The 56488-nt window shown below is 65.5% G+C and carries 51 protein-coding genes and 1 pseudogene (1 of these 52 running past the window's edge); 22 read left to right on the plus strand and 30 right to left on the minus strand.

Annotated elements, in window-relative coordinates:
* Window positions 1-846 precede the first annotated feature (846 nt).
* The 7 genes from ACE04A_RS05860 to ACE04A_RS05890 form a co-directional block, all read right to left on the minus strand.
* Window positions 847-2244 (minus strand): M20 family metallopeptidase, encoded by a 1398-nt coding sequence (locus ACE04A_RS05860; protein ID WP_448715816.1) that lies wholly within the window; start codon window positions 2242-2244, stop codon window positions 847-849.
* Window positions 2241-3233 (minus strand): ABC transporter ATP-binding protein, encoded by a 993-nt coding sequence (locus ACE04A_RS05865; RefSeq protein WP_259248184.1) that lies wholly within the window; start codon window positions 3231-3233, stop codon window positions 2241-2243. Before ACE04A_RS05865 ends, ACE04A_RS05860 begins: the two co-directional genes overlap by 4 nt.
* Window positions 3230-4219 carry an ABC transporter ATP-binding protein gene (locus ACE04A_RS05870; RefSeq protein WP_485819936.1) on the minus strand — a complete coding sequence of 330 codons (990 nt, stop codon included), beginning with the start codon at window positions 4217-4219 and terminating at the stop codon, window positions 3230-3232. Before ACE04A_RS05870 ends, ACE04A_RS05865 begins: the two co-directional genes overlap by 4 nt.
* Window positions 4220-4221: 2 nt before the next feature.
* Window positions 4222-5139: an ABC transporter permease gene (locus tag ACE04A_RS05875; RefSeq protein ID WP_485819937.1), complete on the minus strand. Its 918-nt coding sequence runs from the start codon at window positions 5137-5139 to the stop codon at window positions 4222-4224.
* Window position 5140: 1 nt separating this feature from the next.
* Entirely contained in the window at window positions 5141-6058 is a 918-nt protein-coding gene (locus tag ACE04A_RS05880) for an ABC transporter permease (protein WP_259248172.1), read from the minus strand.
* A gap of 66 nt (window positions 6059-6124) precedes the next feature.
* Window positions 6125-7708, minus strand: a complete 1584-nt coding sequence (locus ACE04A_RS05885; RefSeq protein WP_485819938.1) for an ABC transporter substrate-binding protein — start codon at window positions 7706-7708, stop codon at window positions 6125-6127.
* Window positions 7709-7815: 107 nt separating this feature from the next.
* On the minus strand, window positions 7816-8607 hold the full coding sequence (locus ACE04A_RS05890; protein ID WP_404976300.1) for a GntR family transcriptional regulator: 792 nt from the start codon (window positions 8605-8607) through the stop codon (window positions 7816-7818).
* A 214-nt stretch (window positions 8608-8821) separates the two neighbouring features.
* Between ACE04A_RS05890 and ACE04A_RS05895 the strand changes: the two are divergent.
* The 3 genes and pseudogenes from ACE04A_RS05895 to ACE04A_RS05905 all read left to right on the plus strand — a co-directional run bounded on the left by ACE04A_RS05895 (window position 8822) and on the right by ACE04A_RS05905 (window position 12517).
* Window positions 8822-10022 (plus strand): annotated as a pseudogene (locus ACE04A_RS05895) (pyridoxal-phosphate-dependent aminotransferase family protein).
* 37 nt (window positions 10023-10059) lie between these two features.
* The gene (locus ACE04A_RS05900) at window positions 10060-11112 is read left to right on the plus strand and encodes a serine hydrolase domain-containing protein (RefSeq protein WP_438860458.1); all 1053 of its coding nucleotides are present in this window, start codon (window positions 10060-10062) and stop codon (window positions 11110-11112) included.
* Between the two features lie 394 nt (window positions 11113-11506).
* A complete protein-coding gene (locus ACE04A_RS05905) occupies window positions 11507-12517 on the plus strand; it encodes an aldo/keto reductase (protein WP_485819939.1) in 1011 nt (336 codons plus the stop codon).
* Here ACE04A_RS05905 and ACE04A_RS05910 read toward each other — a convergent pair whose 3' ends face one another.
* The gene (locus ACE04A_RS05910) at window positions 12518-13105 is read right to left on the minus strand and encodes a TetR/AcrR family transcriptional regulator (RefSeq protein WP_279997538.1); all 588 of its coding nucleotides are present in this window, start codon (window positions 13103-13105) and stop codon (window positions 12518-12520) included.
* 221 nt (window positions 13106-13326) lie between these two features.
* On the opposite strand from ACE04A_RS05910, the gene ACE04A_RS05915 reads away from it, so the two are divergent.
* Genes ACE04A_RS05915 through ACE04A_RS05925 form a run of 3 tightly spaced genes read left to right on the plus strand, consistent with a single transcriptional unit; the run spans window position 13327 to window position 19173 of the window.
* Window positions 13327-14544 carry an efflux RND transporter periplasmic adaptor subunit gene (locus ACE04A_RS05915; protein WP_485819940.1) on the plus strand — a complete coding sequence of 406 codons (1218 nt, stop codon included), beginning with the start codon at window positions 13327-13329 and terminating at the stop codon, window positions 14542-14544.
* Window positions 14545-14584: 40 nt separating this feature from the next.
* Window positions 14585-17734: a multidrug efflux RND transporter permease subunit gene (locus tag ACE04A_RS05920; protein WP_279997537.1), complete on the plus strand. Its 3150-nt coding sequence runs from the start codon at window positions 14585-14587 to the stop codon at window positions 17732-17734.
* 5 nt (window positions 17735-17739) lie between these two features.
* Window positions 17740-19173 carry an efflux transporter outer membrane subunit gene (locus tag ACE04A_RS05925; protein WP_485819941.1) on the plus strand — a complete coding sequence of 478 codons (1434 nt, stop codon included), beginning with the start codon at window positions 17740-17742 and terminating at the stop codon, window positions 19171-19173.
* Between the two features lie 10 nt (window positions 19174-19183).
* Here the strand turns inward: ACE04A_RS05925 and ACE04A_RS05930 are convergent, their stop codons facing one another.
* Together ACE04A_RS05930 and ACE04A_RS05935 are read right to left on the minus strand one after the other, a co-directional pair.
* Window positions 19184-20524 (minus strand): MFS transporter, encoded by a 1341-nt coding sequence (locus ACE04A_RS05930; protein ID WP_448715823.1) that lies wholly within the window; start codon window positions 20522-20524, stop codon window positions 19184-19186.
* Window positions 20525-20617: 93 nt separating this feature from the next.
* The gene (locus ACE04A_RS05935; RefSeq protein WP_485819942.1) at window positions 20618-22255 is read right to left on the minus strand and encodes a GMC family oxidoreductase; all 1638 of its coding nucleotides are present in this window, start codon (window positions 22253-22255) and stop codon (window positions 20618-20620) included.
* 221 nt (window positions 22256-22476) lie between these two features.
* On the opposite strand from ACE04A_RS05935, the gene ACE04A_RS05940 reads away from it, so the two are divergent.
* Window positions 22477-23349 (plus strand): IclR family transcriptional regulator, encoded by an 873-nt coding sequence (locus tag ACE04A_RS05940; RefSeq protein WP_279997533.1) that lies wholly within the window; start codon window positions 22477-22479, stop codon window positions 23347-23349.
* A 76-nt stretch (window positions 23350-23425) separates the two neighbouring features.
* On the opposite strand, the gene ACE04A_RS05945 is transcribed toward ACE04A_RS05940, so the two are convergent.
* Complete coding sequence (locus tag ACE04A_RS05945; protein ID WP_050446599.1) at window positions 23426-23854, minus strand: VOC family protein; 429 nt, start codon at window positions 23852-23854, stop codon at window positions 23426-23428.
* Window positions 23855-24010: 156 nt separating this feature from the next.
* Here ACE04A_RS05945 and ACE04A_RS05950 point away from each other — a divergent pair, with 156 nt between their 5' ends.
* From ACE04A_RS05950 to ACE04A_RS05995, 10 genes are all read left to right on the plus strand, one after another.
* A complete protein-coding gene (locus ACE04A_RS05950; protein WP_259248155.1) occupies window positions 24011-24478 on the plus strand; it encodes a carboxymuconolactone decarboxylase family protein in 468 nt (155 codons plus the stop codon).
* Window positions 24479-24488: 10 nt separating this feature from the next.
* Window positions 24489-25100 (plus strand): LON peptidase substrate-binding domain-containing protein, encoded by a 612-nt coding sequence (locus ACE04A_RS05955; protein ID WP_259248154.1) that lies wholly within the window; start codon window positions 24489-24491, stop codon window positions 25098-25100.
* A 33-nt stretch (window positions 25101-25133) separates the two neighbouring features.
* Complete coding sequence (locus tag ACE04A_RS05960) at window positions 25134-26021, plus strand: ParB N-terminal domain-containing protein (protein ID WP_279997530.1); 888 nt, start codon at window positions 25134-25136, stop codon at window positions 26019-26021.
* Window positions 26022-26180: 159 nt separating this feature from the next.
* Window positions 26181-26861: an RraA family protein gene (locus ACE04A_RS05965; RefSeq protein ID WP_448715826.1), complete on the plus strand. Its 681-nt coding sequence runs from the start codon at window positions 26181-26183 to the stop codon at window positions 26859-26861.
* Window positions 26858-28060 carry an aminotransferase class I/II-fold pyridoxal phosphate-dependent enzyme gene (locus tag ACE04A_RS05970; RefSeq protein WP_438858420.1) on the plus strand — a complete coding sequence of 401 codons (1203 nt, stop codon included), beginning with the start codon at window positions 26858-26860 and terminating at the stop codon, window positions 28058-28060. The genes ACE04A_RS05965 and ACE04A_RS05970 overlap by 4 nt, the downstream gene beginning before the upstream one ends.
* 61 nt (window positions 28061-28121) lie before the next feature.
* Window positions 28122-28943, plus strand: coding sequence for an ABC transporter substrate-binding protein (locus ACE04A_RS05975; protein ID WP_259248138.1), 822 nt, complete (start codon window positions 28122-28124; stop codon window positions 28941-28943).
* A gap of 31 nt (window positions 28944-28974) precedes the next feature.
* Window positions 28975-29664 (plus strand): amino acid ABC transporter permease, encoded by a 690-nt coding sequence (locus ACE04A_RS05980; RefSeq protein WP_259248137.1) that lies wholly within the window; start codon window positions 28975-28977, stop codon window positions 29662-29664.
* Window positions 29657-30346 carry an amino acid ABC transporter permease gene (locus tag ACE04A_RS05985; RefSeq protein ID WP_259248135.1) on the plus strand — a complete coding sequence of 230 codons (690 nt, stop codon included), beginning with the start codon at window positions 29657-29659 and terminating at the stop codon, window positions 30344-30346. The genes ACE04A_RS05980 and ACE04A_RS05985 overlap by 8 nt, the downstream gene beginning before the upstream one ends.
* Window positions 30347-30357: 11 nt before the next feature.
* The gene (locus ACE04A_RS05990; protein WP_100855998.1) at window positions 30358-31092 is read left to right on the plus strand and encodes an amino acid ABC transporter ATP-binding protein; all 735 of its coding nucleotides are present in this window, start codon (window positions 30358-30360) and stop codon (window positions 31090-31092) included.
* A gap of 33 nt (window positions 31093-31125) precedes the next feature.
* Window positions 31126-32091, plus strand: a complete 966-nt coding sequence (locus ACE04A_RS05995) for a LysR family transcriptional regulator (RefSeq protein WP_279997527.1) — start codon at window positions 31126-31128, stop codon at window positions 32089-32091.
* Between the two features lie 45 nt (window positions 32092-32136).
* Here ACE04A_RS05995 and ACE04A_RS06000 read toward each other — a convergent pair whose 3' ends face one another.
* The 7 genes from ACE04A_RS06000 to ACE04A_RS06030 form a co-directional block, all read right to left on the minus strand.
* Window positions 32137-32526, minus strand: a complete 390-nt coding sequence (locus tag ACE04A_RS06000) for an I78 family peptidase inhibitor (protein ID WP_448715828.1) — start codon at window positions 32524-32526, stop codon at window positions 32137-32139.
* A 153-nt stretch (window positions 32527-32679) separates the two neighbouring features.
* Window positions 32680-32874: a hypothetical protein gene (locus ACE04A_RS06005; protein ID WP_438858423.1), complete on the minus strand. Its 195-nt coding sequence runs from the start codon at window positions 32872-32874 to the stop codon at window positions 32680-32682.
* Window positions 32867-33637 carry a hypothetical protein gene (locus ACE04A_RS06010; protein ID WP_448715829.1) on the minus strand — a complete coding sequence of 257 codons (771 nt, stop codon included), beginning with the start codon at window positions 33635-33637 and terminating at the stop codon, window positions 32867-32869. The genes ACE04A_RS06005 and ACE04A_RS06010 overlap by 8 nt, the downstream gene beginning before the upstream one ends.
* Window positions 33638-33769: 132 nt before the next feature.
* Entirely contained in the window at window positions 33770-37015 is a 3246-nt protein-coding gene (locus ACE04A_RS06015) for an error-prone DNA polymerase (RefSeq protein WP_485819943.1), read from the minus strand.
* A gap of 10 nt (window positions 37016-37025) precedes the next feature.
* A complete protein-coding gene (locus ACE04A_RS06020) occupies window positions 37026-38495 on the minus strand; it encodes a Y-family DNA polymerase (RefSeq protein WP_485819944.1) in 1470 nt (489 codons plus the stop codon).
* Window positions 38425-39129: a translesion DNA synthesis-associated protein ImuA gene (gene imuA, locus ACE04A_RS06025; RefSeq protein WP_259248121.1), complete on the minus strand. Its 705-nt coding sequence runs from the start codon at window positions 39127-39129 to the stop codon at window positions 38425-38427. Before imuA ends, ACE04A_RS06020 begins: the two co-directional genes overlap by 71 nt.
* A 149-nt stretch (window positions 39130-39278) precedes the next feature.
* Complete coding sequence (locus tag ACE04A_RS06030; protein WP_485819945.1) at window positions 39279-40769, minus strand: amino acid permease; 1491 nt, start codon at window positions 40767-40769, stop codon at window positions 39279-39281.
* 181 nt (window positions 40770-40950) lie between these two features.
* Here ACE04A_RS06030 and ypfH point away from each other — a divergent pair, with 181 nt between their 5' ends.
* Both ypfH and ACE04A_RS06040 read left to right on the plus strand, forming a co-directional pair.
* Window positions 40951-41655, plus strand: coding sequence for an esterase (gene ypfH, locus ACE04A_RS06035; RefSeq protein ID WP_259248114.1), 705 nt, complete (start codon window positions 40951-40953; stop codon window positions 41653-41655).
* 63 nt (window positions 41656-41718) lie between these two features.
* Window positions 41719-42528: an IclR family transcriptional regulator gene (locus tag ACE04A_RS06040; RefSeq protein ID WP_448718701.1), complete on the plus strand. Its 810-nt coding sequence runs from the start codon at window positions 41719-41721 to the stop codon at window positions 42526-42528.
* Window positions 42529-42634: 106 nt separating this feature from the next.
* Here ACE04A_RS06040 and ACE04A_RS06045 read toward each other — a convergent pair whose 3' ends face one another.
* The 11 genes from ACE04A_RS06045 to queE all read right to left on the minus strand — a co-directional run bounded on the left by ACE04A_RS06045 (window position 42635) and on the right by queE (window position 53924).
* Complete coding sequence (locus tag ACE04A_RS06045) at window positions 42635-43429, minus strand: SDR family NAD(P)-dependent oxidoreductase (protein WP_448718702.1); 795 nt, start codon at window positions 43427-43429, stop codon at window positions 42635-42637.
* A gap of 1 nt (window position 43430) precedes the next feature.
* Window positions 43431-44408: a Bug family tripartite tricarboxylate transporter substrate binding protein gene (locus ACE04A_RS06050; protein ID WP_448718703.1), complete on the minus strand. Its 978-nt coding sequence runs from the start codon at window positions 44406-44408 to the stop codon at window positions 43431-43433.
* 71 nt (window positions 44409-44479) lie between these two features.
* A complete protein-coding gene (locus ACE04A_RS06055; RefSeq protein WP_485819946.1) occupies window positions 44480-46207 on the minus strand; it encodes a thiamine pyrophosphate-binding protein in 1728 nt (575 codons plus the stop codon).
* A 43-nt stretch (window positions 46208-46250) separates the two neighbouring features.
* Window positions 46251-47117: a hypothetical protein gene (locus ACE04A_RS06060; RefSeq protein WP_448718705.1), complete on the minus strand. Its 867-nt coding sequence runs from the start codon at window positions 47115-47117 to the stop codon at window positions 46251-46253.
* Window positions 47118-47364: 247 nt separating this feature from the next.
* Window positions 47365-48792: an efflux transporter outer membrane subunit gene (locus tag ACE04A_RS06065; RefSeq protein WP_448718706.1), complete on the minus strand. Its 1428-nt coding sequence runs from the start codon at window positions 48790-48792 to the stop codon at window positions 47365-47367.
* Complete coding sequence (locus ACE04A_RS06070) at window positions 48789-49667, minus strand: efflux RND transporter periplasmic adaptor subunit (RefSeq protein ID WP_447988767.1); 879 nt, start codon at window positions 49665-49667, stop codon at window positions 48789-48791. Before ACE04A_RS06070 ends, ACE04A_RS06065 begins: the two co-directional genes overlap by 4 nt.
* Before the next feature lie 2 nt (window positions 49668-49669).
* Window positions 49670-49882, minus strand: a complete 213-nt coding sequence (locus ACE04A_RS06075) for a DUF1656 domain-containing protein (RefSeq protein ID WP_006219803.1) — start codon at window positions 49880-49882, stop codon at window positions 49670-49672.
* Window positions 49879-51942 (minus strand): FUSC family protein, encoded by a 2064-nt coding sequence (locus ACE04A_RS06080; protein WP_438858366.1) that lies wholly within the window; start codon window positions 51940-51942, stop codon window positions 49879-49881. The genes ACE04A_RS06075 and ACE04A_RS06080 overlap by 4 nt, the downstream gene beginning before the upstream one ends.
* Window positions 51939-52424 (minus strand): MarR family winged helix-turn-helix transcriptional regulator, encoded by a 486-nt coding sequence (locus ACE04A_RS06085; protein ID WP_259248099.1) that lies wholly within the window; start codon window positions 52422-52424, stop codon window positions 51939-51941. The genes ACE04A_RS06080 and ACE04A_RS06085 overlap by 4 nt, the downstream gene beginning before the upstream one ends.
* 395 nt (window positions 52425-52819) lie before the next feature.
* On the minus strand, window positions 52820-53263 hold the full coding sequence (gene queD / locus ACE04A_RS06090) for a 6-carboxytetrahydropterin synthase QueD (protein WP_448718707.1): 444 nt from the start codon (window positions 53261-53263) through the stop codon (window positions 52820-52822).
* 28 nt (window positions 53264-53291) lie between these two features.
* On the minus strand, window positions 53292-53924 hold the full coding sequence (gene queE, locus ACE04A_RS06095; RefSeq protein ID WP_050446994.1) for a 7-carboxy-7-deazaguanine synthase: 633 nt from the start codon (window positions 53922-53924) through the stop codon (window positions 53292-53294).
* Window positions 53925-54000: 76 nt separating this feature from the next.
* Here queE and arfB point away from each other — a divergent pair, with 76 nt between their 5' ends.
* The 3 genes from arfB to ACE04A_RS06110 all read left to right on the plus strand — a co-directional run bounded on the left by arfB (window position 54001) and on the right by ACE04A_RS06110 (window position 55990).
* Complete coding sequence (gene arfB / locus ACE04A_RS06100; RefSeq protein WP_100855982.1) at window positions 54001-54417, plus strand: alternative ribosome rescue aminoacyl-tRNA hydrolase ArfB; 417 nt, start codon at window positions 54001-54003, stop codon at window positions 54415-54417.
* An 81-nt stretch (window positions 54418-54498) separates the two neighbouring features.
* A complete protein-coding gene (locus tag ACE04A_RS06105; RefSeq protein ID WP_259248091.1) occupies window positions 54499-54852 on the plus strand; it encodes an ArsR/SmtB family transcription factor in 354 nt (117 codons plus the stop codon).
* Window positions 54853-54937: 85 nt separating this feature from the next.
* Window positions 54938-55990, plus strand: coding sequence for an alkene reductase (locus ACE04A_RS06110; RefSeq protein WP_448718708.1), 1053 nt, complete (start codon window positions 54938-54940; stop codon window positions 55988-55990).
* A 52-nt stretch (window positions 55991-56042) separates the two neighbouring features.
* On the opposite strand, the gene ACE04A_RS06115 is transcribed toward ACE04A_RS06110, so the two are convergent.
* Window positions 56043-56488, minus strand: partial view of a CPBP family intramembrane glutamic endopeptidase gene (locus tag ACE04A_RS06115; protein ID WP_448718709.1) — the 3' portion only. Its footprint extends 403 nt past the window's final position; only the last 446 of its 849 coding nucleotides appear in the window; the start codon falls outside the window, past its right edge; the stop codon is at window positions 56043-56045.

Here is a 56488-nt window from a genome sequence, read left to right on the forward strand (position 1 = left end):
TTGCCGCACTTCACCCATCCTACGAAGGGCGATCTGTGGCCCGGCGGGGGGATGCTGCTGATGGGTTACGTGCGGCCGGCACCTGTTTTCGCGGGCCGACGTTGCCGCACTTCACCCATCCTACGAAGGACGATCTGTGACGCATCGCGTGGATGCGGTTGATGGGTTACGTGCGGCGGGCACCTGTTTGCGCGGGTCGACGGTGCCGCACTTCACCCATCCTACGAAGGCGATCTGTGGCCGGTCGGGTGGATGCGGTTGATGGGTTGCGTGCGGCGGGCCTCTGTTTGCGCGGGTCGAGGGTGCCGCACTTCACCCATCCTACGAAGGCGGTCTGTGGGCCGTCGGGTGGATGCTGCTGATGGGTTGCGTGCGTTGGGCACCTGTTTGCGCGGGTCGACATTGCCGCACTTCACCCATCCTACGAAGGGCGATCTGTGGCCCGGCGGGGGGATGCTGCTGATGGGTTACGTGCGGCCGGCACCTGTTTTCGCGGGCCGACGTTGCCGCACTTCACCCATCCTACGAAGGACGATCTGTGACGCATCGCGTGGATGCGGTTGATGGGTTACGTGCGGCGGGCACCTGTTTGCGCGGGTCGACGGTGCCGCACTTCACCCATCCTACGAAGGCGATCTGTGGCCGGTCGGGTGGATGCGGTTGATGGGTTGCGTGCGGCGGGCCTCTGTTTGCGCGGGTCGAGGGTGCCGCACTTCACCCATCCTACGAATCGCGGTGCGTAATCGTAGGATGGGTGTAGCGCGGCAGGTCCGTCAGAAAAAGAATCGCCGCACAACGCGCGTAACCCATCAAGCAACCTCACATCCCCAAACAATCATTCAACACTCACCCCCGCGACACCGCCGGCGTATTGCCCGCGCCCAAATCCCAATACAAGCCCGTCATCAACCCCAGCGCTTGCCGCAGCAGCTCCGGCGGCAGATGCTCATTCGGCGCGTGCTGCGAACATCCAGGATACGAATGCGGGACCCAGATCGTGCGCAGGCCCAGCACGTCCGTGAAGATGTCATTCGGCAATGATCCACCCAAATTCGGCAGCAACGCCGTCTTCTGCCCCGACGTGCGTTCCAGCGAATCCACCGCCCAGCACACCCAGGCGTCATCAGGATCAATGCGTGTGGCGCGGAACATGGATTCGCGCGTCAGCGCAATCTTCACCATCGGGAAGCCTTCGCGGTCCAGATGGCGGCGTAGCGCTGGGATCAGGTCGTCTGGGTCCACGCCCACCACGAAGCGCAGTTGGCAACGCGCCCAGGCGCGTGGCGGAATCGCGTTGACGGGCGTTTCCGGGTTGCCGGTCTTATACGCCAACACTTCAAACGAGCACCAACCAAAGACCCGCTCCGCCGGCGACAGGCCGGGTTCGCCCCATTCCGGTTCAATCTCGGGGCCGTCCGTGCCGCCATCCACCTGGCAATCGGCCAGCGCGCGGCGCACGGCGTCGGGCAGTTCGGCCGGCACCCATTCCTTGATGCGGATCTGGCCGGTGGGCGACACAATCGTGGAAATGGCGTGGGCCAACTGAATGCCGGGGTTGGAAATCAGCCCGCCCCAGTTGCCGGAATGATGCCCACCCGCACGCGCCTCGATCGTCAGATCAAAGTTCAGGCTGCCGCGCGCGCCCAGGAAGATGGTGGGCCGCTGGGGCGCCAGGCGCGGGCCGTCGGATGCGATCAGCAGGTCGGCGGACAGCGTGTCGCGATGTTCCGCGCACAATTCCCGCAAGCCCATCGACCCGGTCTCTTCGCCCATCTCTATCAAATACTTGGCGTTGAAGCCCAGCTTGCCGCGCGCTTCCAGCACCAGTCGCAGCGCTTCCATATTGATGGTGTGCTGCCCTTTGTTGTCGGCGATGCCGCGGCCGTACCAGCGGCCTTCGGCCTCGGTCAGCGCCCAGGGCGACAAACCTTCCTTCCATTCCTTCTCCAAGCCCCGGATGACGTCACCATGCCCATAGCCCAACACGGTCGGTAACGCCGGGTCTTCAATCCGTTCGGCATACAAGAAGGGCGCCAGTGCCTTCGGATGCGTCAAGGTTTGGCAGGTGAACCCCAGCGCCTCGAACGCGGGGCGGATTTCCGATTCCAGGTAGTCCGCCAGCACGGCGGCGCGTTCGGGGTTCTGGCTTTCCGTGGGCAGCGCCAGCCGGCGCGCCAGCAGCGCGCGGAAGGCGCCCGAATCAAAACAGTGTTCCGCCTGGGCGATGGCTTGCTCGCGGCTCATGATGGTTGGACTCCGGTCAGGGTAGGGGAAACGGGGGAAGACACGGCGGGGTACAGATGGCAAGCCACCACGGACTCATCGCGCAAGGTCAGCGCGGGCCGTTCGGTCTTGCATTGCGCCATGGCGTACTGGCAGCGCGGGTGAAAGGGGCAGCCCGGCGGCGGGTTCAGCGGGTCGGGAAACGACAGCCCCAGGCCCATGTCGGGTATGCCCAGCCCGGGTTCGGGCGTCAGCACCGACGCCAGCAAGGCCTGCGTGTACGGGTGGCGCGGGTCGTGGAATAGCTTGGCGGTGTCGGCGGATTCCACCACGCGGCCCAGATACATCACCGCCACGTGCGTGGCAATGTGCTCCACCACCGCCAGGTTATGGCTGATGAAGACATAGGTCAGGTTGAATTCGCGGCGCAGGTCCATCAGCAGGTTCATGATCTGCGCCTGCACCGACACATCCAGCGCGGACGTCGGTTCGTCGCAAATCACGATCTCGGGGTTCATGACCAGCGCCCGCGCAATCGCCACGCGTTGCCGTTGCCCGCCCGACAACTGCCCGGGCGTGTTGTGCGCCAGGCGCGGCGGCAGGCCCACGCGCTCCAGCATTTCAATGGCCTTGTGCAGCTTGGGGTTGGGGATGCCGTGCACCTCCAGCGGCAGCGACACGATCGACGCGATGGAACGGCGCGGGTTCAAGGACGAATACGGATCCTGAAAAATCGGCTGCACGCGGCGGGCCAGCGCGCGCCGGTCCATCTGACGGATGTCTTGCCCTTCCAGCTTGATCACCCCGGCGCTGGGTGGCGTCAGCCCCAGCAGCATGCGCGCCAGCGTGGATTTGCCGCAGCCCGATTCGCCGACGATACCCAGCACCGCGCCGCGTTCCACCGCCAGGTCCACGCCATTGACCGCATGCAAGGTGCTGCGCGGGCGAAACATGCCCGAGCGGATGGAAAACTGCCGGCTGACGGCTTCGGCTTGCAAGAGCACGCTCATGCCGGAACTCCTTCTTCTTGGCGGATGCAGCGCCATTGCTGGTGCGGCGGATGGCCGTACACAGGGACCGTGTCGCGGCATTGCGGCTGTACATACTGGCAGCGGGCGGCGAAGGCGCAGCCGCGCAGGTCGCCCACCAGCGACGGCACCACGCCGGGTATGGTGCCCAGCGATTCGCCGGGCGGGGTGCGGCCGGGCACGGGAATACAGCCCAGCAGCCCCTGCGTATACGGATGACGCGGCGTGGCGAAGATGTCTTTCACCGGGCCTTCCTCGACGATCTGCCCGGCATACATCACCGCAACCTGCTGCGCAATGCGCGCCACCACGCCCAGGTCGTGGGTGATCAGCACCATCGCAATGCCCAGCTCGGCTTGCAGGTCGGCCAGCAAGCGCAGGATCTGCGCCTGAATGGTGACGTCCAGCGCGGTGCTGGGCTCGTCGGCAATCAGCAATTCCGGGCCGCACATCAGCGCCATCGCGATCATCACGCGCTGGCGCAGGCCGCCCGACAACTGATGCGGATACTGCGTCAGGCGCTGTCCGGCCGAGGCAATGCCCACTTTCTCCAGCAGTTCCACGGCGCGGTCGCGCGCCTGCTGCTGGCTGGCATGACGATGATGGATGTAGTGCTCGGTCAGTTGTTCGCCGATGGCGTACGCCGGGTTCAGCGCCGTCATCGGTTCCTGGAAGATCATCGCCATCTTGCTGCCGCGCAGCGCATTGATGCGGCGGCCGCGCGCGGCGGACAGGTCTTCGCCCAGCACCGCCAGGCGGCGCGTCGTGCGCTTGGCGGCCTTGGGCAGCAAGCCCATGATGGCCAGCGAGGTCATCGACTTGCCGCAGCCCGACTCACCCACCAGGCACAGCGTTTCGCCGCGCCTGACCTGGAACGACACGTCGCGCACCGCATGCAGCGGCCCGCGTGGCGTGGCGATGTCCACCGTCAGCCCTTGTACGTCCAGAACAATTTCTTTTTCGTTCATGGTCAGGCCCTCTCTTCAGGCGTCAGCAGTTGATGCAGCCCGTCGCCGGCCAGATTGATCGCAAAGATCAGCAGCGCCAACGCCGACCCCGGAATGGCGATCAGCCAGAACGAGAAGAACATATAGGCCTTGGCTTCCGAAATCATCAGCCCCCAGGACGGCAGCGGGGGCTGCACGCCCAGGCCCAGGAACGACAGCGAGGCCTCCAGCAGAATGGCGCTGGCGGCTTCCAGCGTGGCAATCACGATCAACTGCGGCACCACGTTGGGCAGCACTTCGCCCCACACGATGCGCCAGGTGGACGCGCCCGCGGCCTGCGCCGCCGCCACGTATTCCAATGACCGCACCTGCTGCGTGGCGCTGCGCATGACGACGGCGTAGCGGTCCCACTTCAACAGGCCCAGCACCAGGATGACGACCCACAGCGAGCCGCCCACGATGGCCACGGTGGCCAGCGCCACCAAAATCACAGGCATCGACAAGCGTGTCGTGATCAGGAACGACACGGCCATGTCGACCTTGCCGCCGAAGTACCCGGCGGCCATGCCCATGGCGGTGCCGATGATTCCCGAAATCAGCGCCACGCTGATGCCGATCAACAGCGAGATGCGGGCGCCGTAGAACAGGCGCGACATATAGTCGCGGCCCAACTGGGCGGTGCCCAGCGGATGCAGCCAGGTGCCTTTTTCGTACCAGACGGGCGGCGCGGTGCGGTAGGCCAGGTCCTGGAAGTAGGGGTCGTGCGGCGAGATCCACGGCGCCAGTAGTGCAATCAGCACAATGATCAGCAGGATGCCGCCGCCCGCCAGCAGGGCCTTGTTGCGGCGCAGCCGGCGCCAGCGCAAGGTGGACGCGGACAGCTCCATCGCGGCGGGAGCGGGCGCGCCGGGAACGGATGGGGTGAGGATAGGCGTAGTCATGTCAGGACACCCGGATGCGCGGATCAAGCCACGCGTTGGCGATATCGGCGGCAAGCGTCAGCAGCACATACAGCACGGACAGCAGCAGCACGATCAACTGCATCACCGGAAAGTCCTTGTACGTAATGCTTTGGTAGGCCAGGTAGCCCAGCCCGTCCAGCGCGAAAATGGTTTCAATGACGACCGAACCGCCCAGCAGATAGCCCAACTGCACGGCGGCAAGCGCCACCACGGGCACGATGGCGTTGCGCAGCGCGTGCTTGAAGATGATCTTGCGGGCCGGCAGGCCCTTGGCGCGCGCGGTGCGGATGTAGTCGGCGCCCAGCACTTCGATCATGCCGGCGCGTATCAGCCGCATGAAGGCGGGCGCCACGTAGTAGCCCAGCGCAATGGCGGGCATCACGAAATGCTGCCAGGTGCCGCTGCCCGATACCGGCAGGATGCGCAGCGAGATCGAGAACAGCATGATCAGGATCAGCGCGAAAAAGAAATTCGGCAGCGCCTGGCCCAGCACGGCGATGGCCAGACAGGCGCGGTCGATCACGCTGCCTTTATAGATGGCGGCCAGCACGCCCAGCGGAATCGAAATCAGCAGTGCGAAGCCCAGCGCTCCCATGCCCAGCATCAAGGTGGTCTTGAGCTTGGACAGGATCAGCGGGCCGGCGTCGGTCTTGAAGTACACCGAGGTGCCGAAATCGCCTTGCGCAATATGCCAGAGCCAGTCGGCGTACTGCACCACCAGCGGCCGGTCCAGCCCGTAGGTTTTGCGGATCATGTCGATGTCGGCCTGGCGCGCGCCTTCGCCCGCCAGGGCCAGGGCGGGGTCGCCCGACAGGTGCAGCAGCAGGAACGCCAGGACCGATACGGTCAGCGCCACCAGCGCTGCCAGGCCCAGACGCCTGATCGTGAAATACAGCATAGGACTTCCTCTAACGTTTCAGCACGCCGGGCGCGCTTGCCGCACGCCCGGCGCCAAGCCTGCGCCTTACTTCCAGCTCATGTCCCAGAAGCGGACGAGTTCATCCGAGTAGGGCTTGAAGTTCACGTCCTTGGTGGCAACGTAGTAGGCGGGCAGCGTCCACAGCGGCACCGCATACGCCTTCTCTGCAATCAGATCCAGCGCTTCCTTGTAGGCGGCTTTGCGGGGCTTGGCTTCGATGGTGTGGTCACCCTTGTTGAGCAGTTCGCGCACCTTGGGGTCGCGGGTGACGTCGTCGTTGCCGAAGGCAAAGTACACGGGCGTGGACGCCGACACGTCGTTGACCAGGTTGGAACCCCAGGTCTGGTGCGTCAGCGACGCCTTGTTGGCGCGGATCATGTCGCGCATGGCGGCGTACTGCAAGAAGTTCAGCTTGGCGCGGATGCCCACGGCGCGCAGGTAATTGATGATGGCTTCGGTTTGGTTGCGCTCGCGGTAGGCCACGATGTCGATGTCGAAACCGTCGGGGTAGCCCGCTTCGGCCAGCAGCTTCTTGGACAGCGCCGGGTCGTACTTGTAGGTGGGCGCGCCATCTTGTGTGCAACCCACTTGCGAGGGCGTGCAGATGGTGTTGATGAGCCCGCCGCCTTCGCCCACGATGTTCTTCAGCATGGATTCGCGGTCGATCGCGTGGATGATGGCCTTGCGCACGCGCTCGTCTTTCAGTTGCGGCGCGGGCGTGCCTTCCTGGATGTTCATCTGCATGAACACGATGCGCATGGTGTTGCCGGTGACCATCTGCAGGTTCGGCATCTGGCCCAGCTGTTCAGCCTGGTCCTTGGGCACGCTCATGATCAGGTCTTCGCCACCCGAGATGACTTCAGCCATCTGGGTCTGGCGGTCAGGAATGAAGCGGATGACGACCTTGCCGATCTTCGGCTGCGCCTTGGGCGAATCCTTGAAGTAATCGGTGTTGCGTTCCAGCGTGATGGACTTGCCCGGCTGGTAGTCCACCACCTTGTACGGGCCCGAGCCCACCGGCTTGGCGTTCATGCCCTTGGGGCCGACCTCCTGGTAGTACTTGGCCGGGTGGATGGCCACGGTGGTGGACAGGTATTCCTTGGCGGCGGGGAAAGGCTCCTTGGTGGTCAGGCGCACCTTGTACTTGTCGATTTTCTCGACCTTGTCGATCCACGACACGTTCTGCTGCGTGACGGCCTTGTTCTTCGGGTCGGCCACGTAGTTCAGCGTGTACACGACCGAGTCCGCGTCGAACTCTTCGCCGTTGTGGAATTTCACGCCCTGGCGCAGTTCGAATTCCATCGTCTTGTCATCGACCTGCTTCCAGCTCTTGGCCAGTTGCCCGCGGTACTCGTTGGACACGGGGTCGTGATAGAGCAACGTGTCCCAGACGTTGGCGGCAATGATCACGCCGATCCGCACGTTGTTGAAGTACGGGTCCACGCTTTCCGGCGCCTGGTCATACGCCATGCGCAAGGTGTCGTCCTTCTTGCCGGCCAGCACGGGCGGGGCGGCCAGCGTGGCGCAAGCCAAAAGGGCGGCGGCAACGGCGCGCATGGGGGTGATGCGGCGGGCGCGCAAGGCGGGGGCAGAGATACGGTGCTGCGGTGTGAAGCGACTATCAGCCATGGTGAAGGCTCCTGTGGAAGGCACTACAAGTACTGCGTATCCAACGTCTCGCTCCGGGCCGCGCCACCCGTTTTTATCGTTATCGTCCTAGCGCTGGGAGGGCAAGCTCAACCAGAGTCGGACGATTGCGCGGGCGGGGGCGCCGCATCGGGGTTCAGGCTTTTCAGCGCGGCCTCGCATTTGCGCTGCAAGTGCTGCCGCATGATGCCCGCCAGCCGGTCCGCGTCGCGCGCGTCCAGGGCCTCGGCCATCTCGATGTGTTCCCGCATGGCCAGGTCCCACTTCTGCCGGTTCTCGTTCGACACAAAGCGCAGGTTCTGGATGCGCGCGTTTTGCGCGTCGTACAACTGCTTGAGCAGGCTGTTGTGCGAAGCCAGGCTGATGCGTTCGTGGATCTCGCGGTTGGTGTGGAAGTAAGTGGGCAGGTCGTGGCGCGCGTGGCTGGCCATCATTTCGTAGGTCAGCGCGCGGATCTCGGCAATTTCAAGGTCGGTGGCGCGTTCGCACGCCAGCCGGCACGACATGGCTTCCAGGCCGCCGATGACTTCAAAGGCCTCGCGGATGTTGGCTTCCGACAGCGCCACGACTTGCGCGCCGCGGTTGGGTTCGATCTGCACCAGGCCTTCGGCCGCCAATACGCGGAAGGCTTCGCGCATCGGAGTGCGCGATACGCCCAAGAGATCGCACAGGGCGCGTTCGTTCAATCGTGAACCGGGGGGGAATTCACCTTGGATGATGCGTTCGCGCAGCGCGCCGGCAACCGCGCCGGGCAGCGTGCGGCCGTTGCCGGCGGCGCGTGGCGCGGCAGGCGCGGCGGCGTCTGGCAACGTGTCGGGCGTGGCGGAATCGGCGCGTGCCGACCTGGCCAAATCCGGCATCAGGCTAGGATTGCTGCTCATTGGTATACCAACATTTCCCCGTGTTTTTTTGCACTATAAACCTGTCGCCGCGACTTCCATGATGGGTGTATACCCTAGGTTATCGATGCAAAAACAATGGGATAGAGTGGCGCATGCCGCAAGTCCGCCTGCCCGGTCCATGCCGTTTAAAAAGCCGTTTGAACCGCCGCGCAGCTTTCGTTGGTATACAAAAAATTCCACTCTGGGGCGACGCATGCTTTCCCTGAATTCCCATCTGTCCGGCCGGCACTTCTTGCAGATTCCGGGGCCCACGAATGTGCCCGACCGCGTCTTGCGCGCCATCGATCAACCCACCATCGACCATCGCGGACCCGAATTCGGCGCGCTGGGGCGGGCCGTGCTGGAAGGCGCAAAGCACGTCTTCCAGACGCAATCGCCCGTGGTGATTTTTCCGTCGTCGGGCACGGGCGCGTGGGAAGCGGCGTTGGTCAATACGCTGTCGCCGGGCGACCGCGTGCTGATGGTGGAAACCGGCCACTTCGCCAGCCTGTGGAAGAAGCTGGCAGGGCGCTTGGGGCTGGAGGTGGATTACGTGGAAGGCGACTGGCGCCATCCCGTTGACGCCGCCGTGATCGGTGCGCGCCTGGCCGAAGACACGCAGCACCGGATCAAGGCGGTGTGTGTCGTGCATAACGAAACGTCCACCGGCGTCACCAGCAACATCGCCGCCGTGGGGGGCCGCGATCGACCGCGCCGCGCACCCCGCGCTGCTGATGGTGGACACGATTTCTTCCTTGGGCTCCATTGATTACCGCCACGACGAATGGGGCGTGGACGTGACCGTGGCCGGCTCGCAAAAGGGCTTGATGCTGCCGCCGGGCCTGGCGTTCAATGCCGTCAGCGCGCGTGCGCTGGCCGCCGCCGACACCGCGCGCCTGCCGCGTTCGTATTGGGACTGGGGCGAAATGCTGACGGCCAATGCCAAGGGCTATTTTCCGTATACGCCGTCCACCAATCTGCTTTACGGCCTGCATGAGGCGCTGGCCATGCTGCAAGCCGAAGGCCTGCCGCGCGTGTTCGCGCGCCACGAACGCCACGCGCGCGCCACGCGGCTGGCCGTGGCGGGTTGGGGGCTGGAACTGCTGAGCCTGGACCCGGCCGCCCACAGCCCCGCGCTGACCGCGGTGATGATGCCCGAGGGCCATAGCGCCGACGCGCTGCGCAAGGTGATTCTGGAGCGCTTCGATATGTCGCTGGGGCAGGGTCTGGGGAAATTGTCCGACCGCATTTTCCGCATCGGCCACCTGGGCCACTTCAACGACCTGACGCTGTGCGGCACGTTGGCCGGCGTCGAAATGGGACTGGCCGCCGCCGGCGTGCCGCATCGTTCCGGCGGCGTGCAGGCCGCGATGGAATTTCTGGCGCGCACGCCCGAGGGCGCGGCGGCGGCTTGAAGATCAAGCAAGACAAAAGACAACACGAAGGGAAACCATGAACACGCTTATGCAGCAGGCGATTGAATTCGCCAATGAACACGAATCCACCTGGGACCGCAGCGTCAAGGGCAACTTTGGCGTGCACCTGAACGACCCGCCGCCCTGGAACCGCCTGCTGGGTCCCATTCACGACCGTGGCCCGGTGTCGGGCGTGGTGGTGGTGGACGGCAAGACGGTGGCGTCCTGGGGCGAGCCCGAGCGCGCCGACCTGACGTTCAGCGTGGCCAAGCTGTACCTGGCCATTCTGGCCGGCGTGGCGCATGACCGTGGCCTGTTGCCCGACGTGGACGAGCCCGTGGGCAAGCGCGTGCCGGGCATTGGCTTTGACGAAGGCCAGAACGCCGACATCACCTGGCGCCATCTTTTGCAGCAGACGAGCGAATGGGAAGGCGAACGCTTTGGCGTGTCGGACCAGGCAGACCGCTATCGCGCCGTGACCTTCGGCGTGCCACCCGACGGCAAGAAGGGCGATGCGCGGCCGTTGCAGCGCCCGGGCACGTATTGGGAATACAACGACGTCCGAATCAACCAGTTGTCGTATGCGCTGTTGCACCTGTTCCGTAAGCCCTTGCCGGACGTCTTCCGCGAAGCCGTCACGCGCCCCATCGGCGCCAGCGAAGATTGGCAATGGGTGGGCTACGACACCGCCTGGGTCGAGATCGACGGCCAACGCATGCCGTCGGTGCCGGGCGGTTCGCACTGGGGCGGCGGCATGTCCATCAGCGCGCGCGACCAGGCCTTGATCGGTCAGATGCTGTTGAATGACGGCCAGGCCGCCAATGGCAAACAGATCTTGTCGCGTGAATGGATTCAGGCGATGCGCACGCCCTGCGAGATTGCGCCGTATTACGGTTATCTGATTTGGCTGAACCACGAAGGCCGCGTGTTTCCCAGCGTGCCGGCTTCCAGCTTCTTCGGCGTGGGCGCGGGCAGCTCGTTCACGTGGGTGGAGCCGGAGCGGAAGATGGTGGTTATCGTGCGTTGGCTGAATTCGGCGCACGCTGATGCGCTGTTTGGAAAAATCTTGGCGGCGGTGGATGCGGGCTAGGCGGCTTGATATTGCGACCAGGGCGACGCTGCTTGATGGGTTACGCGCGTTCCGCTTTATTTTTCTTCTGACGTGTGTCTTCGCGCTTCACCCATCCTACGTGTGTCTTCGCGCTTCACCCATCCTACGTGGGGATGCGGGCGACGAGGTGTAGGATGGGTGAAGCGCGCGAAACCGCAACATAGCAAGCAGGCGTCGAACGCGCGCAACCCATCAAGCAGCGCAACGGTTTTCTTGCGACGATTCCTATCCGGTTTTCTTGTGATGGCCTCTATATAGGAACAATCGTCGCGAGGCCTGGGCCGCCCGATGGGTTGCGCGCGTTCCGCCTTAATTTTCTTTTGGCGTGCATATTCGCGCTTCACCCATCCTACATTTGAAAGGGAAATGTCCCATGAAATACCGTCGACTGGGAACCAGCAATCTTCGCGTTTCGCCCTTGTGCCTGGGCACCATGATGTTTGGCGAGCAGACGCCGGATGACGAGGCCGCGCGCATCGTTGCGGCGGCGCGCGACCATGGCGTCAACTTCATCGATACGGCCGATGTCTACAACGAAGGCCGCTCGGAAGAAGTGGTGGGCAAGCTGCTGCAAGGGCAGCGCCATGACTGGGTGTTGGCCAGCAAGATCGGCAACCCGGTCGGCAAGGGGCCGAACCAGTCGCATTACTCGCGCCAGTGGCTGATGCGCGGCGTGGAGCAAAGCCTGGCGCGCATGGGTACGGACTTCATGGACATCCTGTACCTGCACCGCGACTTTCACGAAGAAAATCTGGAAGAGGCGCTGTGGGCGCTGGGCGACCTGATCCGCGCGGGCAAGCTGCGCAGTTTTGGCTTGTCGAACTTCCGGGGATGGCGCATTGCCGAAGTGATGCGTCTTTGCGAAAAAATGGGCGTGCCGCAGCCGGTGGTGTGCCAGCCGTACTACAACATGCTGAACCGTGGCCCTGAAGTGGAAATCCTGCCGGCGTGCAAGCACTACGGCCTGGGCGTGGTGCCCTACAGCCCCATCGCGCGCGGCGTGCTCACGGGCAAGTATCTACCGGGCCAGGCGCCCGCCGCCGATACCCGTGCCGGGCGCGGCGACCGCCGCATGCTGGCCACGGAATTCCGCGAAGAGTCGCTACAGATTGCCCAGCAACTGGTGCAGCACAGCGCCGCGCGTGGTGTGCTGCCGGGCCATTTCGCGACCGCCTGGGTCTTGGCCAACCCGATCATCACCGGCGTGATCGCCGGCCCGCGCACGCTGGCGCAAATGGACGACTACTACGCGGCGCTGGACGTCACCATCACGCCCGAAGACGAAGCCATCGTGGACGGTTGGGTCGTCCCGGGCCATGCGTCCAGCCACGGCTATAACGACCCGAACTACCCGTTCTTCGGTCGCCCCGTCGCCAGCGCCTGATCAGGCCGGCGTGCCCTGGGCCGGTGCGCGCACCGGCTCGCTGGCGATGCCGTGCAGCATCATCTGCTCGACCACGGACGCAATGCCCAGCCGTGCGACGCGCCCGCGTCGTTCGGCGTCCACCATGCTGGTCAGCACGCCAAAGAACATTTCCGTCAGCGCCGCCGCCGGAATGTCCACGCGGAAGGCGCCTTCGCGCTGGCCGCGCAGAAAGAACGCATCCAACGACTCCTGATAACCCGACCAACTGCTCATGATGTCGGGCTGCTGCTCGTTGTCGGGCTTCCAGTGGTACATCAGGAACGCCGTCAATTCCTTGTGCGCCATGTTTTGCTGAATCAGGTTGCGTAGCGCCTCGCGCGGCGGCGCGGTATCCAGATGCGAATCCGCCATCGCCTTCTTCATGATGTGCGCGCAATGCGTCGTAAGCCGCAGGACCAATTGGTCCCGCGTCTGACAGAAGCGGTATAGCGTCGCCTTGCTGACGCCCACGGCCTTGGCCAGTTCCTGCAAGGTGGCGCGCGGCTGGTCCACCATCGCCAACGCCAACGCGACCAAATACCGTTCGTGCCCTGCGTCGTCAGACATCGCCTTCCCTCTGTTATGTGTGTGAGATCCCCATTTGCGGGGTATTGGAGCACGCGAGATTCATCTTGTGCAAACTTTTGCGTTTTTGACAAGCAAAAGCTCTTGAAACTTCTTTGATGAACTTTTGATAATCAAATGAATCGTTATTGATTCAAATCAATCTTTCCAGTAGCATCCGCCACTTGGTGAAAAAACAGTGCCGCGGGGCGCAAGGTAAAAAAATGAAGATTCAGATGAAGCGGCGCTTGCCTGCAACGGCATTGGTGGCGGCCCTGGGCTTGACTTTGGTTCTGGCCGGCTGCGGCGGCGAAAGCTCCAACCAGGCGCAGGCGGACACGCCACGTCCGGTGCAGGTGGTTGAGGTGCAAGCGCAGCGCTACGCGCTGTCCAGCACCTTGCCCGGGCGCGTCGAACCGGTTCGGGTGGCCGAAGTGCGTGCCCGCGTGGCGGGCATCGTGTTGACCCGCAACTTTGAGGAAGGCGCCGATGTGAAGGCGGGCGATGTGCTGTTCCGCATCGACCCCGCGCCGTTCAAGGCCGCGCTGTCGCGCGCCCAGGGCGAGCTGGCCAAGGCGGACGCCGCCGTGGCCGACGCGCAGGCCATCTTGAAGCGCTACACCCCCTTGGTGAAGATCGAAGCCGTCAGCCAGCAGGATTTCGACACCGCCACCACCACGCTGAAAAGCGCCCAGGCCGCGCGCCGGTCGGCCCAGGCCGACGTCGAGACCGCGCAACTGAACCTGGACTACGCCACCGTCAAGGCGCCGATCTCTGGCCGCATCGGCCGTGCGCAGGTGACCGAAGGCGCGCTGGTTGGCCAGAACGAAGCCACCGCCATGGCAACGATCCAGCAACTGGACCCCATCTACGTCGACTTCAACCAGCCCGTGGCCGACATGCTGCGCATGCGCGCGGCGTTGCAGAACGGCAGCCTGGGGCAGGGCGAGGGCGCCAGCATCTCGATCACGATCGACGGCACGGACGAACGCCGTAGCGGCAAGCTGCTGTTCTCGGACATCGCGGTAGACCGGACAACGGGCCAGGTGTCGGTGCGCGGCGAATTCACCAACCCCGATGTGTTGCTGTTGCCCGGCATGTACGTGCGCGTGGAAACAAAGCAGGGCGTGGACCCGAACGCCATCCTGGTTCCGCAGCGCGCGGTCACGCGCAGCACCGATGGCAAACCGCAGGTGATGCTGGTGGGCAAGGACGACGTGGTGGAATCGCGCGCCGTGCAAACCGGCACGATGCGCGGCTCGGACTGGCACATCGTCGACGGCCTGGCGGTGGGCGACCGCGTGATCGTCGGCGGGGTGTCGGCCGCCGTGCCCGGCCAGAAAGTCAGCGTGGCGCCGCCCGCTGAACAAGCACGCGTTGCGGTGAACAACGCGGCAAGCAACGCGGCCACCGATCCGGCCGCCAGCCATGCCGCGAACTAAGCAGCCGCCCACGCACTGCGTGCATTCCCAAAGGTAGATCATGTCCAAGTTTTTTATTGGCCGCCCCAATTTTGCGTGGGTGGTGGCCATCTTCATTTCGCTGGCGGGCTTGCTGGCGATTCCGTCGCTGCCGGTGTCGCAATTTCCGGTGGTGGCGCCGCCCCAGGTGACCATTGCCGCCACCTATCCCGGCGCATCGGCCTCGGTGCTGGTGGATTCGGTGACCAGCGTCATCGAAGAAGAGCTGAACGGCGCCAAGAACATGCTGTATTACGAGTCGTCCAGCAGTTCTAGCGGCAGCGCTGAAATCACCGTCACGTTCGAACCGGGCATGGACCCGGACCTGGCGCAGGTGGACGTGCAGAACCGCATCAAGAAGGCGGAAGCACGCTTGCCGCAGGCGGTTACGCAGCAGGGCTTGCAGGTGGAGCAGGCCAGCTCGAACTTCCTGATGATCTACGCGCTGACCTACAAGGGCGAAGACGCGCACAAGGACGTGGTGGGCTTGTCGGACTATGCCGCGCGCCACATCAACAACGAAATCCGCCGCGTCAAAGGCGTGGGCAAGGTGCAGTTCTTTGGCGCCGAAGCGGCCATGCGCGTGTGGATCGACCCGCAGAAACTGCTGGGCCTGGGCCTGTCGGTGGCGGACGTCAACGCGGCCATCGCGGCCCAGAACGTGCAGGTGCCGGCCGGTAGTTTCGGCAGTCGCCCCGGTTCGGCCGAACAAGAGCTGACGGCTACGCTGGCCGTCAAGGGCATGCTGGATTCGCCGGAGGAATTCGGCAACATCGTGCTGCGCGCGAACGCCGACGGCTCGGTTGTGCATCTATCGGACGTGGCGCGCCTGGAAGTGGGGCGCCAGAGCTACGACTTTGAAACGCGCTTGAACGGCAAGAAGTCGGTGGGCGCGGCGGTGCAGTTGGCGCCCGGCGCCAACGCCATCGACACGGTTAAGGCCGTGAAGGCGCGCTTGCAGGAATTGTCGGCCTCGTTCCCCGAGGACGTGGAATTCTCGGTGCCTTTTGATACCTCGCGCTTTGTCAGCGTGGCCATCACCAAGGTCGTGCATACGCTGCTGGAAGCCATGGTGTTGGTCTTCCTGGTGATGTTCCTGTTCCTGCAGAATTTCCGCTACACGCTTATCCCGACCATCGTCGTGCCGGTCTGCTTGTTGGGCACGTTCGGGGTGATGTCGGTGCTGGGCTTCTCGGTCAACATGATGACGATGTTCGGCATGGTGCTGGCCATCGGCATCCTGGTGGACGACGCCATCGTGGTGGTCGAAAACGTGGAACGCATCATGGCCGAAGAGGGCCTGCCCCCGCGCGAGGCCACGATCAAAGCCATGGAGCAGGTATCGGGTGCCATCATCGGCATCACGCTGGTGCTGTCCGCCGTGTTCCTGCCGCTGGCCTTCATGAGCGGCTCGGTGGGCGTGATTTACCAGCAGTTCTCGCTGTCGCTGGCGGTGTCGATTCTGTTCTCGGGCTTCTTGGCGCTGACCTTCACGCCGGCGTTGTGCGCCACCTTCCTCAAGCCTATCCCGAAGGGGCATCACGACGAGAAGAAGGGCTTCTTCGGCGGCTTCAACCGCATGTTCAACCGCCTGACCGGGCGCTTCGAAGCGCTGAACTCGCGGCTGGTCAAGCGCACCGGCCGCTACATGGTGATCTATGTGGCCATCGTGGCGGTGCTGGGCGTGTTGTACGTGCGCGTGCCGGAATCCTTCGTGCCGGCCGAAGACCAGGGCTACGTCATTGTTGACGTGCAGTTGCCGCCGGGCGCTACCTACAACCGCACCGACAAGGTCGTGGCGGATGTCGAGGAACACCTGATGTCGCTGGACGCGATGGGCGACGCCTTTACCGTGATGGGCTTCAGCTTTTCGGGCACCGGCCAGAACGCGGGCATTGCCTTTCCCACGCTGAAAGACTGGTCTGAACGCGGCAAGGGCCAAGCCGCCTCTGACGTCGCGGCGGGCGTGAACGAACGCTTCGCGGTGATCCCGGACGGTTCCATCATGGCCGTGAACCCGCCGCCCATCGACGGCCTGGGCAATTCAGGCGGCTTTGCGCTGCGCCTGCAAGACCGGGGCGGCTTGGGCCGCCAGGCGCTGACCGACGCACGCAACCAATTGCTGGCCAAGGCCAATAGCTCGCCCGTCATCGCCTACGCCATGATGGAAGGCCTGGCCGACGCGCCGCAGCTGCGCCTGGACATCGACCGCCAGAAGGCCGAAGCGCTGGGCGTGGGCTTTGACACGATCAGCACGGCGATCTCGTCGGCCTATGGGTCGGCCACCGTCAACGACTTTGCCAACGCCGGGCGCTTGCAGCGCGTGGTGGTGCAGGCCGACGTGCGTGACCGGATGACGCCCGAAAGCATCCTGATGCTGAACGTGCCGAACAAGTCGGGAGGCATGGTGCCGCTGTCGGCCTTCGTCAAGACCGATTGGGAAAATGGCCCCGTGCAGATCTCGCGCTACAACGGCTACCCCGCGTTCAAGATCGCGGGCGACGCGATGCCGGGGCACAGCACGGGCGAGGCCATGGCCGTGATTGAAAAGATCGTGTCCGAACTGCCCAACGGCATTGGCTACGAATGGACCGGCCTGTCGTACCAAGAGAAATTCGCTGGGGCGCAGGCGCCCATGCTGTTCGCGCTGGCGTTCCTGGTGGTGTTCCTGCTGATGGTCGCGCTGTATGAAAGCTGGGCCATTCCGGCGTCGGTGATGCTGATCGTGCCGATCGGCGCGCTGGGTTCGGTGTTGGCGGTAACCGTGCTGGGCATGTCCAACGATGTGTACTTCAAGGTGGGCCTGATCACCATCATCGGCTTGGCGGCCAAGAACGCCATCCTGATCGTGGAGTTCGCCAAGAGCCTGCGCGAACAGGGCCATTCGTTGGCGGACGCCGCCATCCAGGCCGCCAAGCTGCGCTTTCGCCCCATCGTGATGACGTCGCTGGCGTTCATTCTGGGCGTGGTGCCCCTGGCGCTGGCCAGCGGCGCGGGCGCGGCCAGCCAGCGCGCCTTGGGCGTGGGCGTGATCGGCGGCATGCTGACCGCCACCTTGTTGGGCGTGATTTTCGTGCCCATCTTCTTTGTCTGGGTGCTGTCGCTGCTGCCCAAGAACCGCAGCAAGCCGGCCCCCGATGCCTTGCCTGCCACGCGCACGGCCGAGGAATGACCGTCATGATGCAAACTTCTTTTTCGCGCACCCTGGGCGCCCTGATGTTGACGGCGGCGCTGGCCGGCTGCTCGATGGCGCCGGTCTATCAACGGCCCGATGCGCCCATCCCCACGCAGTTCGGCCAGCCGGAAGCCTCGGCGCCGTCGGCGGCCGGCACGCTGGACTGGCAGGCCTTCGTTACCGACGAGCCCTTGCGCCAACTGGTGTCGTTGGCGCTGGACAATAACCGCGACCTGCGCCAGGCCGTGCTGAATATCGAGGCGGCTCGCGCGCAGTACCGCATTGAACGCGCCGACCGCCTGCCGGGCATCAACGCGCAAGGCACGGGCACGCGGCAGCGGGTGCCGGGTGACCTGAACAGCACGGGCAGTTCGGCCGTGCAAAGCAGCTACCAGGCCGGTATTGGGCTGACCTCGTTCGAGATCGACCTGTTTGGCCGCGTGCGCAGCCTGTCGGACGCCGCGCTGCAAAGCTATCTGGCCACCGAGGAAACCGCGCACAGCACCCGCATCAGCTTGGTGGCTGAAGTGATCCAGGCGTATCTCACGCGCGACAGCGCGATGCGCCGCCTGCAAGTCACCGAGCAGACGCTGGCCAGCCGCGAGGCGTCGCTGCACCTGACCGCCCAACGGCGCCAGGCCGGCGCGGCCACGGCGCTGGACTACCAAGAGGCCTTGGGCCTGACCGAACAGGCACGCGCCGAGCGCGAGCGCATCGACCGCGAAGTCCGCCAGGCCGGCAACGCGCTGGCCCTGTTGGTGGGTGTGAACGATTTGCGTCCGTACCTTCCCACGCAGTTGCCCACGTCGCCCGTGTTGGTGCAGGAGATTGCGGCGGGCGCGCCGTCGGAACTGCTGGAACGTCGGCCCGACATCCTGGCCGCCGAACATGAACTGCAAGCGCGCAACGCCAGCATCGGCGCGGCGCGGGCGGCGTTCTTTCCCAGCATTACGCTGACGGGCCTGTTTGGTTCGTCCAGCGCGGACCTGTCCGACCTGTTCGGCGGTGGTCAGCGGGCTTGGTCGTTCACGCCGCAGATCACGCTGCCCATTTTCTCGGGCGGTCGCAATGTGGCCAACCTGGACCTGGCGACGGTGCGCAAGGACATCGCGGTGGCGCAGTACGAGCTGGCGATCCAGACCGCGTTCAAAGAGGTGTCCGACGCGCTTGCCGCCACGGACACCTTGCGGCGCGAAGAGGCCTCGCGGCGGGCCTTGGCCGAGTCCAGCCAGGAAGCGATGCGGCTGTCGGAAGCGCGCTATCGCGGTGGCGTGGACAGCCATCTGCGCTATCTGGACGCGCAGCGCAGTGCGTTCACCGATCAGTTGACCTATATCGAGGTCAGTACGCAGCGCCAGATTGCGCTGGCGACCTTGTTCAAAGCGCTGGGTGGCGGCGGGACCGGCGTCCAGCCGCCCGTGGCGCAAGCCAACTGAACGGCCACGCTCAGGCCTTGCGCAAGCCCGCGCGAGGCAGGGGCGCCGAAGACTGCGCGACCGGGTCTTCGGCGGGCTTGCCACGCCCGATCAGCCACGCGCACCACGCCGATACCGCGCCGGCAAACAGCACGTACAGGCAGATCAGCCATGGCTGCCCACCGCCCGTCTTCAGTAGCGCGGTGGCGATGATGGGCGTGATGCCCGAGGCGAAGATGCCCGAGAACTGGTACACGAACGAGATCCCCGTGTAGCGCACCTTGGCGTCGAAGAGCTCGCAGAACAGCGCGGCTTCGGGTCCGTACACGGCGGCGTAGAAGATGCCGAACGGGATGATGATGGCAAGCCAGATCAGCATCACGTTGCCCTGGCTGTTCAGCATCAGCCAGAAGCCTGGAAACGATGCCAGCGCCGTGATCAACGAGCCCCAGAAGTAGACGCGCGTGCGGCCGATGCGGTCGGACAAGCGGCCGAAGAAGGGGATGAAAAAGCACATCACCAGCGCGGCGGCCATGACGCCGATCAGCGCCTCGGTGCGGGTGATCTGCACGGTCTGCGTCAGGTACGAAATGGAAAACACGCCGAACACGTTGAAGAACACGCCGTCGATGTAGCGCGCGCCCATGCCCTTGAACACGTTGCCGGGGTAGCGCTTGAGCATGTCGAAGAACGGAATGCGGCTTTCGGCATTGTTGGCCTTAACGGCCGTGAACTCCGGCGTTTCCTTGATGTTCAGCCGGATGTACATGCCCACCAGCACCATGGCGGCGGACGCCAGGAAGGCGATGCGCCAGCCCCAGGCCATGAACTGTTCGTCGGTCAGCAAGGTGGACAGCAGCGCCACCGTGCCGGACGCCAGGCACAGCCCGATCGCCAGCCCGATCTGCGGCAGCGACGCATAAAAGCCTTTCTTGCCCGGCGGCGCGTATTCGTAGGCCATCAACACCGCGCCGCCCCATTCACCACCCAGGCCGATGCCCTGGAAGATGCGCAGCAGCAGCAACAGGATGGGCGCCCACACGCCGATGCTGTCGTAGGTGGGCACCAGGCCGATCAGAAAGGTGGACACGCCCATGATCATCAGCGTCATTACCAGCATGCTCTTGCGGCCGATGCGGGCGCCGAAGTGGCCGAAGATCAGCCCGCCCAGCGGCCGGGTGATGAAGCCCACCGCGAAGGTGGTGTAGGCCAGCATGGTGGAGACCAGCGGGTCGCCGGTGGGAAAGTACAGCTTGTTGAATACGATGCCGGCCACCACACCGTATAGAAAAAAGTCGTACCACTCGATGGTGGCGCCGATCAGCGATGCGGTGACGACCTTGCGTACCGCGGCTTCGTTTTGCTTGGGCATTGCAGTCTCCTTTGATGGGGCGGGGCGCTCTGCGGCGCCGTGCGCGGGTCTGGCTTGAGCTTCGTTGGGGACTTCCTTGTCGATGGGGTGCGATCAGGCGGTGACAAGATCCGCCCGGCGCCGGGACAGCTTGAAATCTTCCAGCATGAAATCGGCCGCGCGTTCGGCCAGCATCACCACGGGCGCATTGGTGTTGCCCGAGACCAGCGTGGGCATGATGGAGCAGTCCACCACCCGCAGTCCGGCCACGCCATGCACGCGCAGGCGTTCGTCCACCACGGCCATCGGATCGCTGCGCGGCCCCATCTTGGCCGTGCCCGAGGGGTGGAAGATGGTGGCCCCATGTTCGCGGCAGAAATGCAGGATGTCGTCATCCGTGCGCACGGCGGGCCCGGGCCGGAACTCGCGTTTCATCAGCCCGGCTAGCGGCTCGGTCGCGGCCAGCCGCCGCGCATGCTTGACGGCCGCCACGGTCATGCGGCGGTCCAGTTCCGTGGACAGGTAGTTGGCCTGCATGGACGGCGCTTCGAACGGGTCCGCGCTGCGCAACCGCACCTGGCCGCGCGACGTCGGGCGCAACTGGCAGACGGAGTACGTGCATCCTGAAAACGGATGCACCTTGCCGCCGGCCATGTCGGCCGACAGCGTGGCGAAGTGGTACTGGGTGTCGGGCGTTTGGCTGGCCGGGTCCACCCGGCAGAACAGGCCGCCCTGGTTGATGCCGACCGCCAGCGGGCCGCCCCGGAACAGCAGCCATTGCAAGCCCATGCGCACGCGCCCATGCAGGCTGCGCAACTGGTCGTTGGTGGTGATGGGCCGCGTGGTTTCGTAGATCAGCCGGATCTGAAGATGGTCTTGCAGGTTTTCACCAACGCCGGGCAGGTCGCGCACGACGCGGATACCAAACTGGCGCAGCAGCGCGGCCGGCCCCACGCCCGATAGTTGCAGCAACTGCGGCGATTGCAGCGCGCCCGCGCATAGCACTACCTCGCGCCGCGCGCGTAGCGTTCGCACCTGGCCGCCTTGCCGGTAGCGCACGCCGCAGGCGCGTCCGCCTTCAAACAGAATCGCCATGGCGTGGGCATCGGTTTCCACGCGCAGGTTGGGGCGGTCTTCGGCGGGCCGCAAGTAGGCCACGGCGGTGGAGCAGCGGCGGCCGTTGCGCGTGGTCAGTTGGTAGTAGCCCACGCCTTCCTGGTCGCCCGTGTTGAAGTCCCGCACAGCGGGCACGCCCAGCGTTCCGGCGGCGGCGATCATCGCTTCCACCAGCGGGTGCGGCGTCTTGATGGACGTGGCGTGCAAGGGGCCGTCCACGCCCCGGGTGGGTCCTTCGCCCAGGTCGTTGTTTTCCAATTTTCGAAAGTAGGGCAGGCAGTCGTCCCAGCCCCAGCCGGGGTTGCCCGCGCGCGCCCAGGCGTCGTAGTCGGCGCGCTGGCCGCGTATGTAGATCAGGCCGTTGATGGCGCTGGAGCCGCCCAAGGTGCGCCCGCGCGGCCAGTAGATGCGGCGGCCCAGCATGTTGGGGTCGGGGTCGGTGTAGTAGCCCCAATTCACCACCTTGTGGAACATGGTCTTGCCGTAGCCGATGGGGATGTGGATCCAGGGGTAAGTGTCCCTGGGGCCGGCTTCCAGCAGGCAGACGGCGTGCGCGCCGTCGGCGCTAAGCCGATTGGCCATCACGCATCCGGCCGAGCCGGCGCCCACCACGATGACATCCACGGTATCGGACATATCGCCTTGTCTCCCTGTTGTTGTGCCGCCTGTGCCCAAGCAACCCGCACCGCAACCCGCACCGCGCCATGACGGCGCGTTTTCCCTGCTTGTTGCGGCGGGGCGCACTTATATACTGGCTCGATCCCATCCGGTGTTGAGGCGGGAACCGGCTGGACATCTGTGGCGATTCTAGAAAGCAGGCGCGTAGAACAAAGCACAACGCGCGTGGGGGCGGACAAATGGAACGGAACATGCAACTTCGGTTTCAAAATCGCAGTGCAGCATCGGCGTCCAAGCCGGAGGCGGGGGTGAAGTCGAGTGGGGAAGGCGACACGCCCGAGCAGCAACAAGAGGCCGCGCGTTCACTGCGTGCCCTGGTGGTGCTGGAACACCTGGCGCGCGCCCAGCATCCCCCCACCTTGGCGCAGCTTGCGCAGCGCTTGAACATGCCCAAGACCACGCTGATGCGGCTGCTGGCCGCGATGCAGCGCGCGGGTTTCGTGGCGTCCACGCCTACCGAACATGGCTTTGTGCCGGGGCCGCAAGCCACGTCGCTGGCGCTGGCCACCTTGCACGCATCGGCGTTTACGCGGGCCTGCCGCGCGGTGCTGGCGCAACTGGTGGGCACCCTGGGCGAAACCTGCAACCTGACCGCACCCGACGGCGACCGCGTGGTCTATATGGAACGCGTGGAAACGTCGGAGCCCTTGCGGCTGTTCTTCGCGGTGGGCAGCCATGTGCCCATGCATTGCACGGCCAGCGGCAAGCTGTTCCTGGCGTCGATGAACCGGCTGGAACGCGGCCGCGTGCTGGCCCGGCTGCCGCTGACGCGCAACACGCCACGCACCTTGACCGACCCCGCGCAATTGGAAGAAGAACTGGAACGCCTGGCCGCGCGCGGCATTGGTATCGACAACGAAGAATTCGTGCGCGGCATGAGCGCGGTGGCGGTGCCGGTGAAGGATGCCGAGGACCGGGTGGTGGCGGCGGTGGCGTGCCACGCGCCCACGGCCCGCGTCATGCTGGACGACCTGCTGCGCGCCGTGCCGGTGCTGCAACGCGCGGCGCAATCGCTGCACGATGTGCTGGCGTTGCATCGGCCGGGGGCTTGAGGCACTGACGGCGTGGCGGGCAATCCCGCGGCGGGCAATCCCGCGGCGGGCGACCCCGTGCCATGCCACACACGCCTTAATGCGTGATCTTGCCGCCGCTGACCATCCAGCGCGTTCCAAATCGGTCCAGCAACGCCCCATACGCGTCTGCCCAGAATGTTTTCTGCAATGGCATCGTCACGTTGCCACCGTCGGCCAATTGGTCGAAGACGCGCTGGGCGTCGGACACGGTGGGGTAGACCAGGGCCAGGGCAATGCCCTGCTTGCCGGGATAGGGATGGCCGCTGGTGGCGTCGCTGCCCAGCAGCGTCTGCTCGTCCAGCACCAGGCGGGCCACCATGACGCGCTCGGCGTCCTCGGGTGACAGGGCGGGCATTGCCGCATCTGAAGGCGCATCGGCGTAGCGGATCAGGGTTTCAAGGCGGCCGCCCAGCACGCGCTCATAGAAGCGCATGGCGTCCGCGCAGTTGCCGTCAAAACTGAGATAGGCGGATAGCTGGGGCATGATGTTTCCTTTTTTTGGGGGGCGGGTGCGCGCTGCGCTGCCGCACTATGATGGAAAACCCGGCCCACGGTACCCGAAGGAGCCGGCAAAGTACGCACTGTAGCCGCTTGACGGTAAATTTCGCCTGACAGAGGTCTTCGCAAAGGAAAAAATGGCATGAGCACGGTCAAACTGCTATCGGATGACGAGGTCCGCAACAGCCCCCAGGCCTGGGCGGTATTCGAAGACATCCGGGCGACGCGCAAGTCTGATTTTGTGAATAATTTCTGGCGCGCGCTGGCGAACGATCCCCCGCAGTTGCAGCGTGTGTGGGCGCAGTTGAAGCAAGTCATGATGGCCGACGGTGAACTGTCGCCGCTGGTGCGCGAGATGATCTATATCGCCGTGTCCACCGCCAATGGTTGCTCGTACTGCGTGCATTCGCACACGGCGGCGGCCAAGGCCCGGGGCATGACCGATGGCCAGCATGCCGAGCTGCTGTCGGTGATCGGCATGGCGGCGCAGACCAACGCCATGGTGACGGCCATGCAGGTGCCGGTGGATGCCGCGTTCGACGTTGGCGGATTCAACACCAACGGGGTCGACAACACCGGGTTTGACCCTACCGCTTCCCCCCTCAAATAAGGAGCCGGCCATGGCGCTGATTCCGCTGTTTCCCTTATCCAACGCGCTATTTCCCGCCGGCGTGCTGCATCTGCGCATTTTCGAGGTGCGCTATCTGGATATGATCCGTCGCTGCATCGCGGATGGCAGCGAGTTCGGCGTGGTGGGCTTGTTGGCGGGCAACGAAGTCCGTTCGCCCGAGGGCGTCGAGACGCTGGCGCCGCTGGGCACCATGGCGCGCATCGCGTCGTGGGACGCGCCCATGCCCGCCTTGCTGCAAGTGCGCTGTATTGGCGGCAGTCGGTTTCGGCTGCTTTCCAGCGAAGTGGCAAAATACGGCCTTTGGATGGGTCAGGCCGAGCCCATTGCCGACGATCCGCCCACGCCCGTGCCAGCCTCCATGCAGCCCAGCGCCGATGCGTTGGGGCGCCTGGTGGCGCAATGGCAGCAAGAGGGCGTGCCTGCCGACAAGATGCCGATTGCACCGCCGTTCCGGCTGGACGACAGCGGCTGGGTGGCGGACCGCTGGTGCGAACTGCTGCCGCTGCCGCCTGACGACAAGACCCGTCTGCTGGGCCTGACGGACCCGGTGGCAAGGCTGGCGGCGGTTCAGGATTTTCTGCGCGGCCAGGGGCTGACGTAGCGTCAGCCCGACAAGATCAACGAATTGGACACCATGGAAATCAGGATAGACGAGGGCCTGCGCGCCTACATAGACCCCTTGACCGAAGACGAGCACGAGGCGCTGGAACGCAGCCTGCTGGCCGAAGGCTGCCGCGATGCGTTGGTGCTGTGGGGCGACCTGCTGGTGGACGGGCACAACCGCTACGCCCTGTGCAAGAAGCACGGCATTGAATTCCAGACGCGCCAGAACACCACGTTCAAGTCGATGGAAGACGTGCATCTGTGGATGATCGAAAACCATCTGGGACGCCGCAGCGTGTCGGACTTCCAGCGCGGCGTGCTGGCGTTGCGCAAGAAGGAAATTTTGCTGGCGCGTACACCGCCCGAGGCACCCGAGGCCGCGCCCGACGCGCAGCAGGCGGATGGATCACCGCCTTGGGATGAGGACGACGGCGCGCCCGCCGCCGATGGCGCCCCGCGCCTGCCGCCCAACATGTCATGGACGCCGCCCGTGCCCAGCCGCCAGGCACTGGCGCGCGCCGCGCGCATCAGCAGCAACACCCTGGGGCAGATCGAAAAGATTCAGAAAGCCGCCGCGCCGGAACTGGTGCGCGCTGTGAAAGAGGGCGCCATTTCCATCAATGCGGCAGCAGCGGTGGCGTCATTGCCGCCCGAGCGCCAGGCCGCGGCCGTGGCGGGCGGCAAGAAAGAACTGCAACAGGCTGCGCGCGAAGTGCGCCTGGCCAAGGCGCCGCCGCCCCGCGAAGCCCCGCCCGAAGTGCCCATCGAACACATCGCCGACCTGCCGGCGGAAGTGGCGCGCTTGCGCGGGGTGCTGGCGCGCGTTACGGAAGAGCGCGACCAGCTGAAGAAGAAGGTCGTCAACCTGACGATCGCACTGTCGGAAGCGCGGGCCGCCAACGGCGGCGGGGACGATTAAGCACTCGTGATTACGAATAAGGGATAACCCTTAACAGGCGTATGCACGAAAAAAATTCCTGGTTCGCTGGGAATTTATATCGTTTTGAGGAAAGGTGCGCGGGGCTTTGTAATGCGTATTCGCTTAACCGCTTGACGCATTCACCCCCTCGACTTTCTTATGACTCCCATCGGATTTCGCATTCTTTCTCGGGCGGCGCCGGCCGTGGCCGCCGACGTGCTGGCCAGCTTTGCCGATATCGGCTCCGCCCAGATCAGCGACTGCATGAATCGCCTGTACGGCGTGTCGGGCCTGCGCCCGATGCATGGCGGCACGCGCCGCATGGTTGGCCTGGCGCTGACCGTCAAGACCCGTCCCGGTGACAACCTGTTGATTCATCAGGCAATTTCGATGGGCGCCGCGGGTGACGTCATCGTTGTCGATGGCGCGGGCGACGCCAGTAACGCGCTGGTTGGCGAACTGATGATGATGGACGCACAGTCCCGCGGCATCGCGGGCTTTGTCATCGACGGCGCGGTGCGCGACGTGGACGTCTTCGGCCAAGGCGAATTCGGCTGCTTTGCGCGTGCCGTGTCGCACAAGGGTCCGTATAAGGACGGCCCGGGCGAAATCAACGTGCCGGTGTCCGTGGGCGGGCAGGTGGTCAACCCGGGCGATGTGGTCGTGGGCGATGCCGACGGCGTGGTGGTGATTCCCGCCGAACACGCGGCCGCCGTGCTGGCCCTGGCGCAAAAGAAGGAAGCCGACGAAGCCGTGGCCAAGGAAAAGCTGCGCGCCGGCACCTACACCAAGCCGTGGTTGGCAAAGACCATTGCCGAAAAGACGGGCGGCGCCAAATGAGCATCATTGCCGACCGCATCAAGCGCATCAAGCTGTCGCCCAGCGTCGCTGCGCGCGCCATCATCGCCGAACTGCGCGAACAAGGCCGCCGCATCATCGACCTGACGATTGGCGAACCCGATTTTTCAACGCCGGAACATATTCGCCAGGCCGCCACTGCCGCGATGAATCGCGGCGAAACCAAATACCCGCCTGCCCAGGGCACGGCGGCGTTGCGCCGTGCCGCGCGCGGCCATGTGCAAGCCGCCACGGGCGTGGACTATCCCGTGGCGCGGATCATTGTGAGCACCGGCGCCAAACAGGTGATTTTCAACGGTCTGGCCGCCACGCTGAATGACGGTGACGAGGTGCTGATTCCCGCGCCGTTCTGGGTGTCGTACCCCGACATGGTGCTGGTCAACGGCGGTGTGCCGGTCGTGGTGCAGACCTTGCCGGCAACGGACTACAAGCTCACGCCCCAGGCGCTGGAACAAGCCATCACGCCGCGCACCAAGTGGTTGATGATGAACGCGCCCAGCAACCCTACCGGCTCGGTCTATACCGCCGACGAATTGCGCGGGCTGACCGACGTGCTCAAGCGCCATCCGCACGTCTGGCTGATGACGGACGACATCTACGCCCGGCTCAATTTCACGGACGAGCCGACGGTGCACCCGCTGCAGGTGGCGCCCGAACTGGCCGACCGCACGCTGGTGGTCAACGGCGTGTCCAAGGCCTACGCCATGACGGGCTGGCGCATCGGCTATGGCGCGGGGCCCGACGAATTGATCAAGGCGATGGCGATTCTGCAATCACAAAGCACGTCGGGCGCGTCGTCGGTCAGCCAGGCGGCGGCATTGGAGGCCTTGTCCGGCCCACAGGACTGCGTGACCGAATTCGCCAAGGTTTTCAAAAAGCGCCGCGACCTGGCGGTTGCCGAGCTGTCCGGTACGCCGGGCCTGAGCATCGTCGTGCCGCAAGGCGCGTTCTACGTGTTTCCGGACTGCTCGGGCCTGCTGGGCAAGAAGACACCCGCCGGCGACGTGATCGCCACCGACACCGACCTGACGCATTACCTGCTGCGCGAGGCGGGCGTGGCCGTGATCGATGGCAACGCCTATGGCGCGCCGGGCACGTTCCGGCTGTCGTTTGCCGCGTCGCTGGAGGATATCAAGCAAGGCTGTTGCGCCATCCGCGAGGCCTGCGCCAAGCTGGCCTGAACACGGCGCCTTGCTACGCTAGACCGTTTGACCACCACACAACACACAAGGGGAATCAACCATGAAACGCCACACTTTCTTCGCGGCCTGCCTGGGCCTGGCCACGCTGGCGCTGGGCGCCGCCGCGCAAGCGGATCAAGTCGACGACATCAAGGCGCGCGGCGAACTCGTCTGCGGCACGCTGGGCACGTCGCAACCGTTCAGCTTCCAGGACGGCGCCACCCGCCAGTTGGTGGGCTATGACGTGGACGTGTGCAAGCTGGTTGCCGACAAGCTGGGCGTGAAGATCAGCTACAAGCTGCTGTCGGTGGCGGCGCGCGTGCCGGAATTGAACGAAGGGCGCGTGGACATCCTGGCCGCCAACCTGGGTTATTCGCCGGATCGCGCCGAACAAATCGCGTTCAGCCACGCTTACTACGTCAGCCCGCAAAAGCTGTTGGTGCGCAAGGACTCGGGCCTGGACAGCATCGAAGCGCTGAACGGTCACCGCATTGGCGCCACCAAGGGCTCCAGCTCGGAGCGCGAGATCAAGCGCATCCTGGACAAGTCCAAGGTGATTGGTTATGGCGACAGTTCGGCCACCTACCTGGCCTTGCAGCAAAAGAAGGTGGATGCGCAGTTTGCGTCGGAACTGGTGCTGGTGCGCCTGGTGCTGCAAAGCCCGCCCACGGCGCCCGTCAGCGTGATCGGCAAGTCGGTGTTTGACGAACCCTGGGGCCTGGGCGTGCGCAAGTCCGAGACGCGCATGCTGCAAACCGTGAACCAGGCGCTGGACGAAGCCGAGAGCTCGGGCGTGGCGGCCAAGCTGTTCGACAAGTGGTTCGGCCCCACCACGCCCTACAAGCTGGAGCGCGGGTTCAAGATCGGCCCCATCGCCGGCTGATGGCCGCGCAATTGCCAAGGGCCGACGCTTTATGAGCTTGCTAGATGCATCCCAATACCAGCTGCTGCTCAGCGGCATGGTGGTTACCGTGCAACTGTTCCTGGTGGCGTGGGTCATGGCCTTCGCCATCGCGGTGACGCTGGTCGTGGTGCGGGCCACCAACCTGGCGCCATGCCGCTGGGTGGTGGACGCCTATGTGGAATACCACCGCAACGTGCCGCTGTTGGTGCAGGTGTTGTTCTGGTATTTCGGCATGCCGGAGCTGCTGCCCGAAGGGCTGAGGTTGTGGCTCTACGATCACAACGCGGAAATGTCGCTGGCGGCGATTGCGCTGGCGTTGGGGTCGGCCGCGTACATCGCCGAGGACATCCGCAGCGGCCTGCGCGCCATTCCCTGGACGCAGTTCGAGGCGGCGCGCGCGCTGGGCGCAAGCTACCTGCAATGCATGCGTTACGTGATCGTGCCGCAGGCGTTGCGCATTTCCATTCCGCCGCTGGTCGGCCGCGCGTTGCTGCTGTTCAAGAACACCAGCGTGGCGATGGCGATCGGCGTGATGGAGCTGACCTATCAGGCGCGCGAAATTGAAAACGAAACGTATCGCACCTTCGCCACCTTCGGCGCGGCCACGATCATGTACCTGCTGGGATCGTTCCTGATCATGGCGGTGGGGTCGCGCGTCTACGCCCGTTATCGCTTGAATCGCGGAGGCCACGGTGCTTGACCTGCTGATGCAATACTGGCCGACGCTGCTGGTCGGCCAATACCCCAACGGGCCTTTGGGCGGACTGGCGCTGACGCTGATCCTGGCGGCGCTGGGCTTGTTGATGTCGCTGCCGCTGGCACTGTTGATCGCGCTGGCCCGCGTCAGCCCGTTCGGCGCGCTGCGGGTCGCCAGCAAGGGGCTGGTCAACGTCGTGCGCGGCATGCCGCTGCTGATGCTGATCTTCTGGGCGTACTTCGTGGTGCCCAAGCTGACGGGGCAGGTGGTCAGCGGCTTCTGGACGCTGATCTTCGCGCTGGTGGTCTATGAAAGCGCCTACTTGTCCGAGGTGATTCGGTCGGGCATCGAGGCGGTGCCGCGCGGCCAGATTGAAGCGTCGCGTTCGCTGGGCGTGGGCTACTGGACGACGATGCGCAAGGTGGTGCTGCCCCAGGCGCTGTTCAACGTGCTGCCCAGCATGACAAGCCAGTTCGTCTCCACGATCAAGGAAACGTCCCTGGGCTACGTCATCAGCGTCAACGAGCTGACCTTCGCGGCCAATCAGGTCAACAACCTGGTGCTGACCCAGCCGCTGCAGGTGTTCGGCATCCTGGCCATTATCTATTTCCTGGTGTGCTTCAGCCTGAGCCGCGGCTTGAGCTGGCTGGACCTGCGTATCCGCCGCTCGCGCGCCATGGCTTAACGGAAAGAATCATGATCAAGCTTGAAAAAGTGAACAAGTGGTATGGCGACCATCACGTGCTGAAAGACGTGGACCTGTCCGTGGCGCGTGGCGAAGTGCTGGTGGTGTGCGGGCCGTCGGGCTCGGGCAAGTCGACCATGATCCGCACGGTGAATCGGCTGGAGCCTATTGAGAAAGGTCGCATCCTGATCGACGGCGCGGACATCTACCAGAAGGGCGCGAACCTGAACGCGCTGCGTCAGAAGATCGGCTTTGTGTTCCAGCAGTTCAACCTGTTTCCGCACATGAGCGTGCTGGAAAACGTGATTTTCGCGCCGGTGAACATTCGCAAGCAGCCGCGCAAGCAGGCGGTGGAATTGGCGCGTGCATTGCTGGAGCGGGTAGGGCTGTTGAACAAGATCGACGCCTACCCTGGTGCGCTGTCGGGCGGCCAGCAGCAGCGCGTGGCGATTGCGCGCGCGTTGGCATTGCAGCCGCCGGTGATGTTGTTCGACGAGCCGACCAGCGCGCTGGACCCGGAAATGGTGGGCGAGGTGCTGCAGGTGATGAAGGGCCTGGCCAAGGACGGCATGACGATGGTGTGCGTGACTCACGAAATGGGCTTTGCGCGCGACGTCTGCGACCGGGTCGTCTTCATGGACGGTGGCGAGATTCTTGAGGTGGACACGCCCGAGCGCTTTTTCAGCGCGCCCTCGCATCCGCGCGCTCAGCGTTTTCTGGCCGACATCCTGCACCCACGCGGCTAGGGCCGTGGCGGCGATGGTAACGTGAGGGTTTCCATGCGTTTCGCATCAACCGCCGCGATGTACACCCTTAAACAGTTAGAGGCGTTTTACTGGAGCGCCGAGCTAGGCAGCTTCAGCGCATCTTCGCGCAAACTGCACACCACGCAATCGGCGGTGGCCAAGCGGGTAGGGGAATTGGAAGCCTTCGCCGGGTCGCCGTTATTCGAGCGCCGGGCCAAAAAGCTGTTCATGACGCCGCAAGGGCGCAAGCTGTTTGAGCTGGCGCGTGAAATGCTGGACCTGAATAGCCGCATCGTGCAAAACATGGCCGACCCGGCCAGTTTCGAAGGCGTGGTGCGGCTGGGGGTGACTGAGCTGGTCGGCATGACGTGGCTGGCGCGGCTGATCAATCAGATCAGCCTGCGTTATCCGCGCGTGCAACTGATGCCCGAGATCGACGGCGGCATTACGCTGTACGAAAGGCTGGACCAGGACCAACTGGACCTGGCCATCATGCCCGGCCCGTTCTGGAGCTATCAATACGATGGCACCCATCTGGGCGCCGTCACCAACGTCTGGATGGCCAGCCCCGCGCTGGATATCGATTTGCAGGCGCGTTTGTCGCCGCAGGACCTGGCGCCGTATCCCGTGATTTCGCAGCCGACCAATTCCGCGCTGTCTCATCTGTACGACGCCTGGTTCGCCGAACAGGGCTTGTCGGTCAAACGGGTGTTGACCTGCAACAGCCTGGGGATGATGGCGCAACTGACGATGCTGGGGCTGGGCATCAGCTATCTGCCTGGCGCCTACTTCGCGCCGCTGGTCGAACGCGGTGCGCTGTGCCAGCTGGACGTACAGCCGGATCTGCCCACCATCAATTACTACGCGGTACACAAGAAGAACATCGTCAACCCGATCGTGTCGCGGGTGATCGAGATCGCTCGCGAGGAATGCGCGTTTGAAGTGGCAGGGGCCTTCCTGCCCCACGTGCCGCCTGCGGCGTTGCCGCGCGAAGGCTGAGACGGCCGGCGAGGGTAGGCGCCGGCCGGCTTGGGATGGGGTAGATCAACCGCAGCGAATGGCGGTCATGACGTCTTTGTCATCCACGATCAGGTTCAAACGGGTGGCGTTGTATTCCATGGTGACCAGTTGGCCGGGGCGCAGGATGCGGGCCGTGCTGCTGCCGCTGCGGGTACGCAGGTCTTCCATCGAGGACGTGGTGGCCTTTTGGCCAATTTGCGATTGCAGCGCGGCCGCGTCGCAGGTTTTGGTGCCGTAGCCCGGCATGGCCGAGCCCGACCCACCATAGGAAGCGCCGCCCGACGTGCTGGCGCCGGACGAGGACGATGAACTGGAGGAGCTGGAGGCTGCCGGTGCGCTGGACGACGACGTTCCAGTGTTGGCGCATGCGGTCAGGCTGGCAACCAGAATGAAAGGGATCAGCTTGCGGATCATGTATAGCTCCTTACAACACCACTACGAAAAAAGCCATGATAGACCAGCCTAGGCGCGCTGTAATCTGGCGTTGCGGCGGCGCGCCAAAAAGTGAAAAGCCCGCGTTGAGATGGGCTCAAGACGGGCTGCAATAACGGGGTAGTGAAAGGGGGATCAGATTACGTCGGGCAAGGTGGGATAAACGCGGCGTGCGGTGGTCGGCTGTCGGGCGTAGGCTTCCAGTCTGGCCCAAGCTTCCTCTGTGACCACCGGAATGCCCTTCATGGATATCTTGAACACATGGCCCGGCTTCGTGCGGTGCATGGTTGTGGTGGTGGCGATACGTTTCGATGTGGTTTGATCAGCCATTGAGACCTCCTCCCGACATGACTTTTGTATCGAAGCAGGGTACTAGCTTTTCCCATGAGGCGCTATGGGGTGCCAAGTCGAAAACCATCGGCCTTTGTGTCCCTTTCCTGATCCACCACGCTTCGTCCGCAGCCAGCACTTCCTGCACTGTCGCGCATTCCGACAACCGCGCTTCGCCTGATGTTTCTTCGGGAAGCAGGCGAGCATCAAAGCCCAGTCTGGGCCAGATTTGATAGCCGATATAGCGGTCGGGGTAACCGATACCGCCTGCTGCGACTAGTGAAATTTTAGACAGCCCCCATAAATAGGCTGTGATGGCGCAGAGCGCGAAGGCGATCCGCCCCAGGTAGCGTGGTGCCAAGCTGGCGTTCAGATAGTAGTAGTCGATGTGGAGTGCGTAGCCCGCCGCCCGGGGCGGTCGGCGTTGCTCCGTGTACAGCCCGATTCTGTTTTTGTAGGGAGCCTGAATAAGACGATTGTTGATAACGGTGAAGTACAGTCCGGCCGGCGCATCATCCGGCCCTGCTTTTCGTTCCGCCTGTTGATGCACACGGCTGCCGTTGAAAATGGAAAGCAAATGGGTCAATTCCAGAACGGAGATATCGCCAAAGGGCATGGAAAACACGTTGTCCGGCAGCAGGCGAATACCGTCATACCGGATCTGTTGTCCGCTTAGATGTTGGTGCACGACGGGATGCAGCATCAGTTGCTGATGAAGTTCGGCCAGGCGCTCCCGATAAAAGCGCGATCGCGGCGGTGACATGCTGAGTCCTCGAGGGGGCGTTGATAGAGGCGCAGAGCATAGGCCGCTCGAGCATGGTGGAGCGGGCGGATAGTGATCCAAATGTCATCAGGAACGGGTACGTGCCTGCCGTGATACCGGCCAGTTGGCCCCTCAATGAAAATTCCGGCTATGGGCCGCCAGCCCGCCCAGCAGGTCGGACAGGTCCACCAGGCGTTGCGCGATCAGGTGGCGTACGCCGTCCACGTTCTGCCAGGCGCCGTAGACGCCCAGCAGCTTGGCGCCCAGCAGTTCGCGGCGTTGGCGTTCGATGAGTTCCGGGCGCACGACCACGTTGACGGGGCCGGTTTCGTCTTCCAGCGTGACGAAGATCACGCCCTTGGAGGTTTGTGGCCGCTGGCGCACGGTGACGATGCCGCAGGCGCGGGCCACGCGCTTGTCGGGATAGCCGTTCAGGACCTCGGCCGGCTGGAAATTGCGGGCGGCAAGTTGCGCGCGCAACAGGGCGACCGGGTGGCTGTGCAGCGTCAGCCCCAGGCTGCGGTAGTCGGCGGCCACGGTCTGGTTTTCCGAAGGGGCCGACAACTGGGGGGCCTGGGTTTCCACGATGGCGGCGTCACGCAGCAGGTCGCGGCTTTGGACGCTGGCGGCGGCTTGCCAACTGGCTTGGCGGCGGTGGCCGGCCAGGGTGCGCAGCGCGTCGCCGGCGGCCAAGGCGTTCAGGTCGTGGCGGTTCAGCCCGGCGCGGCGGGCCAGGTCGCCGGTGTCGGTAAAAGGCGCCTGCCCGCGAGCCTCTTCGATGCGGCGCGCGGCGTCTTCCCGCATGCCCTGGATCAGGCTCAGGCCCAGCCGGACAGCGGGGCGGGTGTCTTCGGCGGGTGGGGAGTGCGGGCGCGGGCGTCGCTGGGCGCCGGGGTGACCGTCGGGCAGGGTTTCCAGCGCCGAATCCCAGCCGCTGACGGTAACGTCGGCGGGCAGCACGCAGACGCCGTGGCGGCGGGCGTCCTGCACCAGTTGCGCGGGCGCGTAGAAACCCATGGGCTGGGAATTGAGCAGGGCGGCCAGAAAGGCTTCGGGCTCGTGGCGCTTGAGCCAGGAACTGAAGTACGCCAGCAACGCGAAGCTGGCGGCATGGCTTTCCGGAAAGCCGTATTCGCCAAACCCCTCTACCTGCCGGAACAGGGCTTCGGCGAATTCCAGCGTGTAGCCGTGCGCCAGCAGGCCGCCCACCAGCTTGACGCGGAATTTGTCCACGCCGCCCTTGCGTTTCCAGGCAGCCATGGACCGGCGCAACTGGTCGGCCTCGCCCGGCGTGAACCCCGCGGCCACCACCGCGATCTGCATCACCTGTTCCTGGAAGATGGGGACGCCCATGGTCCGGCTGAGCACGCCACGGACTTTTTCGCTGGGATAGGTTTCGTCTTCCTTGCCCTGGCGTCGGCGCAGGTAGGGGTGGACCATGCCGCCCTGGATCGGGCCGGGGCGCACGATGGCCACCTGCACGACCAGGTCGTAGTATTTGCGCGGCCGCAGGCGGGGCAGCATGGTCATCTGCGCGCGCGATTCAATCTGGAACACGCCCACCGTGTCGGCGTCGCAGATCATGTCGTAGGTGGGGACGTCGCCTTCGGGAATGTCTTGCAGCGCCAGCGGCTGGCCCCGGCGCTGGCCGGCCAGCTCCAGGGTGCGGCGCAAGGCCGACAGCATGCCCAGCGCCAGCACGTCGACTTTCAGCAGTTTCAGCGCGTCAAGGTCGTCCTTGTCCCATTGCACGACGCTGCGGTCTTGCATGGCGGCGTTTTCAATGGGCACCAGGCGCGACAGCTTGCCGCGCGAAATCACGAAGCCGCCCGGGTGCTGCGACAGGTGGCGCGGAAAGCCCATCATGGTTTGCGCCAGCGACGCCCATTGCCGCGCCACGCGGGATTCCGGGTCCAGCCCGCAGGTGCCCAGCGTACGCAGCATTTCCTTTTTACCGTCCCACCACTGGTGCGCACGCGCCACGGCGTCGATCACGCCCAGGTCCACGCCCAGCGCGCTGCCGGTGTCGCGCAGCACGCTGCGTGGCCGGTACGAAATAACCACGGCGGTCAGGGCGGCGCGGTCGCGTCCGTATTTGTTGTAGATGTACTGGATGACTTCTTCGCGGCGCTGGTGCTCAAAATCTACGTCTATGTCGGGTGGTTCGTTGCGCTCTTTACTTATGAAACGTTCAAACAAGTTGTTGCCGCGTACCGGGTCCACCGCGGTAATGCCCAGGCAATAACAGACGGCGGAGTTGGCGGCCGACCCCCGGCCCTGGCACAGAATGCCCTGGCTGCGCGCGTACTGGACGATGTCGTAGACGGTCAGGAAGTAGGCTTCGTAGCGCAGGTCGCCGATCAGGTCGAGTTCTCTTTCGATCTGGCCGGCCACGTTTTCCGGGACGCCGGCGGGAAAGCGGCGGGCGGCGCCGGCCAGGGTTTCCTGGCGCAGATAGGTGGCGGGCGTGTGGCCGGGCGGCACGACCTCGTCAGGGTATTCGTAGCGCAGTTCGTCCAGCGAAAACGCGCAGCGGCGCGCCACCACCAGCGTTTGCGCCAGCGCGTCGGGTGGATACAGATTGGCCAGGCGCATGCGGGTGCGCAGATGCTGTTCGGCGTTTTCGGATAATTCGTAGCCGCATTGGGCCACGGGCTGGCGCGTGCGGATGCCGGCCAGCGTGTCGTGCAGGGGCTTGCGCGATCGCACATGCATCTGCACCTGGCCCACGGCCACGATGGGCAGATCGGCCTGGCGGGCGGCGTGTTCGACGGCGGCGCGGTGCTGGTCGTCGCGTGACCGGTACAGCAGGTTCAGTCCGACCCAGGCGCGGTTGGGAAACACGCGCGTCAACCAGCGCGCCTGCTCGGCCAGACGGTCGGCGTCGATGCCGTAGGCGGGGGTCAGGATGGCCAGGCATTCCGGTACCTGGCGCAGGTGCTCGGAGCCCTTGGGCGGATGGGTCAGGGCGTCGGGGGCCAAGCGGTATTCGCCCTTGGGGGCGCGGGTGCGGGCCAGCGTGATGAGTTCGGACAGGTTGCCGTAGCCTTCGCGGGTTTGCGCCAGCAGGGTCAGGCCCAGCGGGCCGGCGTCGGGCGCGGCGCGCAACTGGAACGTGGCGCCGATGATCAGCGGCAGCTTCTGGGTCTTGGCTTCCATGTGGGCGCGGACCACGCCGGCCAGCGAACATTCGTCGGTCAGCGCCAGCGCGGCGTAGCCCAGTTCGGCGGCGCGCGCGACCAGCTCTTCCGGGTGCGAGGCGCCTTGCAGGAAGGAAAAGTTCGACTGGCATTGCAGCTCGGCGTAGCCGGGCAACGTTGCCAAAAGTTCGGACGGATCGGGGGCGTCGTAGGGGGCGTCGTAAGGGTCGTCTTGCATGCGCGAAGCCTCAGGCGTAGAGCCCGTGCAGGAACCAGCGCGCGTGTTCCGCGTCGCGTTCGCGGTAGATCCAGTAGCGCGCCGCCGCCGCGTCTTCGGCGACGAAGTAGTCGCGCACGGTCAGGGCGGGGTCCCACCAGCCGCTTTCGATGCGTTCGGGCCCCCGTACCAGCCGCAGCGGCTGGCCGCCGTATTGGGGGCGATGGCCCGACAGCTTCAGGGCCAGCGGCGTTTCCAGCAGCCAGAAGGGGCGGTCCAGCAAAGGGGGCAGGGGCTGGGGCGGGCGCGGGGTGGCCAGCGCGTCGCCCCAGGAATTCGCGGCTTCGGGGCGGTGGTCGGGCGTGGGGTGGGCGTGGCGCACCTGATCGCGGCCCAGCCGGGCCACCAGCAGGTCCAGCAGGCGGGCGTGGTCGGCCGCGGTGCCGCCGGGTTCGGGAAACAGCGTGGTGCTGACGGCGGGTTGCTCAACGGTGTCGGGCGCCAATAGGGACACGGCGATGACGGGCGCTTCCAGCGTGACGTGATTCAGCTTTTCGCGCAGCAGGTGCAGGATCTGCGGCGCCTGCCAGACCGGTTGCGCCAGCGCCAGTTCCAGTTCGGTGGGCGGGCGGGCATGGCGGCCGCGTTCGTGTTCCATGCTGAGCACTACGCGCCGCACCGCCAGTTGCCGCGCGGTGAGCCACCCGCCAAGTTGTTCGGCCAGGCGGCGCGCCACGGCCAGCACGGCGTCGGTGTGCTCGACGTAGTCCATGAGTTCGATGCGCCGGGAGAACTGGTTGGGCGGTTCAATCCAGCGATACAGTTCCGGCGCCTGGCCGTAGGCGGCGTCCAGGGCGGGAAGCAGATCTGGCGTGCTGCGCCGTTGCAGGCCGGCGCGCGGCAGGGCGCGCAGGTCAGCCAGGGAGTGGCAGCCGATGTCGCCCAGCCAGTCCAGCCGCGCCTGGGCCTGGGGCAGCAGCGCCAGCGGCAGCGCGTCCAGCCGGCGGGTCAGGGTGGGCAGGGTGAGGGTGCGCCGGGGCACGCGCCGGCCCGGGCGGTGCGCCAGCAGCCAGGCGCCCCGGGCGGTGGGCGCCATGCCCAAGGACACCCGCACATCCAGCGCGTCCAAGGTGGCGCGTATGCGCCGGGCCAGCGCGCGCGGGCCGCCGAAGAACATCAGGCTGGCGCCCACGTTCAAGAGCACGGTGTCGGCATCGCCCAAGGCAATTTCGGGGGTGTATTGCAGCAGCGCCAGCGCCGCGCCGTGCAGGGTATCGGCTTCGGCCTGCGGCTGGCGCGGCAAGAGTTCCACCTGCGGGGCGATAGCCGCGGCGCCCGCGCGGCGCATGCCCGGCTTGACGCCGGCCTGGCGGGCGGCGGGGGTGAGGGCGGCAACGCGTTCCTGGTCCAGGACGGCGAAGGCGTGTTCCTCATGCGGCCAGTGCGGGCGTAGTACGTCCAGCGGCAGGCAGCGCAGGAAGGCGGCGATCCAGAGGCGCATGGTGGGGGGAAGACGGTGTCAGCGCGCCGGGCTCCAGGCCCACGTACAGCGGGGTGTCGCAGACAGGCCCCCGGCGCTTCAGAATATGGACGGACAAGCCGCCCGGGGCCGGCGCAAGCGCCAGCCGCAACGGGGCGGCGGTGGCATTCTGCGCGGCCTTGGCCGGGCGGATGGCAATGAAGAGCAGGTCGCTGGCCTGGGCCGCCAGATGCAGGCGGCGCAGGGATTCAGGGCGCACATGCGGCAGCCAGCAGATCAGGGCGCCGCAACTGCCGTTTTTCAGGATTTGTTCCGTGGCCCAGAGGGTATCGACGGGTTTTTGCGGGGCCACCCACAGCAATTGCCGGGGATCCAGCCGCCAGCTCATCCAACTGGCGATGTGGGGCACGTGCGGCGGTTGCACCAGCGCAATGGGGCGGCGCGTTTCCAATTGGGCCAACGCTGGGCGCAACAGGCGGATTTCGCCCACGCCGGGGTGCGGGGTCAGCAGTTCGATCAGGGATCCCAGCGGCCAGCCGCCGTCCGGCAGCTCGGCGGAAAGCGAAGCGTGCCCGGTGGGCAGGGTGCGCGCGGCGCCTTTGGCCAACTGGGTGGCGCGCCACAACGCGGGATGGATGCGTTCAGGGGTCATCATTACTGTATGAATATACAGTATTGTAGCCCCGTTTTGTGGGCGGCTTTTGAGCGGCTATGGGCTGGCTATGAGCCGACTATGACCCGTCCCTGGGCCAACCATGGGCCGCCTGGTGCACTGTTTTGCGACCTGATCCGGCGGACCCGCGCCTAGCCGTGGTCCCGATCCAGCCCATAAAAGCGCATGTCCCCGTAGCGCACCCAGCGCGACTTCTTCACCACGCGGTGCCCGATCCACAGCGCCAGGAACAGCGGAATGGCCAGATACGTGGACACCACCCCGATCCAGTCGATGCGATCTTGCAGGAACGCCTGGTAGTTCTGCCCCAGCGTCACCACCAGGCACAGCACAAAGGCCAGCACCGGGCCAAAGGGAAACAGGCCGGCCTTGTAGGGCAGGTCGGCCGTGTCGTAGCCGTGCCTGACGTAGCCCTGGCGAAACCGGTAATGGCTCATCGCGATGCTCAGCCACACGATGAATTCCGTCATGCCCGCAAAATTCAGCAGCCAGATATAGACCGCCTTCGGGCTGTACACCACGCTGAACAGGCACAGGCAGGCCAGCGCCGTGGTGGCCAGCAGCGCGTACAGCGGCACGCCCTTGGACGTCAGCCGCTTGAACAGCGCCGGGGCCTGGCCTTCGGCCGCCATGTTGAACAGCATGCGGGTGGCGGCGTACATGCCCGAATTGCCGGCCGATAGCACTGACGTCAGGATCACCGCGTTCATCACGGTGGCGGCCGACAGCAGCCCCGCATGCTGGAACACCAGCGTGAAGGGGCGGACGGCGATGTCTTCGACGTCGTTGCGCAGCAATTGCGGGTCGGTATAGGGCAGCAGCAGGCCGATGATCAGAATGGCCAGCACGTAGAACAGCAGGATGCGCCAGAACACGCTATTGATGGCGCGCGGCACGTTGCGGCGCGGGTTTTCGGATTCGCCTGCTGCCACGCCCACCAGTTCGGTGCCCTGGAAGGAATAGGCCACCACCATCGCCACGCCCACCCAGGTGGCCGCGTTGCCCACGAAGGGCGCGTCGCCGATGGTCCAGTTCGCCAGCCCGACCTGGTCGCCGCCGTGGATGATGCCCACCAGCATGCCCAGGCCGACGGCAATGAAGCACAGCACGGCCACCACCTTGATCAGGGCGAACCAGTATTCGGCTTCACCGAAGCTGCGCGCCGAAAAGGCGTTCAACCCGAAGGTCAGCGCTAAAAACGCCACGCTCCAGATCCAGCCCGGCGTATCCGGCAGCCAGTAGGCCATGACCAGTTGGGCGGCCACCACGTCCACGGCGACGACCGTGGCCCAACTGACCCAGAAATTCCACCCCAGCGCGAAGCCGAAGCCGGGGTCCACGTAGCGTGATGCATAGGTGCAGAACGAGCCCGACACCGGCATGAAGGTGGCCAGTTCGCCCAGGCTCGTCATGATGAAGTAGACCATCAGGCCAATCACCAGGTAGACGAGCAGGGCGCCGCCCGGACCCGCTTCGGCAATGGCCGCGCCGGAGGCCACGAACAGGCCGGTGCCGATGGCTCCGCCCAGCGCTATCATCGTCAGGTGGCGCGCCTTGAGCACGCGGTGCAGCTGATTCTGGCTGGCGGGCGGGGCGCCAGAATCGGAAATCGGTGTTTGCATTGCAACGGGGAAAAGTGGCCGCCGCGGCGGCATTCAGGCAGGGTCCGCGACAAGGGACTGCCAGCAAGGGGCAAGGGCATCCCCAGGGAACCAAAGGGGGGCGCCAGGGCCAACGCCGCGCATTTTACAATGCTGTGACAGCGGCGCAGTCCCGCGGCCCCAGCCAGCACGGAGCAGTTTCATGGCATCTACCGGTTCACTTGAATTCCTTCCCGAGGCGGGCGTCGACGTGCGCCAATTGTTCATCCTCCTGCACGGTGTGGGCGGGTCACCCGATAACCTGCGGCCATTGGCCGACGCCGTGCGCGCGGCCTTCCCGATGGCGGCGGTGCTGGCGCCCGAAGGCTTCGAGCCCTTTGACGGCGGCGGCGCGGGGCGCCAGTGGTTTTCGGTGCGCGGCATCAGCGAAGACAACCGCGCCGAGCGCGTGGCGGCGGCCATGCCGCCCCTGGAGGCCTATGTGCGCGAGGCGCAAGCGCGCTTCAATCTATTGCAGTCGGACACCGCGGTGGCGGGATTTTCGCAGGGCGCCATCATGGCTCTGGAACTGGTGCAGGCCCACGACGGCATGGCCGGGCGCGTCATCGCGTTTTCGGGCCGCTATGCGCAATTGCCGAAGGCCGCGCCGCAATTCACCACCCTGCACCTGCTGCACGGCGCCGACGACCCTGTCATGAACGTGTCCCACATCCAGGCCGCGCAAGCCCGGCTGGAAACGCTGCACGGGGATTCCACCATCGACATCGCCAGCCACGTCGGCCACGAATTGCATCCCGCCCTGATCGAACGCGCCATCGTCCGCTTGCAGACCTGCGTGCCGCTGCGAAGCTGGGAAGCGGCCCTGGGGCTGAACCAGACGCCGCCTGATGGCACCACGGTGCATTGATCGCGGGATGAACACAGCCCGTGAATGCAGCCCGATGATTCACAGCCCGATGATCCGCACCCAATGAGCACCGCCCGTTCTTCCGTGCCGACCTCGCCGCGCGCCGCCGATGCGGTCGGTGGCGCGCAAAGCATCTTCCGCGTGCTGCGCCTGCTGAAATACGTGGGGGCCGCGCCCGCGCGGGGCGTGGGCTTGAGCGACGTCGTGCGCGACCTGGGCCTGACCCCGCCCACGGCGCATCGCATGTTGGCGGCCTTGTTGCAGGAAGGCTTTCTGTCGCTGAACGCCAAGCTGAAAACGTACAGCCTGGGGCGCGAGTCCTACATCCTGGGCCTGGCCGCCGAAAGCCGCCACGGCATCAAGGCGATTGCGGAATCCGCCGTGCTGCGGCTGGCCCAATCCACCGGCGACACCAGTTTCCTGTCCGTGCGTTCCGGCCACGAGGCCGTGTGCGTGGACCGCAAGACGGGCGACTTTCCCATCAAGATCCTGACCCTGGAAGTGGGGCACAGGCGGCCCTTGGGCGTGGGGGCGGGCAGCCTGGCGTTGCTGGCGTTCCTGCCCAACGACGATATCGAGCGGGTGCTGGCCCGATACGACGCCACCAGCGCGCCCGACCTGCCGTCCACCGACATGCTGCGCGACGACATCGCCGCCGCCCGCAAGCAGGGCTATGCGCTGAACCCGGGGCGCATCATCCCCGACATGCTGGGCGTGGGCGTGCCGGTGTTGGACCGCGAGCAGAACGTGGTGGCCGCCTTGAGCGTGGCGGCGATCCGCTCGCGCCTGTCGGGCGCGCGCCTGCATGACGTGGTGGCGGCCTTGCAACGCGCCGCGGCCGAACTGTCGGCGGACCTGCTGCCGCGTCCTTGAATTTGCGCCGGAGCACGCCCCTGAATGTGCGCCGGAGCGCGCCCCTGAACGTGCCGCGGAGCCGGCCCCAAAGCCGGCCCCAAAGCCGGCCCCGCGGCACGAAGGGCTAGCGCCCCGCGCAGGCCTTGCCGCCATCCACCGGCAGGCACACGCCGGTGATGTACTTGGCTTCGTCGCTGGCCAGGAACAGCGCGGCGTGCGCCACGTCCCAGGCATCGCCCATGCGGCCCATCGGGCTGGCGGCGTTGCGACGCTGGCGCATCGCTTCCACGTCCTGGAACTGGCCGGCAATTTGCTGGTAGATCAATGGCGTGTCGATCACGCCCGGCAGCACCGCGTTGACCCGGATGTTGTCCGGCGCATAGCGCACGGCCAGGGAACGGGTCAGATGGTTCAACCCCGCCTTGGCCGCGTAATAGGACGTGTACGGGTAGCTGTTGACCTGTATGGAGGCCAGCGACGAGATATTGATGATGCTGCCGCCGCCTTGCGCCAGCATCGCGGGCAGCACGTGCTTGCAGGTCAGGAACACGCCGGTCAGGTTGGTGTCCAGCACGCGGTGCCAGCTTTCCTCGCTGGCCTCGATGGGGCCGCCCATTTCGGTGATGCCCACATTGTTATGCAGGATGTCGATGCGGCCCGCTTCGTCCAGCACGCGCGCCACCACCGCCTGGATCTGCGCGGACTGCGTCACGTCGGCCACCAGCGCGGTGCATTGCCCGCCCTCGGCTTCGATGACGCGCCGGGTTTCCTGGGCCGCTTCGGCGCGCAGGTCCACGGCGTAGACCCGCGCGCCTTCGCGGGCATACAGCGCGGCGGCCGCCTTGCCGTTGCCCCAGCCCGGTCCCGACGACCCCGCGCCGAACACCAGCGCGACCTTGTCTTTTACGCGCTGGCCCATGCTATTGCACCGAGATGTGGGCGAAGTCGGCCACCTTCTTCCACTTGGCTACGTCGGCCTGGATCATCGCGCCAAACTCCTCGGGCTTGTCCGCTACCACATAGGCGCCCACCCCCGCGTACTTGGCCTGCACGTCCGGGTCCGCCAAGGCCTTGCGTGAAGCGTCACTCAGCTTGGCCAGCACGTCCTTGGGCAGGCCGGCGGGCGCCAGCAGGCCATTCCACATTTCGGCGTCGTAATCAGGCAAGCCCATTTCCGCGAAGGTCGGCACATCAGGCAGTTGCGGCAGGCGCGTCTTGGCCGCCACCACGATCGCCCTCAAATTGCCCGACTGGATGTGCGCCATGGACGACGCCGCCGTGTCCCACAAGATGGGCACCTGGCCGGCGATGACGTCGTTCAGCGCCGGGCCGGTGCCGCGATACGGTACATGCATCATGTCCAGCCCGGACAACGACTTGTAGTACTCCATGGCCATGTGCGTGGCGCCGCCATTGCCCGACGATGCATACGAATACTTGCCCGGCGCGCCTTTGACCAACGCGAAGAATTGCGCGTAGTCCTTGGCCGGGAAATTCTTGTTGACCACAATCACGCCCGGCACGCGGATGATCTGCGTGACAGGGGTGAAGTCTTTCACGGCGTCATACGACAGGTTCTTGTACACCGCCGAATTGGTGCCGTTGGTGCTGGACGTGCCCAGCAGCAGCGTGTAGCCGTCGGGCGCGGCGGACGCCACCGCGCGCGTGCCGACCGTACCGCCCGCGCCACCCCGGTTTTCCACGACCACCGTCTGGCCCAACTGCTTGCCCAGCGCCTCGGCGAAGATGCGGCCCACCACGTCGGACGTGCCGCCCGGCGGAAAAGGCACGATCAGGCGGACGGGGTGGTCGGGGTAGCTGCCTTGCGCCGTGGCGGCGCCCGTCAGCGACAGGGCCAGCGTTGCGGCCGCCAGGCTCATCCAGGTTCTTCTCTTCATGGTGTTGTCTCCTCGCTTTGGTTTGTTGTGCGTGTTGTCGTTGTTGTTGTCGTTGTAGTTGCTGACTGATATCAGGCGATGCGGTCGCCCGGCTTGATCTTGGCGGCGCGGCTGTCCACGCCCGGCAACATGTGCGCCGGGTCGCGCGTGACGACGACGTCCAGGATGGTGGGGCGGTCCTTGCAGGCGTAGGCGCTGGCCAAGGCCGCCTTGATGTCCGCGGGGTCTTCCACGCGGATGCCGTTGCAGCCCAGCGCGCGCGCCACGTTGGCGTAGTTGGTTTCCACCAGGTCTGACGATTGATAGTTGCCACCACCGTACATCAGGTGTTGCAGCGCTTTGATATAGCCCGACGCCGCGTTGTTCACCACCACCAGCGTGAAGGCCAGGCCCATGCGCACCGCCGTTTCCAATTCACCCAGCGACATATTGCAGCCGCCGTCGCCGGTCAGGCTGACGACCTGCCGCCCCGGCGCGGCGGCAGCGGCGCCGATTGCACCCGGAATGCCGTAGCCGATGGAGGCAAAGCCCCGGTCGGGCACGAAGCCCCGGCCCGCGCGCTTGGTGTCGAACAGCAGGCCGCCCCAGTGCGCGGCAAAGCCGCCGTCGGCCACCAGGATGCCGTCTTCGGGCAGCGTGGCGTTGATCTCGTGCATCAGGCGCGCCATGCCGATGGGGCTGTCGGACGACGTCAGCTTGCCCTGCACGGATTCGCGCCAGGCGTGCATGGCTTGCCCGACTTCATCCGCATAGGCCTGGCGATCGGCTTGTGACGCTTGCGCCGCCATGCGTTCGCCCAATTCCTCAAGCGTGGCGCGCGCGTCGCCCCATAGCCGCAGGGCAGGGGTGGTGGTGCGGTCGAACTCTTCGGCCACGATGTCCAGATGAATGATCGGCACGCCCGCGTTCAGCAGGTCATAGCGCCGGGTGGCCACTTCGCCCAGCTTGCAGCCGACGACGAACAGGCAGTCGGCCTTGGCGATCAGGTCGTTGGCGATGCGGCTGTAGCGGCCGAAGAGGCCCGCGTTCAGCGGGTCGCTGCAAGCAATGGCGCCCTTGCCGCTCATGGTGTGCGCCACGGGGATGTTGAAGCGGCGCGCAAAGGCTTCGACGGCCAAGGCGGCCTCGCTGATGTGCACGCCGCCGCCGCACAGCATCAGGGGGCGCGCGGCGCCGGCCAACATGCTGGCCGCCTGGGCCAGGTCATCGGCGGCGGGCCGGCAGCGCAGCGCGGGGGCGCGGCGTGCGTTGGTGCTGGAATAGAACTCGTCGGCGTCAAAGGCGTGGATGGCGTGCGCGATGTCTTCGGGCACGTCCAGCACCACGGGGCCGGGGCGGCCGCTGGTGGCCACCGCAAACGCGCGGCGCACCAGCTCGGGAATGCGCTCGATCATCTCCACGCGCAGCACGTCCTTGACCACAGGGCGCAGCACTTCAAGCTGGCGCGCTTCCTGCGTCATGTTCTTCCAGGAATGCAGGCGGTGCGAATCGCCCACCAGCGCCACCAGCGGCGTGCCGGCGTTAAAGGCTTCGGCCAGACCGGTGACCAGGTTGGTGGCGCCCGGGCCCAAGGTGGCGTCGCACACGCCGGGGCGTCCGCTGACCTTGGTGTAGGCGTCTGCCGCGAACACCGCGCAGCGCTCGTCGTTGATCAGGTTGTGGTTCAGCTTCAAGCGCCGCACGGCGTCGTAGAAGGGCAGCAATTGAAAGCCGCCCATGCCAAACATCAAGCCGACGTCATGCGCGGCGAACATGCGGGCGATGGCCTCGCCGCCTGTGATTTCCAGTTTTTCCGACATGCGGATGTGCTCCTCGTTTTAGTGATTGTTGTAGTGATCGTTTCTATTGATTGACGCGCCCGTTCAAGAGGGCGTCGATAAAGGTCTTCAAGGGCGTGCCGACACGGCAGCCCAGTTCGCGGGCGCGCGCGTTCGCGCAGGAAATCACGCCCTCGTCGTAGCAGGACCTGGCGTCTCCGATGCAGGCGCTATGGGCCGACACCGTCAATGCCGCAATGCCGCGCTGTTGCAGCAGCGGCAGGCGGCCGACGCCCGCGCCGTCCTGGCCCATGCCGGCGTCGTTGAACGTCACCAGCCGGGGCGCGGCCTTGACGCCGTCGGTCGGCAGCCCGGCCAGGCGCTCGCCATGCGATGCCGTGACGGCGATCAGGCCGTTGTCGCGTTCGTCCAGCAGCGACACCGAGTCCAGGCCGACGACGCAGGGCGTGCCGGCGGCGTCGGTGCGCAGCACCATGCGGGATTCTTCGCGCTCGGCGGGTGGTGCGGGCCGTGCTGGGGAATGCGGTGAGGCGTGGGGCAAAGAGCGACCCAAAGACTGACCCAAAACCGCGGCGCATTCGGCAACGCGCATCCCGGGGCGGCAGCCCAGGGCTTGAGCCAGTGGGTTGGCATGGCTGATGACGCCACGGCGCAGCATGTCGGCGCCGTCGCCGATGCGGCAACTGCGGTAATCCGCCGTGGCGGCGGGCACGCCCCAGAGTTCCAGGTCTAGCAGGCCCGCGATGCCGGCCTCTTGCCAGCCCACGCCCGCATCGTTGAGCACTACGGCGTGAACCCGGCCCCGGGCGGCGCAATAAGCCGCATAGCGGCCGCCATGGGATCCCGCGATCACGACCCGGCCGATATCCGCGTCGCCAAGCTTGGTAATGCTGTCGAGCACTCGGGCGTCGACGCTGTTTGTGTATTCCATATTATGGATTTTTGTTCTTTGTGTTTTACGGCTGTGCGTATATGTGGCCGCCGTTGAGCATTTGCGCTCAACCGATTTCAACTGATTTGTCTCGGAATTATTCTAAAGGCCGGAAAACGTACGCGGCAATGCGCCATCCATATTGTGGAAATGGATTTAGCCAAGAAAACAGGAAGAAGCCCCAGCTTGAAACGCCGGGCAAAAAAAAGCGCCCCACGTAGGGGCGCCGATGCGGGGCATCCGCTGGCTAGTCTTCCCAGCCGCCGCCCAGCGCCAGAAAGACGGCGATCTGGTCGTTGCTGAGTTCGGCCTGCGAGGCCGCCAGCGCGCTTTCATTGCTGGCCAGCGTGCGCTCGGCGTCCAGCACGGTCAGGTAGTCGGTCTTGCCGTACTGGAACAACCGCCGCGCTTGCGAGGCGGCTTCGGCGCTTTGGTCGCGGGCGGCGCGCAAGGCGGTGTCGCGATCCAGTTGCCGCGCGTAGACCACCAGCGCGCTTTCGGTTTCGCGCAGCGCGTTCAATACGGTGGCGTCAAAGCGCGCCACGGCGGCCTTGGTGTTGGCTTCGGCCTCGGCAATGCGGGCCTGCACCGCGCCCGTGTTCGGGATCGTCCACGAGATCAGCGGACCCACGCTCCAACTGAAGGTGCCCCGGTCGCCCAACATGGCGGCGGGGCCGCCCGACGCGGCGGACAAGCCCAGCGTGACCTTGGGGTACAGGTCGGCGGTGGCCACGCCGATGCGGGCGGTGGACGCGGCCAGCGTGCGCTCGGCCTGGCGGATGTCGGGGCGGCGGCGCAACAGCGCGGCGCCGTCACCCACCGGAATGGTGCGGGTCAGGCGCGGCGCGGTGGCGCATTGCAGCAGCGACGCGGGAATGTCGTTGGGGGTCTGCCCCGTCAGCGCGGCCAGGCGGTACAGCGCCGTGCGCTGCTGCGCCTGAAACGGCGGCAGGTTGGCCTGCAACTGTTCAAGCTGGCTGCGCGCGCGCGTGACGTCCAGCGTGGTGCCACGGCCGGCGCGTTGCAAGCGGCTGACGGCATCCAGCGATTCCTTTTGCACCTGCACCGAATGCTGGGCCGAGGCCAACTGCATGCCCGCCGCGCACATATTGGCGTAGGCACGCGCGGTTTCGGCGGCGACGGTGACGCGGGTGGCGTCGTAGGCGGCTTGCGCGGCCTGGGCATCACCGCTGGCGGCTTCGATGGCGCGGCGAATCTGCCCGAACAGGTCCAGTTGGTACGACACGCTGGCGCCGGTGGAATACGACCAGCGGCTGGGCGGGTTGACGTCCGGTTGCAGTTCCTGAAAGCCCGACACGTGGCCGAAGGTGGGCGATGCGTTCACGCCGATGCTGGGCTGCTGCTGCGCCTGGGACTCCTGCACGGCGGCCTGCGCGCGTTCCAGGTTGGCGCTGGCCACGCGCAGGTCGGTGTTGGCCGACAGGGCCTTGTCGATCAGGCCGTCCAGCACCGGGTCGTTATACAGGCGCCACCAGTGTCCGGCCACCGGCTCTTGCTGATACACGCCGGGTTGCGCTTCGATGAAGGCGCCTTGCGCGCTGGGCCGTTGCACGGCGGACCCGGCGGGCGTTTGATAGTCCGGGCCCACGGTGGTGCATCCGGCCAGCGCAAGCGCCAGGGCCAAGAGAGGGGGGAGAAGGTGCCGGGCGTTCATGCTGGGTCTACCGACACGGTGGCCGTCTGGCCGGCGACCAGGCGCACGCCCTCCGGCACGGCGTCGATCTTCACGCGCACCGGAATGCGTTGGGCCAGGCGCACCCAGTTGAAGGTGGGGTTCACGTTGGGCAGCAGATTGGCGCCCGTGCTGCGGTCGCGGTCGGCAATGCCCATGGCGATGCTTTCCACATGGCCGCGAATGTGGCGCGAATCGCCCATCAGCGTCACCGTGACGGGGGCGCCTTCGTGGATGCCGGGCAGCTTGGTTTCTTCAAAATAGCCTTCCACATAGAAGCTGCCGGCGTCCACCAGGGCCATCACGCCGCGCCCAGCGGTAGCGTAGGAACCCGCGCGCAAGTCCAGGTTGGTGACGCGGCCATCGCTGGCGGCCACCACGCGGCTGCGCTCCAGATTCAGGCGGGCGGTGTTCAGTTGCACTTGCGCCTGCGCCAGCGCGGCTTCGGTCTGCTGCACCTTGGTCTGGCTTTGCTCGACCGCTTCCGCGGCCACCAGCTGGCCCAGCGAGCGGTTGCGCTTGGCGTCACGCAGTGCCTGGTCGTGCGCCACTTGCTGCGATCGCACCGACGCCTGGGCCTGGTCGAAGGCCAACTGGAAGCGGGCGCGGTCAATTTCAAACAGCAGGTCGCCGGCCTTCACGTCCTGGTTGTCGTGCACGGGCACGCTCGTCACCAGGCCGGAGACGTCGGGCGCCACCTGTACCACATAGGCCTTGACGCGGCCATCGCGCGTCCAGGGTTCAACTTCGTAGTGCACCCAAAGCTGCCAGCCGGCGTAAGCGGCGGCGGCGACGACGATGGCCGTCACCGCGAACTTGCCGATAGCAGCAGGGCGAAGGGCGTTGGGGAGTTTCATACCTATCTCTGTAAAAAATATGGGGAAATCAGGGACACGCCATACAGCAGCACCACGAACAGCGCCAGATCAAACAGCGCGGGATGCCACACCAGGCGGTACAGGCCGACGCGCGCCAGCACGCGGCGCAATGCCCAGGCCACGCCGAGCGTCACGACGCCCAGTACCAGCAGCCAGGGGAAGTAAATGCCGTACAGATTGAATTCACCGATCATGATGCGTGGCCCTCCATGGTGGGATGGGCGGGTTGGTAGTCGGGGGCGTCGGGAAAGAAAGCGCGGCGGATGCCCACCAGCGCCACCACCGCGCGGTCGCGGGCGGCCAGGCCTTGCGGCGTGGCGGCCACGCTGGACAGCGCGCGGTCGATCTGCGCCAGGAACTCGGGCGTCTTTTCTCCGACGCGCCACGCGGAGCGCGCGCGGAAGAACTGCGCCAGGCTGTTCAACACGGGCTGGATCGTGGCATCGGCCATCGGCAGATGACGGCGGGCGCGCTGCAATTCGGTAATGTCGCGGCCCACGCGCAGGTCTTTCAGCGCGTCGGCGGCCACCAGGTCGTCGGGCCGCTGGGCCAGCGCCAAGCGCGGTTGCAACAGGCCGATGCGGTCCAGCATGCGGGCGGTGTAGGTGTGGCGCGACGGGGCGCGCGACGAGGCGGCCAGCGTCGCCAGTTCCTTCCAGTTGGCGGCCTGGATGCGGCGGGCGCTCCAGTCGGCGCTGACGGTGCGGAACACGGCGGCAATGATGGCGGCGGTGGCCACGCCCATGCACTGGGCAACCTGCGTGTCGATGAAGGACACCACGTCGGCGGTGTGGGTGTCTTGCAGCGCCATGGTGCCCAGAAAGCCGAACAGCATCGCCATGCCCTTGCCGGTGCTGGCGGGCCGCGCAATGAAAATGCCTAGCACGAAAGCGGTGGGCAGCATCGCCAGGGCCAGCATTTCAAAGGAATGGATGGCCGGCATGATGCCCAGCAGATACAGGGCCGACAACGGAATCGAATACACCGTGTAGGTCAGGAACTGCATGATGCCCGGCACGGGATTGTCTTGCGACGCAAAGAAGCAACTGAAGATGGCGGCCATCAACGCGGCGGTGGCGCCGTTGCTCCAGGCCGTGCCGATCCAGAACGCGCAGCACACGGAAATGGCCACGCCCGCGGCCAGCGCCGACAGCAGCGCCATGCCATGGTCGCGGTGCAGCGCGGCGTTGGGGTCGCGGGCAGCGTGGGCCTTGTGTGCCGAAGCCCGTTGTGGCGCGCCTGCCAGGCCGGCGTGGATCTCGCGGCGCAGGGCCAGGCATTCGTCATACGTGTCGATCAGCTCGCGCAGCCGCGTCATCAGGCTGGCCAACAGTGCGTCGCGCCAGGTGGAATGGCTGTCGATGGCGGGGGTCAGCCGCGAGACGGCGGCGCGTAGCTGCACGGCGGTGTCGTGCGAGGCCTGGGCGCCGGCATTGATCCATTCCGAAATATCGTTCAGCAGCGCGGACACGGGTTCGGGCAGCGGCTGGTCATTGGCCTGAAGCGCCCGCAGGCGGTCTTCCACGGCCGACACCGCCGGCGTCAATGCTGAAATCTGGTCCTGCATGGCGCGCACCGCGCCGGACGTCCAGCGCAGGTTGCTGGTGTCGAACGGCACGTGGGTGGACAAGAGCCGCAATTGGGTGATGTCGTTGGCCAGCACGCGGCGGTCGCGGTCGCGCTGTTCGGCGGTCTTGCCGCTAAGCGTGTCGTGCATCCAGTTGCGGGCGTCGCGCACGGCTTTATCCAGTTGCAGCGTCAAGGCGGGCGCCAGGCCCCGGGGCAGCACAATGCTGTGGACCAGCGTGGCGCAGACGATGCCCAGGGTGATTTCCTCAACCCGGGCAAGCGCGGTGTCGAAGACCAACGACGGGTCGGTCACGCTGGGAAAGCCGATCATGGCGGCGGTGTAGCCCGCCAGCATGAAGAGGTAGGAGCGCGGCGTGCGGTCCAGCACCGACATATACAGGCAGGCGCCCACCCACAGCACCATGGCGGCGGTCATGACGACGGGCGAATTCGACAGGCGCGGCACCAGGTAGACGGTGGCGGCCGAGCCGGCAAAGGTGCCCACCAGACGGTACAGCGCTTTGGAACGCACGGCGCCGGACCAGGGTTGCGCCACGACGTAGGCGGTGGTCATCGCCCAGAACGGACGCGGCAAACCCATGCTGTAGGCCAGATAAAGCGCCATGATGGCGCTTAGGTAGCTCTTGAGCGAAAAAAGGGTTTCGCGGACGTTGGGCAATTTCACGATGCGTTGTCCTGTTGCTGCTGTGGCTGCGCGCTGGCCGCGCCGCGTCCCAAGGACACATTCAAGGCGTCGAACACGCGCAGGCAGGCTTGCAGATCGGTTTCGCTGACGCCGCTGAACAAGCGCCGGCGCAGTTCCACCAGCACGTCTTCAACCTGTGCGCGCAGCGCATGGCCGGCATCGGTCAGGTGCAGTGTTTTGGCGCGGCGGTCATGCGCGTCTTCGCGGCGTTCCATCAGGCCGGCGGCGACAAGTTGGTCCAGCACGCGAACCAGGGACGGACCTTCAACGCCCAGCGCCTCGGCCAACGCGCCTTGGCGCACGCCGTCGCCCAGGCGTCCGGCCAAGATGACCGGCCAGGCCGTGGCTTGGGATAAACCGTAATCGGCCAAGGCCTTGTCGGCCGCCCCGCGATAGGCGCGCGACAGCACCATCAGGTGAGCGGTGGTTGCCATGAGTTGGGAGTCTGAAGGAGTGTGCATGAAATCGATTGTATCCTATCTATTAGCTTACTAATGATTGAATGTGTCGAATGGGACGATAGGAATTTTTAATCGGCGGATTCTTGTGTCTTATCTTGCGCGCGCTGTACTGAACCCGCGGCAACGCACGTAGGATGGGTGGAGCGCGAAATGACCCGTGGCAAGGACCCCTCCGTTGAGCGCGCGTAACCCATCGAACCACCGCCAGGATGTGGCCGGATTGTTTCGGGTTTTGGCGTTGATTGATGGGTTACGCGCGAACGGCAATTGGGTTCTTGTGCCTTTTCTTGCGCGCTGCACCCATCCTACGATGGTCGGCGATCCACCGGCGATCCATCCGCGATCTATCGGCGATCCATCCGCGATCTATCGGCGACCCATCCCGCGGCCAACCCTCAACCGTTGCAGTCCGCCCAGCAATTCGGGGTTTCATACAGGCGCACGCGGGACAGGCGCAGGTCGGCGCCGTAGTGGCCTTGGTAGTGCGGGACCAGCGTGTCGAACACGATCTTGGCCAGGTTTTCCGCCGTGGGAATGCGGTCCAGCACGACGGTCTTGTGGTCGGGCAGGGTGTCCAAAAAGCCGCGTACGGCGGCGTCGCCTTCGTACACCAGGAAAGCATGGTCCCAGACGTCCACGATGTGGGTCTTGGCGATGTGCTTGATCTCGGAAAAATCCATCAACATGCCGTTGTCGGATTCGCCGGGGGCTTGCACCACGTCACCCGTCAGGGTGATTTCAAGCACATAGCGGTGGCCATGCAGGTTGCGGCATTGGCTGCGGTGATCGGGGATACGGTGGCCGGCGTCGAATTCCAGCCTGCGGGTAACGGAAATCATCGCGCGGTCCGCCGCGCGTGGGGGGTCATCATGGAATGCCTATGTATTTGTGGGTCTGCAAACTCAGCCGCCATTGCGGATGCTGCATACAGTACTGAACGGCACGCTCGGTATTGGCCACGCGCGCGGGGCCGTCCATGGGTTGCAGGAAAAAGTGCTCGAAATCCAGGTGCGCGAAGGTCTCGGGCAACGCATTCAACTGCGGGTAGACCAGCTTCAACTCGTCGCCGCGTTCGATGACCAGCGGCGCCGTGCCCTTGGGGCTGACGCAGATCCAGTCGATGCCGGCGGGCGGCTTGACGGTGCCGTTGGTTTCGATGGCCACGGTGAAGCCGCGGGCATGGATGGCGGTGAGCAGCGCCGCGTCCAGTTGCAACAGCGGTTCGCCGCCCGTGAAGACCACGTAGCGGTCTTGCGTGCCCGGTCCCCAGGTGGTGGCGATGGTGTCGGCCAAAAGGTCGGCCGTGGCGAACTTGCCGCCGCCTTCGCCATCGGTGCCGATGAAGTCGGTGTCGCAGAACGTGCAGGCGGCGCTGGCGCGGTCGCTTTCGCGGCCGGTCCAGAGGTTACAGCCCGCAAACCGGCAAAATACCGCCGCGCGGCCTGCGTGGGCGCCTTCGCCTTGCAGGGTCTTGAATATTTCTTTGGCGGAGTAGGTCATAAGGTTGCTGGCGGCCGGAGGCGCCGCGAAAATCGGGCAAAAGCGGATTATTTTACTTGGTATAGACTCCCGCCCTATGTTTCATGTCCAAGATTCCCTGTATATCGACGAACGCGACCTGACGTTCAGCATGATCCGCGCCCAGGGCGCGGGTGGCCAGAACGTCAACAAGGTGTCCAGCGCCGTCCATCTGCGCTTTGACGTGCGGGCCTCGCGCCTGCCGCCCGAGGTGCAGGACGCCGTGTGCGCGCTGAGCGATCACCGCATCTCGAAAGAGGGCGTTATCGTCATCAAGTCGCAGTCGTTTCGCAGCCAGGAAAAAAACCGGGCCGAAGCCATTGAACGGCTGGTGGCGATGGTGCGCGCCGCCATCCAGGTCGACAAACCCCGCCGCGCCACCAAGCCCACACGATCTTCCCAACGCCGCCGCGTGCAACGCAAAGTCCTGCACGGCGAGGTCAAGCGCCTGCGTGGCCGGGTGCAAGGCGACTAGGCAAAACCCCGTAGCCCAAAGGGGCATGACCATATATCGAATACTTTCGATTTAAGATTCGATAAATTGCGATATACCAATATGACTCGCTCCGCTTCCGCTTTGTCCTCCGATCAGACCGGCGCAGAACCCGGAATTGATACCGACGCCATCATCAAGGCGCTGGCCAATCCGGTGCGGCGTGACATCCTTGCGTGGCTGAAGACGCCGCATGCGTATTTCGAGGAACGCCCGGGCCACTCCTTTGAACATGGGGTGTGCGCGGGCCACATCGATGACCGCTGCGGCTTGTCGCAGTCGACCGTGTCTTCGCACCTGGCCGTCTTGCAACGCGCGGGCCTGATTACGTCGACCAAGGTGGGGCAGTGGGTCTTTTTTCGTCGCAATGAAGCCTTGATTGCCGCGTTCCTGCGGCAGTTGAACCAGGATATGTAGTCAGCCGGCAGGCGTGTGCCAAGCCACGCCACGCTGTATGCCGCTGCGCACCGCGCCCCATCGACCCGGGGCGGAAGGACTTTGCATGAGCACCCTGTTTGAACCCCTGCGCGTTGGCGCGCTGACGCTGCGCAACCGCCTCGTCATGGCCCCCTTGACGCGCCAGCGCGCTAGCGAAGGCCGCGTGCCCAACGACTTGATGGTCGAGTACTACACCCAGCGCGCCGGCGCGGGCCTGATCTTGACCGAAGCCACCGCCGTGACCCCGCAAGGCGTGGGCTACGCCGACACCCCCGGGCTGTGGTCCACCGAACAAGTGAAGGGCTGGCGCAAAGTGACGGCGGCCGTGCACGAAAAAGGCGGCTTGATCGCGGCCCAGCTTTGGCACGTGGGCCGCATTTCCGACCCCATCTTCCTGAACGGCGAACTGCCCGTTGCGCCCAGCGCCATCGCGGCCGGCGGCCATGTCAGCCATGTACGCCCCAAGCGTGCCTACGTCACCCCGCGCGCGCTGGAAACGGCCGAGCTGCCCGGCGTGGTCGAGGCTTACCGCCATGGCGCGCAAATGGCCATGGAAGCGGGTTTCGACGGCGTTGAAGTGCATGCCGCCAACGGCTACCTGCTGGACCAGTTCCTGCAAGACAGCACCAACCAGCGCACCGACCAATACGGCGGATCGCTGGAAAATCGCGCCCGCCTGCTGCTGGAAGTGGTGGATGCGTGCGTGGCCGTCTGGGGCGCCGACCGCGTGGGCGTGCACCTGTCGCCGCGCGGCGATATCCACACCATGGGCGATTCCGATCTGGCCACCACCTTCTTGTACGTGGCCAGCGAACTCGGCAAGCGCGGCATCGCCTTCATTTGCGTGCGCGAACATGAAGCCGAAGACAGCCTGGGCCCGCGCCTGAAGGCGGCCTTTGGCGGCGTCTACATCGCCAACGAGGGCTACACGCGCGAATCCGCCGAAGCCGCCATCAACACCGGCCGCGCCGACGCGGTGGCGTTTGGCGTGCCGTACATTGCCAACCCCGACCTGGAACGCCGGTTTGAATTGAACGCCGAGCTGAACACGCCGGTGCCGTCCACGTTCTACGCGCAGGGCGCGCTGGGGTACACGGATTATCCGGCGCTGGCGTAAGCCGTTCGCCGTGCGGGAGCACGGCACCGGGGCAGGGCACTAGAACACCGCCCTAGAACATCGCGCGCATCGGGTAGGTGAACAAACCGAAGTGCGCGGCGTTCAGTCCCAAATGCGCCAGCACCGCGGCCGCTAGTCCGCCATGGCGGTAGGCCACGCCATAGGCGGCGCCGGCGATGGTGGCCAGCAGCATCCATTGCCAGCCGCCCGCGAAATGCGCCAGCCCGAACAGGATGGCGGCCACGCCCAGCGCGGCCCCCGCGCCCCAGGCATGATGCCGCCAGCGCGCGGCCAACTGCTGCTGCACATAACCGCGAAACAACGCTTCCTCGGCCAGCGTGACCAGCAACGCATTGTTGATGAGCCAGATCCAGCCCGAGTCCGGCCACTTGGGCGCCCAGCCCACCACGCCCATCGCCAGCGCAATACCCAGGCAGGCCAGCACCGCCGCGCCACAAGCCAGCACGGCCGCCAACAAGGTGCGGCGCAGGTCGGCGC

This window comes from Achromobacter colocynthidis (genome assembly GCF_057334535.1).

Excerpts from the sequence above, each read along its gene's own strand:
- ACE04A_RS05915 (WP_485819940.1), top strand. The coding sequence starts at position 13,327 with ATGAAGATTCAGATGAAGCGGCGCTTGCCTGCAACGGCATTGGTGGCG.
- ACE04A_RS06030 (WP_485819945.1), bottom strand. The coding sequence starts at position 40,769 with ATGCAAACACCGATTTCCGATTCTGGCGCCCCGCCCGCCAGCCAGAAT.
- ACE04A_RS05940 (WP_279997533.1), top strand. The coding sequence starts at position 22,477 with ATGGAACGGAACATGCAACTTCGGTTTCAAAATCGCAGTGCAGCATCG.
- ACE04A_RS06055 (WP_485819946.1), bottom strand. The coding sequence starts at position 46,207 with ATGTCGGAAAAACTGGAAATCACAGGCGGCGAGGCCATCGCCCGCATG.
- imuA (WP_259248121.1), bottom strand. The coding sequence starts at position 39,129 with ATGATGACCCCTGAACGCATCCATCCCGCGTTGTGGCGCGCCACCCAG.
- ACE04A_RS06050 (WP_448718703.1), bottom strand. The coding sequence starts at position 44,408 with ATGAAGAGAAGAACCTGGATGAGCCTGGCGGCCGCAACGCTGGCCCTG.
- ACE04A_RS05960 (WP_279997530.1), top strand. The coding sequence starts at position 25,134 with ATGGAAATCAGGATAGACGAGGGCCTGCGCGCCTACATAGACCCCTTG.
- ACE04A_RS06040 (WP_448718701.1), top strand. The coding sequence starts at position 41,719 with ATGAGCACCGCCCGTTCTTCCGTGCCGACCTCGCCGCGCGCCGCCGAT.
- ACE04A_RS05900 (WP_438860458.1), top strand. The coding sequence starts at position 10,060 with ATGAACACGCTTATGCAGCAGGCGATTGAATTCGCCAATGAACACGAA.
- queD (WP_448718707.1), bottom strand. The coding sequence starts at position 53,263 with ATGATTTCCGTTACCCGCAGGCTGGAATTCGACGCCGGCCACCGTATC.
- ACE04A_RS06045 (WP_448718702.1), bottom strand. The coding sequence starts at position 43,429 with ATGGGCCAGCGCGTAAAAGACAAGGTCGCGCTGGTGTTCGGCGCGGGG.
- ACE04A_RS06000 (WP_448715828.1), bottom strand. The coding sequence starts at position 32,526 with ATGATCCGCAAGCTGATCCCTTTCATTCTGGTTGCCAGCCTGACCGCA.
- ACE04A_RS06070 (WP_447988767.1), bottom strand. The coding sequence starts at position 49,667 with ATGAAACTCCCCAACGCCCTTCGCCCTGCTGCTATCGGCAAGTTCGCG.
- ACE04A_RS05920 (WP_279997537.1), top strand. The coding sequence starts at position 14,585 with ATGTCCAAGTTTTTTATTGGCCGCCCCAATTTTGCGTGGGTGGTGGCC.
- ACE04A_RS05955 (WP_259248154.1), top strand. The coding sequence starts at position 24,489 with ATGGCGCTGATTCCGCTGTTTCCCTTATCCAACGCGCTATTTCCCGCC.
- ACE04A_RS06065 (WP_448718706.1), bottom strand. The coding sequence starts at position 48,792 with ATGAACGCCCGGCACCTTCTCCCCCCTCTCTTGGCCCTGGCGCTTGCG.
- ACE04A_RS06010 (WP_448715829.1), bottom strand. The coding sequence starts at position 33,637 with ATGTCACCGCCGCGATCGCGCTTTTATCGGGAGCGCCTGGCCGAACTT.
- ACE04A_RS05970 (WP_438858420.1), top strand. The coding sequence starts at position 26,858 with ATGAGCATCATTGCCGACCGCATCAAGCGCATCAAGCTGTCGCCCAGC.
- ACE04A_RS05875 (WP_485819937.1), bottom strand. The coding sequence starts at position 5,139 with ATGACTACGCCTATCCTCACCCCATCCGTTCCCGGCGCGCCCGCTCCC.
- ACE04A_RS05925 (WP_485819941.1), top strand. The coding sequence starts at position 17,740 with ATGATGCAAACTTCTTTTTCGCGCACCCTGGGCGCCCTGATGTTGACG.
- ACE04A_RS05950 (WP_259248155.1), top strand. The coding sequence starts at position 24,011 with ATGAGCACGGTCAAACTGCTATCGGATGACGAGGTCCGCAACAGCCCC.
- ACE04A_RS05990 (WP_100855998.1), top strand. The coding sequence starts at position 30,358 with ATGATCAAGCTTGAAAAAGTGAACAAGTGGTATGGCGACCATCACGTG.
- ACE04A_RS05865 (WP_259248184.1), bottom strand. The coding sequence starts at position 3,233 with ATGAGCGTGCTCTTGCAAGCCGAAGCCGTCAGCCGGCAGTTTTCCATC.
- ACE04A_RS05945 (WP_050446599.1), bottom strand. The coding sequence starts at position 23,854 with ATGCCCCAGCTATCCGCCTATCTCAGTTTTGACGGCAACTGCGCGGAC.
- ACE04A_RS06105 (WP_259248091.1), top strand. The coding sequence starts at position 54,499 with ATGACTCGCTCCGCTTCCGCTTTGTCCTCCGATCAGACCGGCGCAGAA.
- ACE04A_RS05910 (WP_279997538.1), bottom strand. The coding sequence starts at position 13,105 with ATGTCTGACGACGCAGGGCACGAACGGTATTTGGTCGCGTTGGCGTTG.
- ACE04A_RS05870 (WP_485819936.1), bottom strand. The coding sequence starts at position 4,219 with ATGAACGAAAAAGAAATTGTTCTGGACGTACAAGGGCTGACGGTGGAC.
- ACE04A_RS05860 (WP_448715816.1), bottom strand. The coding sequence starts at position 2,244 with ATGAGCCGCGAGCAAGCCATCGCCCAGGCGGAACACTGTTTTGATTCG.
- ACE04A_RS06075 (WP_006219803.1), bottom strand. The coding sequence starts at position 49,882 with ATGATCGGTGAATTCAATCTGTACGGCATTTACTTCCCCTGGCTGCTG.
- ACE04A_RS05905 (WP_485819939.1), top strand. The coding sequence starts at position 11,507 with ATGAAATACCGTCGACTGGGAACCAGCAATCTTCGCGTTTCGCCCTTG.
- ypfH (WP_259248114.1), top strand. The coding sequence starts at position 40,951 with ATGGCATCTACCGGTTCACTTGAATTCCTTCCCGAGGCGGGCGTCGAC.
- ACE04A_RS05965 (WP_448715826.1), top strand. The coding sequence starts at position 26,181 with ATGACTCCCATCGGATTTCGCATTCTTTCTCGGGCGGCGCCGGCCGTG.
- ACE04A_RS06085 (WP_259248099.1), bottom strand. The coding sequence starts at position 52,424 with ATGCACACTCCTTCAGACTCCCAACTCATGGCAACCACCGCTCACCTG.
- ACE04A_RS05980 (WP_259248137.1), top strand. The coding sequence starts at position 28,975 with ATGAGCTTGCTAGATGCATCCCAATACCAGCTGCTGCTCAGCGGCATG.
- ACE04A_RS06005 (WP_438858423.1), bottom strand. The coding sequence starts at position 32,874 with ATGGCTGATCAAACCACATCGAAACGTATCGCCACCACCACAACCATG.
- ACE04A_RS05975 (WP_259248138.1), top strand. The coding sequence starts at position 28,122 with ATGAAACGCCACACTTTCTTCGCGGCCTGCCTGGGCCTGGCCACGCTG.
- ACE04A_RS05880 (WP_259248172.1), bottom strand. The coding sequence starts at position 6,058 with ATGCTGTATTTCACGATCAGGCGTCTGGGCCTGGCAGCGCTGGTGGCG.
- ACE04A_RS05930 (WP_448715823.1), bottom strand. The coding sequence starts at position 20,524 with ATGCCCAAGCAAAACGAAGCCGCGGTACGCAAGGTCGTCACCGCATCG.
- ACE04A_RS05995 (WP_279997527.1), top strand. The coding sequence starts at position 31,126 with ATGCGTTTCGCATCAACCGCCGCGATGTACACCCTTAAACAGTTAGAG.
- queE (WP_050446994.1), bottom strand. The coding sequence starts at position 53,924 with ATGACCTACTCCGCCAAAGAAATATTCAAGACCCTGCAAGGCGAAGGC.
- ACE04A_RS06060 (WP_448718705.1), bottom strand. The coding sequence starts at position 47,117 with ATGGAATACACAAACAGCGTCGACGCCCGAGTGCTCGACAGCATTACC.
- ACE04A_RS06110 (WP_448718708.1), top strand. The coding sequence starts at position 54,938 with ATGAGCACCCTGTTTGAACCCCTGCGCGTTGGCGCGCTGACGCTGCGC.
- ACE04A_RS05885 (WP_485819938.1), bottom strand. The coding sequence starts at position 7,708 with ATGGCTGATAGTCGCTTCACACCGCAGCACCGTATCTCTGCCCCCGCC.
- ACE04A_RS05935 (WP_485819942.1), bottom strand. The coding sequence starts at position 22,255 with ATGTCCGATACCGTGGATGTCATCGTGGTGGGCGCCGGCTCGGCCGGA.
- ACE04A_RS06020 (WP_485819944.1), bottom strand. The coding sequence starts at position 38,495 with ATGCGCCTCTGGATCGCCGCCTTCCTGCGCTGCCTGCCGCTGGACGTA.
- ACE04A_RS05890 (WP_404976300.1), bottom strand. The coding sequence starts at position 8,607 with ATGAGCAGCAATCCTAGCCTGATGCCGGATTTGGCCAGGTCGGCACGC.
- ACE04A_RS06015 (WP_485819943.1), bottom strand. The coding sequence starts at position 37,015 with ATGCAAGACGACCCTTACGACGCCCCCTACGACGCCCCCGATCCGTCC.
- arfB (WP_100855982.1), top strand. The coding sequence starts at position 54,001 with ATGTTTCATGTCCAAGATTCCCTGTATATCGACGAACGCGACCTGACG.